Source organism: Leptospira interrogans (assembly GCF_900156205.1).
In the GTDB taxonomy this organism is placed as follows: domain Bacteria; phylum Spirochaetota; class Leptospiria; order Leptospirales; family Leptospiraceae; genus Leptospira; species Leptospira interrogans.
This window is the reverse complement of sequence record NZ_FTNA01000023.1, coordinates 1-57,671: the sequence shown is the minus strand read 5'-3', so window position 1 is coordinate 57,671 and position 57,671 is coordinate 1. Positions and strand designations below refer to the sequence as shown.

Sequence of the window (57,671 nt, the reverse complement as noted above, 5' to 3'; positions counted from 1 at the left end):
CGTTTTTCGTTGTTAGGTTGATATGGATCTTGGACATACGAATCTGGGGTTACAAGATTAGAATATTGATTATGAAAACCCTCCACTTTGATCAGATAATCAGAAGTAATTCTTTGTTCAATACCACCGGAAGAATGAATCGAATGTTCCATCTTTAAATTAGGATTTCCAGATCTGGAAGAAAATTGTTCAATCTGAAGTGGAGCGTTATAGTGTTCTCCCGTTCCTGCCAAAAATTTTGTAGCAGTCTTAAGAATTTCGTATTCAGCCCTACCTCGAAATGAGTCCTTTTTTTCATGTGCTTTATCATAATAATCGTGTCTATATCCGGGAAGAATGCTAAATCCTCCGATCTTAAATTCCATTTCCGCAAAAGCCGCAATTTCTCTCGTATGAATAGAATCCCCTTCAATCAAAGCCCTAAACTGACGATTAGAATCCAACAAACTGTTAAAAAAATCTAAAAACGTAGAGTTTGAAGATTTAATGTCTTCACCTTGAAGTTGAATCGTCTTATCCCTAAACTGACCTCCAAATCGGAACGTTAGATGTCTTTCGATCAAATTGATTCTAGTATTGTTTTCCAAAAAATTAATATTTTGAGTAGTAACGTTCTGAAGTTCAAAAATCTGTTCTGCAGTTAGAGGATTTTTAAAATCTACTTCGAAAAATTCTTTAAAGTAATTATTCGAAATGGAAATGGAAGTTTCCAACCAAGATTTATTATTGTAAGTATATCTAAAACCGCTCGTTCTAAACAATCTATCCAAGCCCACAGGAGGACGACCCGAAGCCGCTCCCTGCAGACCAAAAAATTCTTTTTTACTGTTTTCAAAATCGTCTTGTGCTTTTGTATATTTCTGTTTGTCCCTGGCGCCAAATAACAAAACGTTAAAAGTATGATTGGTTCCGGGTTTCCAATTGAACTTAGCCTGATAGTCTTCGTAATCCGCATACTTAGCATCTTGAGGGATACCGTCCGGATATAATTTCAAGAGAGTCACGTTCGGATAAGACTTTCTAGCGGAAACGATCGCATATAAATTTTCGGAGATTTTATTTTGATGATAAACGTCAGAAAGAAACGTATTTAAGTTTATAACGGAAGACGTTTTAGCCACCGTATCCGGAGTTTTAATGTCTATAATTCCACCAGTCGCAAAACCGAACTGGACAGGAAAAGCCCCAGAATAAACATTAAATGATTTTATAATATTATTATTTAGTACAGAAGACTGATCTCCCAAGTGATACGGATAAGACATAGGAAAACCATCTAGATAATAACCGTTTGCTAAGGTTCCACCCCCTCTCATCACCAAAAACCCACGTTCGCTGTTGGAATACGGATTAGAGTTCCCTACGCTGTTTACTAAATTGTTAAACGAAGAAGAAGAAAGTCCAATCGGAGGAACCGCCGTAATTCCAGGAAGAGTCTGAATCGCTTTGAGTGCGTCGTTCTGAGCTCCGGGTAATCTTTGAATTTCCTCTTGTTGAAGAGTGTATCTGGAAAGAGATTCTAAATCTTTTTCACCGTAAACGTTGATCTCTCCAAGAGCAGGTTTTCGTATAAAAATAAATTTTTTCTCACCATCGTGTTCTACGGTTATGTTTTTTTTAAAAACTTTTTCCGAAGTCATGATTCTTAAATTGTAAGAACCGGGAGCAGGAAAGTTCACCTTTATAGAACCTTCTCCGCTTGTAATCAGATACTTTCCAATTTCTTGAAATACGACTGGAGTGTTGGAAATCGCGTGGTTCCCGGTTTCATCCAAAATAACCACTTCTACCCGAATGGACTTTTGAGCAAATAAAGTAGAATGACAAAACAAAATCCCAACTATAAAAAGACCGCTCCAAAATCGATTGAAACACAAAATTAAAAAAAGAAACCAATCTCGATAACGCTGTATATTAAAAATATTTACTTTTCTAATAAACCAGATTGGAAATCGCAACAGAATATTTTTGAAATACAAATATAAAAAAATAAAACAGAATGAACGAAAGTGAATCAAAATAGAAACGATTTTACCCATCCATAACTTACATAAAAATTCTTTGTATTCTTTCATATTCGTTCCGGAAGTTTCAAAAAAAAGGGAAGGATTTGTTTTTCAATCTATAAATTTTTACTAAAGAAAGAAAAAGTTAAACTACACAATTACTGCTTCTACACAGATACCACAATTTTGAGATAAATCTAAGATTTAGATGTGAAATTTTAAACCCTCTATTTAGAGCGTATCCAAAAACTGGAACAAAACCTTACAACTTGGCCTTTCTAATAAAGTGAATTAGGTTTTAGGACGCCTATTAACGTAAATTCGATATAACTAATATAAAAGTGATTATTATATTACAACCTAACACTGCGATTCGGTAAAGAACCTAGTTTTTATGGATTAAGTTTTATTCACTCAAATTTTCTTACGCCGAATTCACGTTAATTTAATAGAGCAACCATGGGATAATTTATAGTCTCGTTAAATTTGTCTCGTAATCTTCGCTTTCATTTGAAATCGTTAACTTTGTCTACTCAATCAAGTCTTTGCTCGTAAGTTAATATTATCTTTAACGTTTCGACCTGAACTAATATCATATTCCTATGACCTTTTTTATTTCCTTTCCTCGTAATTGGTTTTATTCTATTTTTTATTGGGAAAAATCGATTAGAAAGACAACCTAGTAAAATAAAGTTTTAAATAATTATGATTCTTGTATTGATTTGGCCGTTCATATTGTGACTGATCAATATTAGAATTGTTGAAAAATTAATTTTCCATTGATTTCTATTTCATGGAAACGGTCGATTGAGGCGTTTTGTTAATTGTTGCTATGGAATTTTTCAACAACTCTATTATACATTTAGAGATGTTTTTTGGGAGGATTGATCATAGCTGGATTTTCTTTTTACATATATTTAGAAGTATTCGTTTGTAAAATTTTCCGAAAATAAAAAATATTTCTGACTTTTCTTTTTGGATTTTATTCCAAGTTTTTTAATCATTTATTTAAAACCTGCTTCCATTTATGATCCCGATTTTTCATAAAAATCTGTCCCCATCGAACGATTCATAAAGAGCAAGATGTTAAGTTGTCCTCGCTACGACTCGAAAACTCAGCGAATGCCTCTCTACGAATCGACATTCAGAAGTGAGATGTTAAGTTTCTTTTGAGGCAAACTCTAATGTAATTCTTGATTAAAATAAAATCATCAAAGTCTTCGCTTCAAATTCCCAACTATCAAAAACTCATTCAGTCAAAGAAGATTCGCTTTTACCTTCACTTTCAAAATCGATTTCACAGTTAGGAAGTAGCTCTTGAATTTTCTGTTTTTCTTTTAATGAAAAAGAGTTCGAATACAACCGCAGCACTTGTAAATTTTGAAGTAATAGAATTTCTTTGGGAAGGGTCTTGAGTTGGTCCCCACTCAAACGCAACCATTTTAGGCTCTGTTGCTGCCTAATTTCTTTCGGAAAAATTGTAAATCGATTATGATCTAAATTCAATGCTTCTAACTTTTGAAGTTGTCCTATTTCTTTTGGAAGGGACGTAAATTGATTACCAGCTAAATCCAATCTTTCTAAATTTTGAAGTTGTCCTATTTCTTTTGGAAGGGACGTAAGTTGATTACCAGCCAAGTTTAATACACGTAAATTTTGAAGTTGTCCAATTTCTTTCGGAAGAGACGTAAATTGATTACCATCTAAATCCAATCTTTCTAAATTTTGAAGTTGTCCTATTTCTTTTGGAAGGGACGTAAATTGATTACCAGCCAAGTTTAATACACGTAACTTTTGAAGTTGTCCAATTTCTTTCGGAAGAGACGTAAGTTGATTACCATCTAAATTCAATTTTTCTAAATTTTGAAATAACCCAATTACCCTTGGAAGAGATTCGAGTTCATGCAAACCCATACTTATACGCGTATTCATACTCATCTCAAGAATTAAAACGTCCAAAGGGTTATCAAGAGCATCCTGCAAATTATGATACGTTTTTGTCATTTTCAGACTACAGTACAAAGACAAGATCAATCCAATGCTAACAAATATAAAGTGGCACTTCATAAAAATTTCTCCGCTTTTCTTTCCAACCACAATCAAAATTGTGAAAGCGAAGTATATTCATATTCCCAATTTTTGGAGTTGTTTAAAAACAGTTTTAAAAAATGTAAAAGCTTCAAACGGTTTTTTAATTTGTGTTTACAAAACTTATGTAAGAGAAAAGACAATTATCATTTTATAGGATGAAATAAAAAGAAAGGCGGAGTTATAGAGATAGATGAATATAAATTAAAAGCTGATACATAAGCAAGATTCAAATTCTCATAGAATGGTAAGTTGTATAAAATCTAAATTGCAAACCATAAAAATTTAAATCTCGTGCCAATCGGACTAGAAAAAATAAGAATAACAATGAATTTACACATCAATTACAAGAGAAATAAGAAAATAAATCTTGCACATTTTAATCCTTCTGTTTTTTTCATTCGAAATTTATTAAGCATCCCGGATACTCCTAGAAAGCCTTTAGTGTTCCGATAAATTTCAAAAAACGAGATAACAAAAGCGAAATGTCAGCTTTTTACAAAATAGAAATGAACGATCTAAATACATTTCGTTGAACTTTAATCATAAAAGTAGAAAAAAACATTCTTTATAATACAAAATGAAATCAATATCTTTATCAATCCAAATAGGCACAACACCATGAAACACTATCTCACTTTCAGCGAAGGAACTTCCAATAAATTCTGGCAAATAGAAACAGAAGGGAATTCATTTACAGTCACTTACGGCAAAATCGGAACTAGCGGGCAAATACAAACTAAAACCTTTGACAGCGAGGAAAAATGTCTGAAAGAAGCACAGAAGCTTCTGAGCGAAAAGTTAAAGAAAGGGTATCAAAATTCTGGAGAAGAAACAACTACAACTTCTCCCAAACCAACTCAGACTCAATCAGTTTCAAAAGCCAAAACTCCAAGCACAAATGAAAATGAAGCCGCGTCTAAAACATCTTCGGAAAACGAGACAACGGCCCAATCATCCAGCAAAACAATACAATCAGAAAACCACGCAGCAACCACACATTCAAAAAACAGCATAAATAAAATTGAAACAAAAAAACTAAAAAAACCGGTTCAAAAAACATTAGGATTTCCTAATGAAGACCTTAAAATCCTTTCTAACGTCGTTCCGGTTCATCCCAAAGAAGAACCAAAACCATTCGATCTCAAAAACAGAATAGAACAACTTTCCTCTTTAAAAAAAGGAAGCAATTGGTGGACCGTAGATTGGACAAACCAAAACATTCCTTTATTTATGAGTAAACCAGAAGCCCATTTCTGGTTTTTAGCCCTGACTTGTATGGAAGTTATAAATGGGTATGAAGAAAAGAAAACAAAACAAACTATCCAAAAACTTCAAAATTTCCTAAATTCTCAAACGATAGACGGAAACCTCACTCTTGAAAAAGCAATCAATCTTTTAGAACGACAAGAAGACACTTGGGAGGAAAAAAGAATCACTCCTCCTTCTTATATCGTACTTCCTTTTTATCATTTGTTCGGATTGGAAAAAGTAATTCATTTCTTGGCGACATACAATCACCCTCAAGCAATGAAACAACAGGATTCTACCAACGGAAGTTACTACGAAGGATTTGCCCGTCTATTGCCAATCTTAGACGAATCAGAAAGAAAACTTTGTAAAGAACTGATCAAACCTCATTTAAAACAAAAAGAATTAGAATACCAAGATATAATCTCTCCTTTTTTAATCGCCTTGGATTTAGGAATGAAGGAAGAATTATTGCCGATCGTAGAATCCTGGAAATCAAGAGAATCTTCAATAAGATATAGTTATTCCGAATATAGAAAAAATATTATATTCTTATTTCAAGATCCTGAAATAGTAAAACGGCAGATGCGTAAAATCGGACATTTGTTCAATTCTGTTGAGGAGTTAAAATGTTGGATTACAATTACCCAATATTCCGATTTAGAATGGGTGGCTCTATCCGTCAAAGCGGTGTTCAACGACTATAATAACGAAAAACATAAAGAAATGCTAAAGTTGTTTTTAGGAATCAAGGCACCCGAGGTAGCAAGACCACTTTTATATCTTTACGCACTTCCTAAATTGGCGGCCGAAACCAAAAATTGGTTTATAGAATGTCCTTATTTTGCAATCGAAGGACTCGTTCCCGCAGTATTAGACGAAGACAAAAAAATCTCCGAACTGGCGATCGAAATTCTACAATCCTTGTTCGCGAGAGGATACGGAGAGATAATCCTACAAGAAAAAGCAAAATATTCAGCAGAAATCCAGGAAAAAATCAAAAATGAAATCTTAGAAAATTCTACTTTTACTGCGGAGCCTTTTGACGACTCCACCACTCCTACATGGCTTTCGGATGCGATCAAAACCGTATCCAAAGGAAAAGCAATCTCTTGGGTCGTTCCCGAAGAACTTCCTCCGATTCTAATTCAAAAGAAAAAATTATCTCCTTCTCAAGTAGCCGCAGTACTAACCGAGTTAAAAGAAAAAGGACTCGAAGAAAGTTCTATTCTATTAAAAAGTTTAAAAGAACACTCAGAAACCACAAGCCTAGATAATTTCGTCTGGAAACTTTTTGAACTCTGGATTTCTTTAGGCGCATCCAGTAAAGACAAATGGGCGTTTACCGCCTTAGGTAAGTTAGGTGGAGATAGAATCGCTCTCAAACTCACTCCTATGATCAAAGTATGGCCGGGAGAATCCCAACACCAACGTGCGGTCTTAGGTTTAGAAATTTTAAAAACGATCGGTTCGGATACGGCCCTTATGCAGTTAAACGGAATCGCTCAAAAAGTGAAATTCAAAGGCCTGAAAGATATGGCCAACACGTTTATGGAATCTATCGCCAAGAAAAAGGGGCTTAGAAAATCCGAATTAGAAGATCGTGTGGTTCCAGATTGTGGTTTGGACGAAGACGGTAAAAGGGAATTTAATTTCGGTCCACGAAAATTCCATTTTGTATTTGGTCCGGATATGAAGCCTATGATCAAAGACGAAGACGGAAAAATCAAAGACGATCTTCCCAAACCAAATTCAAAAGATGACTCAGACCTGGCAAACACTTCCGTAGAAGAATGGAAGTTAATGAAAAAACAAATCCGAGAAATCGGCAAAATCCATATACATAGAATGGAACAGGCAATGGTCACCGGAAGAAGATGGAAAGTAGAAGAATGGGAAATGCTCATCGCCAAACACCCATTAATGACACATATTGCCAAAACCCTACTTTGGTGGGTTTATTTTCCAGATCAAAATCAATCGATCAATGTATTTCGACTAACGGAAGAAAAAGACTACGCGGATATACATGATAATTCTTTAAACCTTCAAGGAGGAGCCTATATCGGAATCGTTCATCCATTGCTGCTTTCCCAAGAGGAAAAAAAATCCTGGGGACAATTGTTCAGCGATTATGAAATCATTTCTCCGTTTTCTCAAATTTCAAGACCGGTATACGTCCTTTCTGGGGAAGATAAAAACAAACAAGAAATACCCGGATTTACAAACCAAAAAGTAAAAGCGGAACAGCTAGTATTTGGACTCGAAAAAATGGGCTGGTCCAGAGGATCGGCAGGAGACGGAGGAGGAATCGACGAACACTCCATACAATTTCTTGGTGATGATGTAACAGCGGTTATACGATACGACGGAGACGATCTTTCCTACGGAAATATAGGTGGTCAGGATCTAGATTTAGAAGAAGCTTATTTTGTAAAGGGCCTCCGAGAACCTTCTTTTTCCGTAGGAAAGGAAACAAAACTAACTTTGGAAGAAATCAATCCGGTAGCTTTTAGCGAAACTCTACATAGTCTATTACAAGTTTCCGGATTTTCTTACCCAGCATCTAACGAAAATAGTTTGAAAGAAGCCAGAGAAACCTTACTCAAAAATCTACAAACACAGGAAAAGAAAGAAGAAGTATTCGATGAAGTCGACTACACCGAAATTTACAACGGATTTTCAACGGCTTGGAAAAAATTTCTTTCCAATGATCACCAAATCACAAGATCCAAAAATCACAAAAGCATCTCTAAAATTACAAAAATGTATATTAGAAGTTCCGATAAAATTACTTCTATCCAAGAACTTAAGTTTTTTACTAAATTAGAAGAACTAACGCTTAACGGGCCGGTAACAGATTCTTCTTTATTATCGGAATTAAAAAATCTGAAAAAAATCGAGCTCCAAAATTGGAACCTAAAAGATCTAAACGTTCTAAACTCCTGCACAAACTTAGAAAAAGTAGAACTTGTGGATATTCAAGGTTTTGAAACTGATTTCGACTGCAGTGGATTGTTAAACGAATCCAAAGCGACGATTCATTTAAATCTATCCGGAACCAAATTTGAACGTTTTCCAATTTCAGTGACCAGGTTTCAAAACCTAACCTCCCTTTCTTTAAGAGACTGTAAACTTTCGGAAGTTCCAGAAAGTATAGGCAATCTAAAACGACTCATCAATTTGTACTTGGATAAAAATCAACTGACCACATTGCCTACAAGTTTAGGAACCTTAGAACAACTAACCCAACTCCATATAGACTCAAATCCATTTACTACAATCCCGGATGCGGTGTTGTCTCTTAAAAATCTCAAAACTCTTTTAGCACGATGGAATCAGATTTCTACTTTACCAAATGAAATCGGAAATCTTACCTCTCTGGAAGATCTAAATTTACATGACAACCAACTTTCCAGTCTTCCAACAACGATTCAAAATCTAAGTTCTTTAACTAAGATCGGTTTATCAAAAAATAAGTTTTCAGAATTTCCGGAGCCAATTCTATATTTAAAAAATTTAAAACATCTAGACGTAGGCGAAAATAAAATTCGTCAGTTACCGGAAACGATCGGAAATTTAAGTAATTTAAAATCTCTAGATATAAAAGAGACTTGGATAGAATCTTTGCCGCAGAGTATCCAAAATCTGACTCAACTAGAAACTATCTACTTGCCAAAAGCCAAATTCAGAGACCTTCCGGATTTTTTGGCAAATATGGAATCTCTTAAAAAGATTAAATTTGAAAGCGAGGAATACAATCAACTCACAAAATGGTGTGAATTTGAATATTCAAAATATATAAAGCTTCTACACGGAGGAAAATATCCGGAGGCAAGAGATAAAATCACAAATTTGTTTACCACAAAGGGAGAGGATTTTTTAAAACTCAACCAATGGGAAGTAAAACTAAAAATCTCCGAAAGTTACTACCGTAAGGCCGAAGCCTTTGCAACCGTCGTATACGCATTAGCCACAATTCTAAAGGACGAGGAAATCTATTCCATTGCGTCCCAAATGACGGGGGACCAATACATCCACCCAGCTCTTCCGTTCAATAAAGCCTGTTACTTTGCGGTGACCGGTCAAAAGGAACCTATGCTCCAATCGATTCGAAAATCCGTCAAATTAGGAACAAAAGCGGATGAATTTACGAAGGAAAAGGATTTTGCTTCTTATTTAAAAGATCCTGACTTTTTGGAGGCAATCCGTAAAAATTAAAACTTTGTAGAGTCGGATCAGTGCGTGCCTCTGCGGGTATTACTTTGTAATCAAGCGCAGAGTCGCGCTCTCAGCTCTGGTCAAAAAATTGTATTCATTTTTTATAAAATTCATATATCGAAAGACAATTTTTTGACCCCGCTTCGATCGCTCACGCTTATAAAAACGGACAAACATTTGTTTAAACCAAGCGTGTTCAAAATAAATAATAATTTTAGAATATACTAAAATTATTATTTATTTATTTACAAAAGAGTTTTTGAAAAATTAATTCCGTCTGTTTCCGTTATATTAAAATGGACAATTGAAACAATTATGCAAATCTCTACTATGAAATTTTTCAACAACTCTAAAGTATAAAATCGATCTTTTGCAAAAGAAAGTAACCAGTTTGAGAATATAAAAAATGAGAGAAAAACAAAATACACTTTTAGACATACAAAAACCACCCGCAGAAACACTGTACTCCGAAGAGTTAGAGAGATTAAAAAAAAGGGACGAAACAAAACCTAAACCACCTGGTTGGAATCTTTCACCTCAAGCAGTCATTGACTTTGTGTTAGGCGATGTAAATTCGGGAATTTCTCCAAAATTCGTAGGAGAACGAAATTTTATAGAATGTTGTATTGTAGCCCTCGCCACCAATCGAGGGCTGATGTTAATCGGGGAACCTGGAACAGCTAAAAGTTATCTTAGCGAACTTTTGGCCGCTGCAATTTCTGGAGATTCTGCACTTACAATTCAAGGAAGCGCTGGAACGACAGAAGATCAAATTCGTTATTCTTGGAATTACGCATTGATGCTTTCAGAAGGACCATCCGAAAAATCTCTGGTTCCCGCCCCGATTTATGAAGGTATGAAGTTAGGAAAAATAGTTCGTTTTGAAGAACTTTCCCGTTGTCCTGGAGAAATTCAAGACACATTACTCTCCATCTTAAGCGATAGAGTTTTACACATACCAGAGTTAAACGGAGAAGAAAACGTGCTCTTTGCCAAACAAGGATTCAATATCATAGCAACCTCGAATACACGAGATAGAGGAACCAATGAGATGAGTTCCGCATTAAAACGAAGATTTAATTTTGAAACCGTAACACCTATCTCTAGTATTTCCGAAGAACAAGCATTAGTCGAAAGAGAAATGGAACGTTTACTAAAACAAGCAAACGTACCCGCAAAACTTCCTCAGGATTTAACAGAAGTACTTGTAACCTGTTTTCATGAATTAAGAAATTCTAAAACAATTTCCGGAAAGGCATTGGAACCACTTAGTTCCACGTTAAGCACTGCAGAAGCGGTCAGTGTAGGATTTTCGGCTGTTTTACACGCGTATTACTACGACGAAGGAAAAGTAAACGCAGGACATATCGTTTCTAACATGTTAGGTTCAGGTGTAAAAGATTCGATCGAAGACTTAAAAAAAATAAGACACTATTTTGATCAAGTGGCCGCATATCGAAATGAACACGCCTGGCCAGAGTTTTATCAGTCTAGAAAACTTTTGGACAGGAATTCTTGATAAATCATAAAAGTAGGATTTTTAGAGTAGTTCTCACAAATTACGTCCCATTGTAGGCAAATTCTTTATGATTAGTTTCTCCGATTTTATAGATAACTCAAGTTTTTTATACCAAATTACGGGTACAAATAGTTATTATGACTTCTAATATAACTTCCTATTTTTCGAATATTCTAAAAATTGAAATATAATTTAAAATGAATTCTATTTTTTTCTTCCCGATACGACATCACAGCGTTTCTGCTTCTCTCGCTCTTCAAAAATATATAAATGACTTACGTCCTTCTATAATTTTAATCGAAGGCCCTTATGATTTCAATCCAAAGTTAGAAGAATTATTTTTACCTCATACCCTACCGATCGCAATCTACAGCGTTATCAGAGACGAACAAGGGATTTCTAAAGGTGCATATTATCCTTTTTGCAATTACTCTCCAGAATGGATTGCTCTACAAACAGCCAAATCCCTAAAAATTCCTGCTCGTTTTATAGATCTTCCTTGGGCTGATTTATGTTCTATCAAAAGTGTTTCAGAAAAACCAAACGCTAAAACGTTACAACTGTATAACGACGAACCTTTTTGGAATAATAATTTCATTTTGGCACTTTGTAAAAAAATGGGAGTTTCTAATTTTCATGATCTATGGGACGAACTTTTCGAAATTAATCGCCTAACACAAATAGACGAATACAAAGAACAAGTGACCCTTTTTTGTAATTACGCTCGAAAAGAAAATAATCATTCCGAAGAAATCGTTCAAGCAAGAGAAGCATTTATGACACATCAGATTCGACTTGCACAAACACAATTTACGAGTCCGATTTTAGTAGTTACCGGAGGTTATCATTCTTATACACTCCAAGAAAAAATTTCCAAACCGCCCCAAACAGACGAATTATTTTGGGTCAATCAAAAAGAAAAATTTTATGACCGAGAAATTTCCCTAACTCCTTATTCCAACTCTAGATTAAACGCGACTAATGGTTATACTTCCGGAATACCAAGTCCAGGTTTTTATGATTTTGTCTGGGAAAGTTTTCAAAAACAAGAATCGTTTAATCATCGCCCACTGGTTCAAAAAATCCTAAGTGTATTTCGTAAAAAAGGATATAGAATTGCTTCCGCAGATAGGATCGCTTGCGAAACCATGAGTAGAGCCCTGGCCGATTTACGAGGTCACAAAAATATTTGGAAAAAAGATCTGATCGACGGCTTTCGTGCGACTATCATCAAAGATGAGATTGCAAGAGACGTTAGACACATCTTACTTGATTGTATTTCAGAAGTGATGGAAGGGGATCGCATCGGCCGTTTAGCAGAAGGAACATCTCTACCCCCAATCTTTTTTGACATAGAAACTACATTAAAAAAATTGAATCTTTTAGCAAAACGAGAAACTAGAATTTTAGAATTGAATTTGACGGATTTAGAACAAAGGGAACAAAGCAAAGTTTTACATCGTTTATATCTTTTAGAAATAGCCGGTTACACCTTTTTAGAAGGTACGGATATGATCTCTCGAAAAGATTTAGAAAAAATAAGAGAAAAATGGAACATCTCCATGAAAACGGAGTTTCATTCTTCTTGTATAGAAGCATCCCGTTACGGAGCTACACTTTCAGAAGCAGCAGCAGGAGTATTAAACCAACGTATCCGTTCAGAAATTGATCCTGAACTGGCAGCAGCCTGTCTCGTTGATGCAGCGTTAGCCGGTTTAGGTAAACATTTAACTTTTTTACTAAAACAATTTTCAGATATAATTCCGATTGCAGGCGATTTTCTGAAAATGTGTTCCGCGTTAAAGCATATTTCTTATTTATATAAATATGATGAAGTTATAATATTAGAAAATAGAAAAAGTTTAGAGGGAATTTTTAGAGAAAGTTATTTACGATGTCTCAATCTTTTGGATCGATTAGGAGCCACGTCCTCTGACGGCCTAAAATTAGCCCAAGGAGTTCAAACAATCGTACAGACGTATCAACATTTTGCCGAACCTTTAAAGTTATCCTTGGAAGAGATACGAGGTGTGTTCTCACGCTTGGGAATAGATTTAAAAATAGATTCTTTTGTACGCGGAGCTGTTTGTGGGGGGCTAAATTTAATCGACGAACAACCAATCTTAGATCAACTCAATTCATTTTATGATCCCATCGAACTTGGAGATTTTTTATCCGGATTTTTTTTAATTGCTCGAGAAACGGCCCAAAGAGATAAAACACTTTTAACTGCACTAAACATTAGAATATCAGAATTATCTCATTCTGAATTTTTAGAGGCCTTACCCGCCCTTCGTATGGCTTTTACTTTTTTTACTCCTAGAGAAAAGTATAAAATCGGCCAAAATTTATTTGAAATCATACAACCTCCCCTAGGTAAACTATCCGATTACGAGAATCAAGAAACGATCCTTAGAGCGATCGAATTTGAAAGAATCCTATTTGAAACCGCATTCAAATACGGAATTAGGACTACTTATTACGAAGACATATGAAAATGGAAAAATACAAATCGGAATTATTAAATGATCCACCAAAAACAAAGAAAAAATCAAGACACATTTTTTATGCTTCATTTTATGGATATAACTCAAATTAAAAAACTTTTTAATTATAAAAATACTATAATATTTAATATTTATTATATATGAAAAACGATCTTAGCACATTCATCCGATGGAAACTCATCCTTGGTAACGGTTCCGAACAATCTTTTGGAAACGAGACGTTTTCCGAAGAACAACAAAGAATGAACATCGCGATGGAATATCTATACGATAGAGAATACGGAGAAGACCGTAACATACGAACCGGAGGTTTAAGTGAATCTAATCTGACCGTACCTTTATGGATCAACGAAATACATGAACTGTTTCCTAAAAAAACGATAGAACGAATCGAAAAAGATGCATTAGAACGTTATCAAATAATGGAAATGGTAACCAACCCAGAACTTTTGAAACGGGCCTCTCCTAATACAACTCTTTTAAAAGCGGTGTTACACACCCAACATCTTATGAATCCGCAAGTATTAAGTTTGGCTCGAGAACTCGTTCGAAAAGTGATCGATGAATTGATGAAAAAATTAGAAACTACAATATTAACTTCTTTTCAAGGAATTAAAAATAGAAACCTACGTTCTTCTTTTAAGATTTATAAAAACTTCGACATCAAAAATACAATCCGCTCCAACTTAAAACACTACGATCTTAAATCTCAAAAGTTGGTTCTTCAAAAGCCATTGTTTCATTCCAGAACTCATCGTTCTATGGCAGAACGTTGGCATTTGATCATTTTAGTGGATCAATCCGGAAGTATGTTAGACAGTGTCATCCATTCTGCGGTTACAGCTTCTATCTTTTGGGGAATTAAATCGATTAAAACCAGTTTGATTTTATTTGATACCGAAGTCGTGGACGTTACCGACCATTGTTCTGATCCAGTAGAAACTCTCATGAAAGTGCAGTTAGGTGGTGGTACAGATATTGGCTCGGCGCTATTATACGCAGAAGGAAAAGTTGAAAATCCGCGCAGAACCATAATTATATTGATTAGCGATTTTTGCGAAGGGGCTCCTCCCTTCAAACTCATTTCCAATACTCATCACTTGGTAGAAAGCGGAGTAAAAGTGCTAGGATTAGCAGCGTTAGACGAAACTGCAAATCCTAGCTATGACAAGGAAATGGCAGAGAAACTCGTTAAAGTGGGAGCAGAAATAGCCGCGATGACTCCTGGGGAACTCGCCAATTGGGTGAGCGAAAAAATCAAGTAAGAATACAATGCGTCAAGACATTCTCTCCTTATCCCTACAAGAATTAGAAGTTCTAACGAGCAAAGGAACGGTCAACCGAGCCTTAAAGGATATAGAATCCGGAGCCAAAGGTAAATGGAAAGAAACCGAAGACGGCAACGTTGAAGTCGTTTGGGAAGATTCAGTTATATGTGTTTTACCCGGTTCCGTTCCAATTCAAGAGTCAAGTTGCACTTGTTCTTCTACGGGAGTTTGTAGACATATAATACGAACGATTGTCGCTTATCAAAAACGAAATATTTCAGACAAACCAAACCTCTCTTGGAATCCAGGAAGTATTAGCGATGAAAGTTTGCGTTCTTTTATTTCTGCTTCTTCGTTTACAAAAGCCAAATCCATTTTTAATTCCGGCATTGCCGTTGAACTGGATAGAACAGATGTTCCGGTTGCAAAAATTCACGGACTTGGAACCGTTCACTTTCCTGTCCCAAACGATATTCGATATGCTCGTGCAGATTGCAAAGGATCACTTGGTGAACAAATAATCGCTATCGCAGTATGGTCATTTCGTCTAACGCATTTAAAAAAAGAATTTGTTTCCACCAATATTCGAGAAACAAAAATTTCATCACATATAACGGATAGAGCCAATACAATTTTGAAAGAAATTATACAATACGGATTTCAAGGAGTTTCCGAACATTTAAAAGATAGATTGTTTCAATTGAAACGTTCCTGTTTAGAAGAAGGACTCTTATGGCCCTCGGAAATTTTATCTGGATTACAAGAAGAATATTCAAAATATCTTTTACATGATTCTTTGTTCGATCCGGATCAAGTTGTATATCTTTTAGGAGAATGGATCATACGAATGGACGCGTTAAAAGAAAATAAAGGCGCCATTCCTTCTTTAGTCATAAGCGGAGATACAAAAACGTATTCTTCCGAATTGATTGTTAGAAGTTTGATAGGATTGGGTTCTGGAATCAAAGTTTTACAAAAAGGTTTTGTAGTCCTTTCTTATTTTGCCGATCCTAAGTCCGATAAAATACTGTTATACGAATGTTCTTTCGAAAAGCATACGGAGGAACCGTTCCACTCAATCGGCAATTTTACCGTATTCAAGGGAATTCCACTTCACAATTTCGGGAAAAGTTCAATTGTCAGCTCTTCGATCAAAAAAACTACATCCGGTAAATTACAATTCAGTAATAAATTAACTTTAAATCCTCAAACATTTTTTTTTGAATCTCTAAGTGAAAGCATTCTTTCTAACAATTTTAACGAAACGATAAAAATACTTTTAGAAAAACCTCCTCGTCCTTTAGGCCCTCGTTGGGCGGCTGGTAATTTTTTCGTATTTAAAGTAGAACGTTTTACTCAACCTCATTTTGATAACATTTTACAACAAATAAATATAGAATTGGAAGATCAAAATGGAAACATCGCATACGTTCAGTTACCATATTATACCAGAGCATCAGACGGTATAGAAAATCTAAAACACGCGTTAGGCGATTCTCATTTACGTTACGTATGCGGAGTTGCAAACGTAGCTTCTGGTAGACTTTACATAAAACCGGTGTCATTTGTAATCGAACAAGGAGGTAATCGTACAATGTTACAACCTTACTTAGATTCAAAATCCCATTCCGACAAATCTAATTTTCAAACGCAAAATCAAGTTCGTTCGGAAACAGATTCTCTAAACAACTATATTACAGAATTAAGAACTACTATCTCCGAAGTATGCCTAATAGGTCTAAAACAATATGGAAAAATCAACCATTGGAAAAAACTAGTTCAACAATCCGAAAATCTAGGATTAAAAAAAATTTCAACTCTTTTAGAATCCATAATTGCATCAATACAATCTTCCAAAGATCCTAACGTTTCTCCCATTTTGATTTTGACTGCTCTACTTTGTCTTTCTAAAGAAATGGAACTTTTATCTCAAAAGTAAGTTCTGCAATTTATATAAGCTTTAGAAATCAAACATCGCCCTTTCAAGGGCGATGTTTTTGAAAAACTTACTGTTCTACACAGAGAAGATTTAGATTGGTATTACAAGCATGGTTATCAACGGTAAAAGCTCCTTCTGGAGTTATATCTGCTTGAAGTTCGGTTGTATTTCCAGCCTGTCCCGTAATAAGTCCGTCCGTAGAATTCCAATTATTACAGTTTGATAATGGCTCCCAAAGAAATCCAACGTTGTTTCCTAAACCGTTCCAAAAGAATTTTTGAGTTCCTGAATCAATTCCATTTTGAAGATTATCTATAACAATAGAATTTGCGTTTGTAGTAAAGGTAATTGTAGTGCCGTCGCTTCTACGGTATTGTTTGTTTGGATAAAGGACCCAATCTTTTTTATCTACTGATCCATCTAAAGCAGAAATAACTTGTCTTCCCGTTGGACCGTCGACAATCAAAGCCTTATAAGCTCCCGTTAAACTAGAAGATTTTGCAGCGGCACACTTTGCGTCTGCTCCAAAAATTCCACCTAAGTTTCCATTATAACCCGCCCCGTTATTGGTAGCGATAAAAGTTCTACAAAAAGAAGCATCCTTACAAGAAGTAACGACGGGAGTAGAAGTATTATTGGAAGAACCTAATGAATTGAGAAGGAAAAGAAGTAGTTCTGAATTATCTTCTTCTTTTTTATCCCCACACGAATAAAGAGTGCATACAACGGATCCGATAAGCAATGTTAGAAATATTGTTTTCAAAATTTTATTTCCTTGTTTTAAATTCATTCGTTTGCATTTATCCTTTCGAGTTTAGATTTAAAAACTTTTAACCTAAAAAGAAAATCAAACGAACTTAGAACTAAATAACAGATCCAGGTGAGTATTTCTCACCTTTTGGAAATAAATTTATGATCTATTGGAAAAAACTTTTTTAAGTTCTATCAGTAAAGTTTACAACAAAGACATTATATTATATCTTGAACAGATTTGTTTTATAAGATGCAGACTACATCTGGAAATAAAACTTTTTTTGACTTATCAGAGTAAAACCTTGTTTTATAAAAAATTCCCCATTTACAGCGCGTCCAAAAATCCTCAGAGCGATCCATAATGAGCAGTGCCATTGAGTTACCTTTGAAATAGGTTCTTATGAATTTTAAAAACGATACGTTATTGATTTATAAACAAACTTCATTAAATCATTTATTAGAAATTTATATATAATGAATTTATAATTTTCCTTTGGTTGTTAAAATGACTGTTTTATATAGATATTTGTTTCTTAAGTTGGATTTTATAGGAATTTTCTGCAAGTCTCCATTCAAAAAGCTTCAAAAGAAATCAACTTTAAATCTCTCTATAAACCCAATATGGTAGTTTCCACAGATTACTTACTCGGACATATCAGAACAACACTATCGTGAACTTGTTTTAAAAGTTAGAATGTGGGATCTACCACAAAAAAGCTTAAAATCTGGGTTAGGCCTAGTTTTTGAGAACCTTTGTATTCTTGCTGGAATTATGCGTTAATTTTAGTGTTATCTTCATGCACCCGAGTAGTAAGTCTCTTTACGCAGTTTCTGACTTTTTAAAAGTTTTTCACTCTTAAAAATTGCAAGAGTTTCCACATTTTCAAAGACTATTTAACGTAAATTCGACATAAAAAACCCATGATGCTGAAAAAAGTTGGAATCAGAACTTCATAGATTGATTTTTTAAATGTGGGAACTATTACAACTTTTAAAATAGAAATTTATAATAATTGAATATGTCGTATTCAAGCGTGGGAACTCACACAAAATTTAGGTTTGCCTGTAAAATGTGGGAACTATTACAAATCACGATTTTACGAACAAATTCTAAAATTATAGGAATTTATACTTTTAGAAAAATTTTTTCTCAGCCGAACTCATGTTAAACTGGGATTTAAATTTTAAAGATGGCTGCAAAAATCGGATTGGACGATGATTCTTTTGGTATTCATAGTAGTTCCCACATTTTTCAAAGTTTAACTGGTAAATCCACGATTTGTGAGAGTTCCCACATCTATTTTTTTACGAAAAAATTGACCTAGGATTTTCTTACGTTAATATAAGTTCGCTAAAACTCTATTACCGACTAATGCTACAAAAGTCTTTGATTCGAAAAATAATTTATTCAAGAACCAAATGTATAGCACCGTTTATACACATTTTATGACAAATATTGATTATTAATTTATTATAATATTTTATTTTACTATAATTTAGAATCTATCAAATTCTACCAAATTCTTTTTTCCAATACAAGATCCCTAAAAACACAAAACCAAACAAACAAAAGAACCCTTGCCAAGACTGTAATAAGAAAAAATACCCTAAAGAAAACATTCCAAAAAATAAAGCGACCGTTCCTAAAAGCCAAAGAAAGATTTTTTTATAAAAATCCTCGAGTCTTTTTTTATTATCTTCTCCTTTCCAAAATCCGATAGGATCAACTCTTTTTATAAAATCGTCTAACGTGTTTTGTGGAACCGGCGGGGTTAAAAACGTAACTAGGATCGAAACCGCAACAGAACCTATCGCAACCCAAAATAAAAGATATTCCGATCGAACATTTGGATAAGAAGGATACAAAATCATAGAAAGGATCAACGCGGTGATCATTCCGGAAAGTTCAGTCCAAGCGTTAGTCCTCCACCAAATCCATCTTAGTATTTGAGGTAATCCCATTCCGGAAGCAAATGCCAATAAAAATTTCCAAGCGTTCGCGATAGATTGAATCTGAGTGGCTACCAAAATGGCGATGATAGACATAGTAACTACTGCAATTCTACTCGCTTTCACCAAAGTTTTATCGTCCGCTTTTGGATGTACAAATCTCAAATAAAAATCGTTTACAAGATAACTCGCACCCCAATTGATATGAGTGTCAGCCGTAGACATAAAAGCGGCCATCAAACTCGCAAATACAATTCCCAAAATTCCATTGGGTAATATCAATTTCATTAAAATCGGATATCCCATTTCACGATCGCCGCCTACGATCCATCCTTCTGAAAAATATTTTGTCGGATCGTGCAAAGGAAACACAACTAACGTTACAAGTGCAGTTAATATCCAAGGCCAGGTGCGAACCATAAAATTGGCTATGTTAAACCAAAGAGATCCCTTTTCTGCTTCTTTTGGATTTTTTGCGGTGTGTATTCTTTGAGCCAAATACCCCGAACCATCAGAATAATACTGAGCCCACCATTGTACACTTATGAATATTAAAAAAACATTAATTGATAATGAAGCTTCTTGAAAGTCCGGCCAAAAACTCAAAATCGATTTGTGTTTGTCAGGATATAATTCTTCCATTTTTGAAAGTAATCCGGAAATTCCTCCCTGACTCGAAACCGCATATACCGCAAACAAAATTGCTCCACCCATTCCCAAAGCAAATTGAACAAGATCTGTCAGGATCACACCTTGGATCCCTCCCATGCTGCTATAAACGACTACCACTAAAAATAAAATCAAAACAGTAATCGTATTATTCAAAGAATCAAATATTAAAAAAGAAGGCCACACGTTTTGTATAATCGAAAACCGATCGGCACCGAGTAAATCTTTCCAATCTAAGAAAGGTCCAGTAATTTTGGACATCGCCTTAAACACCCATCCTAGTACAATCGAATTTACTAATATACTTAAATAGAATGCTTTGACCATTCTAAGTATAATTGCCGGTTTGCCTCCATAACGTAGCTCTACAAACTCAACGTCCGTTAAAACTTCCATCCTTCTCCACTTACCCGCAAAAAAAACGGTCATGGCCATATAACCGATCGCCCAACTCCACCAAAACCAGTTAGCCGAGATTCCGTCAGCCGCGATAAAACCGGTAATTACAAGAGGGGTATCCGCGGCGAACGTGGTCGCAACCATCGAAGTTCCGAGCCACCACCAAGGTAGTTTACGATCGGCTACAAAATAGGAAACGAGACTTTTACCCGCTTTTGGAGAAAGTAATATTCCCGCTGTAAACGCAAAGAATAGATACATAAATATAAAAAACCAATCTATAAAACTGAACATACTTTTTTCTTAAAGGTAGAATCAAGACTCGTTTAAATACGAAATCCTATATGCTGATAAAACTTTCGTCAGTTTTAATACCTTTCTTGAAAACGAAACCTTCTTTCCAAAATATGATGAATCAAAATCGAATTCTCTTGATCCTCTACTAGTTATGAAAATCATGACTGCCATAAGGTTATGACAAATATAATCGTTCAAAAATACGGCGGAACTTCCGTGGGTACTCCGGAAAGAATCCAGAACGTTGCAAAAAGAATCAAATCCTATCATGATAAAGGTCAACAAGTGGCGGTTATAGTTTCCGCAATGGGACATACCACAGACGAACTCGTTGACCTCGCAGCGAAAATTTCTTCTAATCCGCCTAAACGTGAAATGGACATGTTACTTTCTACGGGCGAACAGATTTCCACTGCACTCCTCGCTATGGCTCTTTGGGAAATCGGAGTTCCGGCCACTTCTTTTACAGGTTCTCAGATCAAACTTCTTACGGACGGAAATTTCTCCAATGCAAAGATCAAAATGATCGATCGATCCAGAATCGATTCTGCGTTGAACGAAGGTAAGGTGGTTATCATTGCTGGTTTTCAGGGAATAGACGCGGAAGAAAATATCACAACTTTAGGAAGAGGTGGTTCCGACACTTCTGCTGTCGCAGTCGCTGCCATTTTAGGTGCAAAAGAATGTGAGATTTATACGGACGTAGATGGAGTTTACACCGCCGATCCAAGAGTTGTTCCCAGCGCTAAAAAACATAAACAAATTACTTACGAAGAAATGCTCGAACTGGCGAGTTTAGGAGCGGGTGTTCTCCATTCCAGAAGTGTGGAACTTGGGATGAATTACGACGTGGTCATTCATGTTCGTTCTAGTTTCAACGATAATATAGGAACGCTTGTAGTGAGCGAGGATAAGATTATGGAAAAATTAAAAGTGAGCGGCGTTACTGCTAAAAACGATCAAGCAAGAATTACAATCGCAGGAGTTCCAGATAAACCTGGTTTAGCCGCAGGACTTTTTGGCGAACTAAGCTCTAAACATATTCTTGTAGATATGATCGTCCAATCTTCTCCGCATAACGGCATTAATACGATTTCCTTTACAATTCCTAAAAAAGATGTTCACGAAGCAAAACCGATTCTTGAAGGATTTTCAAAGTCGCATAACGCAAAGGAACCAGAGATCAACGAAAATATCGCGATCGTTTCTGCGGTCGGAGTAGGTATGAAATCGCACGTAGGTGTTGCAGCGGGAATGTTCAAAGCACTTGCCGACAACGGAATCAACATAGAAATGATTTCTACTTCAGAAATCAAAATCTCTTGTGTAATTGCAGAAAGTCAGGCTAAAATCGCAGTTAATAAAATTCACGACGTATTTGGTCTTTCTTCTTAAAGTCTGTTTCAAAATCTTCAAACGTCACTTTACAAATTTACTACGTAAATGGTGGTTCCTATATAGATCCTGATTTGTTTAGGAATTTTTTAAACTTTGTTTTTGCTCACTACCTTATAAAAATTCGAGTAGTTAATAAATTTTTGACTACCTTTATTCCTTTTCTTTTTTAAACCGATTTCAATTTTCTCAAAAAATGCATTCAAAAAGTTTTATAAACGATTATGATTTTTTTGAAAGGCGAATAGTACCGTCACAAACTATCCTTACTTACCTCTATAAAATTAAATACCTAAATATTTATTACAAAGTATCTTAGAATTGTTGAAAAATTAATTCTCTATGGGTTTTCGTTGTATGGAAACGGTCGATTGAAGCGTTTTCTTAATTGTTGCTATGGAATTTTTCAACAACTCTCTTGTAGTTCAATAGAATCCAATACAAAAGTCATTGAAGGGTAACTCAGCGTCTCGCTTCTATGGGCGCTCGAAGTAACTCAGCGTCTCGCTTCTATGGGCGCTCGACAGATCATGTTCTAAATTGTAACTCAAAATGATATATTGCATAATGTTTCTTTTATACAATTGATTGACTGGATCTAAAAGTGCAGCCTGGCAACGCCGGATTCGCCCATGTTTTCTTACACTGAACTCGTATGATTGATGCGCAAACTATTGGGTATTTTATTATGCAGTCCTTAAGTAGAAACTTTTATAAAATCGATTTCACCTCTTATCTTTTATGTGAAAATTTAAAACAGACTTTAAAACGTTTGTTTTAAATTAAAAAATAATAATTTTAAAACATTAAGATTTAATAATAAACTTAATTTCCAATTTGATAAAATACGAAACGTGCTAGTTCCCACAGATTACGTCTCTTTAGATAGTCATAAAATTCCTAATTTACTCTTTTCTTAATCTATATTATGGATTTGAAAAGGCCGATTATTTATGATGAAAACGCTTTCTGCGAACCTGTTTCTCCCGATAAATCACGGACCTTTCGCGCTCTTGTATTGACTCGCTGTTTGGTGATTGAACCGATTTGCTTAGCGTTTGTTGAGTATGGCACAAATAGATTCGCAATTACTATGTCTAAAAAGCCCGATAATGCTTTTTATATACATAATTTTTCAACCTATTAAGCCGCGTTCTTTCCTTTCTTTGAAAGGAGAGAGTGGATTGAAACCAGAATCGTTTCACAAAGACGTTTTAGATTTACGAGTTCTTTTCTTTCCTTGAAACGAAGGTAAATTAAACCTGAGTTTGAAAAACGTAAGTTTAGCTAAGAAGTGATTTTCTGAAAGTATGAGTTTTCTATAATTTTAGAATTTGCTTGTAAAACCGTGATTTGTGGTAGTTCCCACATTTTAGGAATTAATCTATAAAATTCAGATTTCAACTTTTTTCAGAAAGTGAGTCATGACCAAATTTGCATTCATATAAAATCTAAAAGAGGCAATCTTACTACGAATCCGATCCAGGATATTATAAATTTTGAAGTAAATCATTTTACTTTGCGACCATTAATAAAAATTAAATGTAGGATTTTCCTTAAAAACATAGACTACGGAATAGACATAATTTATAAGAGTTTTTGCACTTTCGTAATAATTCACCGCTCGTTTTCGGTGCTATTTTCATAGCAATTTAAGATGAATTTTGGCGTAGGAGATTTGTTTTACAAAAATCTGATTTTCCATAAAAAATAAATGTGGGAACTCTCACAAATTTGCATTTTACGGTAAAATTTTGAAATGTAGGAACTCCACTGTTTTTACACTTTAAAAACTAGGATCAATCATTTCCATAAATGAATGTAGGAACTCATACTTTTAAAAAAATTTTCTTAGTTTCTCGGGCTCTAAAATCACTCTAAAATATTTCCAAAATGATGTTTCCGAATTGAAATTTCATTTTAGAATAATCATTTTCTGAGTTTTGCAAAGCTACTGGGAAGCAAAAACAAATCAATTGATAATTTGATAAAATAATTTCCTTAAAAAGGAATATTAGAGTATTTTTTTATATTTCAATATTATTTATTTTTAATAAATAGATAAATTGTTCTTTCAAACAAATTTTAACTTACATCCGTCCTACTTCTAATTTGTTAATAAAATCCTTAAAGAATCACTCTCCAAACAAATTTTCACATAAAATTACCACTTACAGACATTATAAAAATTCATTTCAGAAACGACTTAAAATCTAAAATTCCTACTTCATCAATAATTTATAAATTCATACTTTCCGAATATACAAAATTTGTAAAAATATAAATCCCCTTTTATTTTTTAAAATTTTTATTTTAAAAAAATCATTTTATTTAAAAAAAATTTCAACTTCTTTCCGAAATTCTATATAACATTTTTAACCATTCTCCAAAACTAGGAATGAAAAGAAATAAACAATCCATTTTTATAGGACACATTCTTCGTAAAGATGACGGTAATTTCGTTGAACATCTCCTAGACGATCACCTCTATTCGGTAGCAGAGCTTACAGAAAAATTCTGTGAAAAATTTGGAGCAGGAACTTTTGGTTATCTAATAGGTCTTTGGCATGATTTAGGAAAATTTAAATTAGAATTTCAAGAAAGAATTCGAATCCGTTCGGGACACATTGGAGAAGAAGCCCATCTAGAAGGAAAAACTGCAAAGTCAGTAAAACACTCAGTCAGCGGAGCAATTCACTGTTTCAACAAATTTAAACAAAGCGATATTATTAAAAAATTAATATGTTTGCCAATGCTTTGTCATCACTCCGGTCTAAAAAATTTTGGGATCGACGTAGATATTCAGCTAAACGAAGAAAGAGAAATTTTGGCGTTATCCGAAACCACTCCACACATCCCTCAAGAAATATTAGACGGAATCGATTTAAAACAACTCGGTAAAAGTTTTAAAGATCATTCCCTATTGATTCGAATGTTATTCTCCGCCTTAATCGACGCGGACAGACTAGACACAGAAAGATTTATGGATCCAGCCAAATTCAAGGAAAGATATTCAAAAACTATAATCCTACAAGATTTAAATATCAAATTAGACAAACACCTGAAAAACATACAAAAACAAGCAGATACTACAAAAGTAAATTCAATCAGAAAAAGAATCTTAGAAGAAGTTCAATCAAAAACAAATCTAAAACCCGGATTTTATACTTTAACCGTTCCTACCGGAGGAGGCAAAACGTTAACTTCTTTATCGTTTGCTTTAAAACATTGTATTACAAACAAAATGGATCGAGTGATCTACGGCGTTCCTTATTTAAGTATCATAGAACAAACTACAGACGTATTTAAAAAAATATTGGGGGAAGATTCCGTTTTAGAACATCATTCGGGTATAGACATTTCCAAGGAAAAAGAAAATTCTATAAATAGACTTTTAACCGAAAACTGGGATCATCCTTTAATTGTAACCACAAATGTTCAGTTATTTGAAAGTTTATTTTCTTCTAAAACTACAAAAGTCAGAAAACTTCATAATATTATAAATAGCGTAATCATATTGGATGAAGCTTAGATGATTCCTCCCCAATTTTTACAACCAATCGTAAAAACCCTGAAAGAAATAGTAGAATTTTATAATGTAACAATAATCTTATGTACTGCCACCCAACCCACATTGTCTTCTATAAAATCCATTGACCTCAATTTTGATGGAATTAACAAAGCCATAGAATTGGCACCGGAACCGGAAAAACTTTTTCAAGAACTAAAACGAGTAATCATTCATAAACCGGAAGAGAGAAAGTTAAGTTTTATAGAAATTGCGACAAAAATTTCAAATTATGATCAGGTTTTAACGATCGTAAATCGTAAAAGTGACTCTAGTGGGATTTTCAATCAACTGACCGGAAATAAATATTATCTAACTACAAACCTTTGTGCAGAACATCGCAGAGATATTCTTAAAAAAGTAAAAAGTCATCTTAGCAATGGAGAATCGGTTTATTTAGTCAGCACTCAATTGATAGAAGCGGGAGTTGATATTGATTTTCCGATCGTTTTTAGAGCCGTTGCCGGACTCGATAGTATTGCCCAAACCGTCGGAAGATGTAACCGTGAGGGTAAATTAGTTGATGAAAACGGACAAGAAAAACTAGGAGAAGTATTTTTATTTCATCCACAACAAGATCCTCCTTCCGGACATCTTTTACAAACCAAACAAGCAAGTGAAGATTGTATAAAAAACTTTGAAGAATTAATCCATCCAGATACTTTAAAACAATACTTTAACACTTTATTTTGGTTAAAACAAGATAAAGGATTAGATAAAGAAGAAATAGAAAAAGATAAAAGAAGCTTTCAATTCGAAACGATTAATAAAAATTTCAAACTAATCGACAAAGACTCTAGACCAGTCATTGTGCCTTACAAAGAAGGTAAAGATCTAATCGTTCAATTACAAAACTCAGTCGTACAAAATAACTTTGTAGACTATAAGCTAATTCGAAAATCACAACGTTATACCGTAAATCTCAAAACAAATCTATACAACAAACTTCTATCCGAGGGAATCATCTCCGAAATCGAAGGAATTATAGGAATTTTAAATTTCGACTCTTATTATCATAATGATTTAGGAATATTAGAATCTCCGAATGATCAAGATTTAATCATTTAATGGAAACAAAAAGTATGAAGGAATCACAAATATTTCAATTAAAAGTCTCTGGAGAAAATGCGTGTTTTACTAGACCCGAAATGAAGGCAGAAAGAGTCTCCTACGACGTGATCACTCCTTCCGCCGCTAGAGCCATTTTTGACGCAATCCTTTGGAAACCCGCAATTCTTTGGATCATCCATAAAATTGATATTCTAAAACCGATCCTCTGGGAGTCCATTCGTAGAAACGAATTAGGTTCTAAAATTGCTCCTCAAAATATCATGCAAACGATGGAAGCGGGAACTGGTAATTTAGCTCTTTATATCGAAGAAGAAAGACAACAAAGAGCGGGACTGTTTCTTAAAGACGTATCTTATATCTTACACGCTAGTTTTAAACTCACCAAAAGAGCGAGAGATGGGGACAGTATTACAAAATTTGAAGAGATGTTTAAACGAAGAGCCGAAAAAGGACAATGTCATCATCAACCTTATTTTGGTAGTCGAGAATTTGCCGCCTACTTCTCGTTAAACGATCAAACCGAAAAACCGATCAAGATAGAACAACAAGATTTAGGTTGGATGTTATACGATCTTGATTTTGAAGACTATAATTTTGATACAAAAAGTTATAAGGACGCCAATCCAAAATTTTTTCGAGCAGTAATCCAAAATGGTAGTATTGTAATTCCAGATTTGAATACCAATGGAGCGAGACTATGATCCTACAAGAATTAGTAAAATATTATGAACGAAAATTAGAAGAAAGGGAAATAGCGAGAGAAGGATTTGAAACAAAAGAAATTCCTTATTTGATCGAAATTGATGAAGAAGGAAATTTCATTCGATTTATATCAACTTGGCAAGACGAAAAAAAGAAACGGGCTTCCTCATATACAATTCCAAAAGCAGTCATAAGATCCAGAGGCATCGAAGCAAACTTACTCTGGGATAATTTTGAATATATTTTCGGTTTAGAAAAAAAAGAAAAACAAAAAGATTTTATCCGCAAAATTCAAGATTTAGAAAGTAAATCCGAAGAGCCCTCATCTTTAACATCCATTCTAAATTTCTTTTCTAAATTGAAAATGCCCGAACTTAAAAAAGATCCTCTCTGGGCTGAAATCGAAGAGGACAAACACTATCTCACTTTTAAACTACAAGGACAAAATGAAATCATCTGTTCCGATAAAACAATCGTTCAAACGATTTCCCAAAACGCATCCGATGATGAAGTAGAAAAAGGAATCTGTTTAGTTAGCGGAAAAACGAATCCCATAGAAAGACTCCATTCTAAAATTAGTTTAACCGGAGCTAATACTTCCGGCGCCAATTTAGTTTCGTTCAATCTGGACGCCTTTGAATCTTATGGAAAAAAACAAGGTTCCAATGCTCCTACAAGCAAATACGCAAACTTTGCATACGGAACTTCGATCAGTTCATTAACCTCAAAAGATAGCCGCCAAAAAATACTCATAGGAAATACTACCATGATGTTTTGGTCGGAAACTAAAAATGAATTAGAAGACGAATTCCTATCTTTATTAAAACCATCAGATGAAGACCAAAAAAAAGACTCAAAACGAGAACAAGAAGCACGCAGTAATCAAACGATCAAAGAACATTTCGTTTCTCCTTTTACCGGAAAGTTGCAACATCTATTAAACGACGGAACCAAATTTTTTATCTTAGGTCTTGCACCTAACGCGGCCAGGATTTCCGTTCGTTTTTGGTATCCTTCCACAGTCGGAGAAATTTCTAAAAATATAAACCAACATTTTACGGATATTAAATTAGAGATTTATAATGTTGAGTCCGGTTTTATCAGTTTAAATCGAATCCTAAGTTCCACTGCCATTCAAGGTAAAATGGAAAATGTCAGTCCATTATTAAGTGGTAAATTAGTTACTTCTATTATTAGCGGAAGTGAATATCCAAGAACCTTACTTTCTTCTATTTTGATCCGACTTAAGGCAGAGAAAGAAATTTCTTTTGTAAGAGTTTCCGTACTAAAAGCAATACTCAATCGTAAAGGAAGATTTGAAAAATTTAAAAACTATAAGGAGTTAACGACATCCATGGATGAAGAAAATATAAACGTAGCCTATCGACTAGGAAGACTTTTCGCCGTAATGGAAAGATTACAGGAAAGAGCAAATCCGGGAATCAATGCTACTATCAGAGACAGATACTTTTCCTCTGCATCTTCAAGACCTGCTACTGTATTTCCGGTATTATTCAACCTAAGTATGCATCACGCTTCTAAATCCGGAAGTGTTTGGTTCGAAAAATTAAAAGGCGAAATTTTAGCTCCTTTATCGGGAAGAATCCCCAACACATTCAGTCTCGAAGAACAAGGGTTATTTGCAGTCGGCTATTATCACCAAAGAAACGAATTATTTAAGAAAAAAGAAGAACTATCACAAGGAGAATAAAAATGAGCAATCCAATTCAAAATCGGTACGAATTTGTCTATTTATTTGACGTGAAAGACGGAAATCCAAACGGAGATCCTGACGCTGGGAATCAACCCAGAGTAGATCCGGAAACCGGAAACGGCCTGATCACAGACGTTTCTTTAAAACGAAAAATAAGAAACTACGTGACTATCGTAAAAAGTGCAACTCCACCTAACGACATTTATATTAAGGAAAAAGCAGTCTTAATTGAAACTCACGAAAAAGCATATGTAGCAGTCGGCGCCAAATTAGAAACTTCCAAAAAAGAAGAAAAAGAAAAAAGAACCGGAGGAGACCAAGTTGGCAAAGCGAGAGAATGGATGTGTAAAAACTTTTACGACGTGCGTACTTTTGGAGCTGTAATGGCGCTGAAAGTAAATGCCGGCGTAGTCAAAGGACCCATTCAGTTTACATTCGCTCGTAGTATCGATCCTGTTATCAATTTAGAACATAGTATCACTAGAATGGCGGTTGCAACCAAAAAAGAAGCTGAAGACCAGGACGGAGATAACAGAACGATGGGCCGTAAACATACAATTTCTTACGGGCTTTATCGCGCTCACGGTTTTATCTCTGCTCATTTTGCAAACGACACTGGTTTTTCCGAAGAAGATTTAGAATTATTTTGGTCTTCCTTACAAAATATGTTCGATCATGATCGATCCGCTGCAAGAGGAGAAATGAATTGTAGAGGTTTATACGTATTCAAACACGTAGGAGACGGAAAAAACACCAATCAAGCAAAGTTAGGAGTTGCACCAGCACATAAACTTTTCAACTTAATTTCCGTATCTAAAAAAGACAATTCAACGCCTGCAAGAGATTTTTCCGATTATTCGGTCAAAATCCAGGAATCGGATTTACCAGCCGGAGTGGAATTAATCAAAAAAGTTTCCTAAAAACAGGAGCTCGCAAAAACTATATTAATTTAGTTTATTTTTATATTTAAATATATCAATAAACTAAATTAATCTTTATTTTAAATCAGAAAATAAAACATTAACCCAAACGCAAAATTGTTTCAAAATTTATAACTGAATGTTTAGTAAATCAATAAAACTGTTTTTATACATTAGAGTTGTTGAATTCCCAAAAGAAAAACCTCCCTTCCCTATAGATTATAAAAACGGTCGCATATCAAAATGGACAAATCAAGAAGCCCAACTCTGTGCCGTTGCAATTTGTCTCGAAGAAATGCTCGACGTAAAAATTCAATTTGGGGCGATCTATCACATACAATCTAAAAAGAGACACGATGTAGAATTTTCCGACTCACTTAGAACACTTACCATTCAAACAATTGAGGAAATTAGAAAAATATTAAGAGATAAAATTCTTCCTCCTCCTGTTTCGAATCGTTCACTTTGTAAAAATTGCAGTTTGTTTGATACATGTATGCCCAGCTCATATTCAGATTTAAATTTTAAAGAATACTTATTTAGGATAAAAGACTCTGGCGGATATTAAACAAAACATTCTATATATCACTCAAGAAGGTTTATATCTTCATCATGAGCTGGATGTTCTTAAAGTCAAAAAGGGAGATGATACTATTTTCAAAATTCCTTTTCATCATCTTGAAGGAATTACTATATTTGGCATCTGCGGAATTAGTCCTTCTCTATTACAAAAGTGTTTAGAAAAAGGAATTTTTATTTCTTATCCGACCGCACGTGGAAAATTTCAAGGACGACTGGAAGGTTCCAACTCCGGTAACGTTTTGATCAGAAAAGCTCAATTCAAAAAATCTGAAATAGAAGAATTTAGATTGGAAATTGCAAGATCGATAGTTGCTGGAAAACTTCAAAATTGCAGAAGCGTTTTATCTAGAACCGCTAGAAAATCCAAAAATGAATTAGAAAAACAAGATATTAAGGAAGCGATTGGAAAAATCGAAAAAAATATTTCTCTATTAGAAAAAGCTGAATCCATTGAAAGTATACGAGGGTATGAAGGTGATTCCGCTAAAACTTATTTTTCCGTTTTTGATTATTGTATTATCCAACAAAAAGAAGATTTTCAATTTCACCAAAGAACAAGAAGACCACCTCGAAGTAGAACAAATGCTCTTTTGTCTTTTTTATATTCCTTACTTACAAACGATTGTATCGCAGTTTGTCAAGCGGTAGGATTGGACCCTTATATTGGTTTTCTTCATGATGAAAGACCAGGAAGACCTTCATTAGCTTTGGATATGATGGGAGAATTCCGCCCCTTCATAGATCGATTGGTTTTTACTTTGATCAACCGTAAACAAATTCAAGCCTCTGATTTTTTAGAAAAACCAGGATCTGTCTTTTTCATGAATGACGATTCTCGTAAAGAATTAATCAAGACCTATCAAAAAAGGAAAAAAGAAGAAATATTCCATCCTTGGCTCAATATCAAATCCATCGTTGGAGAACTACCTTATTTACAAGCTAGAATTTTTGCCAGAACCTTACGGGGTGATTTAAAATATTATATTCCTTTTATATGGAAATAAAGCATGTTTATCATTGTATGTTACGACGTAGAGACGATTACCCAAGAAGGTCGTGCAAGACTTAGAAAAGTCGCAAAAACCTGCGAAAGCCATGGCCAAAGAGTTCAAAAATCCGTTTTTGAATGCCAACTGGAACCAGCCGATTATTTACAATTCGAAGCAAAACTTTCTAAAATTATAAATTCAAAAACAGATAATCTTAGAATCTATTCTCTCGACGCCATTTCCGTTTCTAAAATCAAACAATTCGGAGTTTCTAACATTCTTGATTTTTAAGAACTCATCATTTTATAACAAAATTCCTTTGTATTTCTGCTTCTACCAATAAACTGCGGGGCTTTTGCACTTAAACGTATATTCGCCGTTTGGCGATAGCCAACGTTCGTTAAGCACAATTCCCATTGGTTTGTAATCTTATATACTAAGAAAACTAAATATTTTACTTTTATAATATAAAGCTACGAACTTTTTTATTCGCGGCTTTTTTCTATTTAAAGAGTAGGTAGATTGAAACGTTTTGCCGATCATTTCACCGACCTCATTAGAGTTTCTTCTTCTCTTTGGAGAAGAAGTGGATTGAAACAAATCAAGGAAGTAAAAAGAAATTTCCTTAAAATAGTTCTTCGAAAAGGAGAACTATTTATTTTTTTTCACAAAATTTTTGTGATTCGTAAAACTTTTCATACTACAGAGCAACTCAATCCAATGGTTTAGCACTTCAATCTGTAAATTCAGTAAAAGAAAATGGGACGAATCCAGTGTTGCCAGACCACGATTTCAGCTCCAGTCAATAAATTGCATGAAAGAAACGTAATACGATATTTCGTTTTTAGTTTCAATTAAGAACACGATCCATAAAAAGGTTATAACCAACCCACAAGTTGAAGAGAATTTTAGAATAGAGTTGTTGAAAATCGCATAATGTAGATCAGCAAAATTGCTTTAATTGTCTATTTCAATTTAACAGAGAATTAATTTTTCAAAAACTTTAATGAGAAGGATTAAAAACGAACATTTTTCAAGTGTTCCGACAAGAATGAGACTTTTTACTTGCGAAAAGTATGTTTTTCTGATAGAGAAAAATTTTCCGAACCCCACCCAAAAATGAAAGGGAAAAACTCAACACAACTCTCCTCAAACTCAGTGTCTCGCTTCTATTGGCGCTCGACAGATCGTGTTGTAGAAACTAAGTTTCACGGAGGATTTGTCGTAATTCCAACAGATTGATCTTACGATACAACATTGTGGGATTGTATGATAGAGAGTGTTCTGCTGAGTTTCAAATCGTTTTCGCATTGGATTTATCGAACTTACTTAAAAAGACATTTTATAACAAACATTTAGATACTCAATTAGTCAGAGATCAGTAAAATACACTCATAGAAAGCATTTTACTGAATTTAACACGTAACGCACCACCCATTAAAATTCAAAAGATGCCCTCATCTCCGGAGTGTTCAGATTCACATCCAAGAGTAGTACACCAAATTAGGAAATGAGATTTCAATTGGTCTGAGATCGTCACTCTAAAATTTCATTCTAACCCAAAGTTTAATCTATAAATTCGAAATTTTCTCAAACACTTTTTCAAAAAAGAAAATGTGTCATTATTCATATTTATCTTGTTCGGAAGATTGAAAAACTGCAACTAACTGAAGTAAGACGAAAATACAATGCATAGCAGTTGTGATATAACCCATTTGCAAACTATTTACGGAAATAAAAATTCCCCACATAAGAATATTCGCAATTCCTAATAAACTGTGAATAGCCACTGCGGTAATATGCCAAGAACGTTTTGCTTCGGCTTTAAAAAGTAAAACCCCTAGTATAAAAGCAAGACCATGCGCTTCAAAACCACCAATTCCGATAAATTCCTGTCCTTTTAAAAGAGAAGCTGCAGGACCTATACCGAAAAAAATTCCGAGAACGTCCATTGAAATAAAACCGCCCAAAGAAGCGACCATAAGTGCCACTCCATTGATACGTAAAATTAACTTGCGCGCTGATAAAGACATGTAGTTTCCTTATATCTTTTTATAAACCATAACTGCTAAAAATCAAAATCCGCTTCAAGATATTTTAGTTTTATCTAAAACTCCATTTTAGAACGTATTTTTGATATATAAACTTTCCATAAAGTCTAAATTAAAACCAGATACAAGCCAATTCTTACACAACAGATTCTTTATTAGATTTAAGTATGAACCAAATCTAAAAAAGAAAATACCTTTTCAAAGTAATTACGAAACAATATATAAAGAATATAGAATTCTTCGCCTAAATCGGGATTTGCTTAAAAATTGACTATCACTTTTACTTTCTATGCAGAAATTAAACTTCCTTAAGGCACATTCCCCTTTCGTTGAACTCGCGTTAAATATTTAAATTCAAAACGAAATTATAATCTACGATTTTTAATTTTTGTCATAGAAATTTGATATTTTTTTTATAAATTAGGAATATTTTGCTCGAGCAATTCGTCCTACCCTCTATTAATTATCCTTTTGGTTACCTTAGAATCAGAACGAGCCGGGGGGCGCAATGAGCATTCGTTTTCGCATTTCTCTCTATCTTTCCATCGTGTTATTCATAGGTTTCGGTATTCTTGCAAGTATCAGTTGTTACACCGCATATAAAAAGTTAGAACAAGAAGTTGTCAATAGTTCAGAAATTACAGCCGAACGTTGGACCTATGAAGTGAAAGATTATTTAGACACTGGTATGGGTATCATACGAGGTTTTCGGTTTCCTCTTCTCTTTAGTGCCCCTCCCCGCAATCAAATCATTGCTGCTTTAAGAGAAATCTTAAAAGTCAATGATCATTACTTTGGTGCCAGACTCGCCTACGAACCAAATTCTTTGGACGGAAACGACTTAGAATTTCAAAATACTCTAGGACATGATTCCACAGGCAGATTTATTCCGTATCTTCATCGTGGTCAAACAAAGGAAGAAATCGTTCTCGAAGCCGCTAAATACTACGATTCTTTAGGTCCGGAAGGAGATTGGTACCAAGTTCCTAAAAAAACAAAATCTCACTACGCAACGGATCCGTACTATTATGAAATCAAAGGGAAAGTAAAAATTCTAATGATGTCTCTTATGGTTCCGCTTTATGTAAACGATCAGTTTTACGGTGTTGCCGGTTTAGACTATCAATTGGAAGAACTTCAACAACGAATCGGCGTTAAAAAACCGTTTCAAGATCTTGGTTATCTAACTCTGATTTCTCCTAAAGGAATTTATGCAGTAAATGGTTTTGATTCAAATCGGGTCGGTGAAAAAATTTCAGATGCAAAAGAACTAGAATATTACCTTAGTAAAAGTCAGGAAGGCGAAAAATTCACTACTGATTCCGACGGATACACTCATTATTACTTTCCGTTTCATATTGGTAAAGACAAACGCTATTGGGTAATGCAAGTAAGTATTCCAAATTCTATCTATAAAGAAGCAATTCTTTCTATTCTTTTCAAAGCTTTTACGTACACCTTAGCGGTATTAATCGCCGTCATTCTTTGCCTAAACGTTATATTCCAAAAATTGATTACCGCCGGTCTTCTCAAAGCAGTTAGTTTTTCCGAAGAAATCGCAGACGGAAATTTAATCGCTCAAAGTTCTCACGATAAAAAAGACGAAATCGGAACTCTTCTCAGTTCCATGAATAAAATGAGGGAAAATCTTCTCAAAGTTCTGAGAGAAATAGGGGGTTCAGCAAACACTCTCAGAGATACTTCAGAAAAAATGGCCGATTCATCTAGAAACTTTTCTGACGTCGCTCAAACTCAAGCTTCTGCTGCTGAAGAATCTTCTGCTGCTGTCGAAGAACTCGCCGCTTCCGCACAAAACGTGGGAAAGTCTATGGAAAAGGCTGTATTGAGTATGAAAGAAATCGATGGTAACGTCATTCGTCTAAAAGAACAAATCGTAAATATCAATAGAGAAATGCAAGATCTAGTTGAGCTCGCAGCCCTTTCAAAAGAACAAGGTGTCACTGGAGAAAATGCTATGATCGCTTCTACAAGCGCTATGGCGGCTATCGGAGACAGCGCTTCCAGAATCACTGAAATCCTTTCTATAATTACTGAAATTTCGGAAAGAACAAATCTACTTGCTCTCAATGCCGCTATCGAAGCCGCTAGAGCTGGTGAAGCCGGAAAAGGATTTGCTGTTGTCGCAGAAGAAATTGGAAAACTCGCTTCTCAAACTTCTACAAGTGTTCAAGAAATTGGGTCTCTGGTGAATTCCACTAATACCGCCGTTTTAAATGGAAACACTAAAGTTGCAGAAGCTTTTAACATTCTAAAAAAACTTAGAGAACAAGTAGAAGAATTCGATCGTTATGCTAAGAACGTTCTTACTTCCGTTAAAACTCAGGAAGAAAATACTAAAGAAATCGCACAAAGTGCTAATGAACTTATGACCTTCAGTTTACAAATTGAAGAAGCTGTTCTAGAACAAAGACGTGCCACGGATGAAATTACAAAAACGATCATGAGCATTTCTGACGGTACTCAAGAAATCGCTTCAGGTGCAGAAGATCTTACTTCATTCTCCGGAAATATGCACGGACAAGCTCAAAATCTAGGAAAATTGATCGGTAAGTTTAAAATCAACTAAGATTGGTAGTTGTGGGAACTAACACAAATTCGAGATTTCACTGTAAAATTCAGAAATGTGGGAACTAACACAAACTAAAACAACCCGAAAAACGGTTGAACCAATGCTTCTTGCTTAAGATCTTACTGATCATAGGTATTCTGATTGATATGAACTCGGAACAAACGGACTTAAAAAATCGATTTCTTACGGGAATGTTTGTATTTCTGTTTTTTTTAAGATCGACTCATGCGGCCGAATCACTCAACAGAGTCATTGCAACCGTCGGAACAGTTTCCATTTCGGAACTCGATTTAGACGACGCGACGGAAAAATACAACAGACTTCAAAAACACTTAAAACACGAAGACTACCGCAAATCTTTCAGAACCAGAATCATAGATTTTCTCATAGACCGAGCCATCGTAGACGTAGTCGCGGAAGAAGAATCGATCCAAGTAAACGAACAAAGAGTAGATTCCGAAATCGAAAAAAGAATGGAAGTGATGGGAATCACAAACCGTAAACAATTTGAAAAAACAATGGAAACTTCTTCCGGAATGCCGTTTGAACTCTGGGTTACGGAACTTCCGTATCAAATCAAAAAAGGACAACTACTTCAGTTAAAAATTGCGGTCCCTCCACCCAACGAACAAGAAATTAGAAGTTGGTATAATCAAAACAAAGATAAAGTAGGATTTGAAATTCGATATAGAATCATTTCTATCGCTCCCGAAAATGATTCCATCCAAGAAGAAAACAGACTCTACAAAGAGGTTTCTGAAATCAGAAAATCGATTTTAGCCGATCCTTCCTCTTTTGCATTGATCGCAGGTTCTCCCAGAAACGATCCCGCACTCAGAGCCAGAAGAGGAATGGTAGAATGGATTTCCTCTTTTGATCTTTATAAATATAGTAAGATCACCGCAACGATCGCAGCCCCTCTTCCAAACGGTGGAGTTTCCGAAGTATTTAGAGACGAAAGAAAAAGGTATTGTATCTTAAAAATAGAAGGGAAAAGACCTACTCCCATGGAAAACCTGAGAGGAGGAATTCAAAATATTCTCTATCGAGATAAAGAAGAAGACACTTTTCATAGATGGTTAAAAGAATCCAGGGCCGAAATACCAATCCAAATTTTTGATGAAGCTTATAGAAAAGAAAACAAAATTCCTCTCAAAGAAGAGACGTTTCATTTAGATTGATTTTAAATATTACACGATCCGAGTTTTCGACCGATATTAATTTCAAACTATGAAATTTCCGATTTCTCACACAGCCGTTTTCTTAAGTCCAAAAACGGAATCTATTTTGAAATCCTTATCTTCAAACGAAATAAATCACCTACTTTCACTTTCTATTCAAAAACTTTCCAAAGTCCTTCCAAAATCTACCGTTTTTTTTAACTCGTGGCCATTTGCTATACAACCAAACAATTTTGATTTTTTGAATATTCAAATTTTAAAATATTCTTCCGAGATCGAATTTCTTAAAAAAGTTTCAGAAAAATTGCCAAAATCCAGAACCGGAGATCCGGATTGGGACGACGCTTCCTTTTTTTATTTTACCGGTTTGTTTCCCTGTTTAGACGAGAGTTTAAGTCTGGAACTTTATCAAAGACACGATCGTTATCTTTCCCAATATTCTTATAGCGAAAATTTGCCCCCTGGTATCGTTCCTACAATTTTATCCAGAGAATTCACAAACGCAATTCCAGAATCGATTCAAACGAGCGCTCAAGATTATCTACTCAAAAACATCAATCACTATGATGTAGAAATTTTTTATCATTCTCCCGACCTAAGACAATATAGATTAGATTTCTCTTTAAAAAACAAAAGATCCTTAAATTTAGTCAGGGGATTTTTAAAATCCAAAGAAGAATGGAGCTACTCCGAAATTCATCCTTGGATCGAAAAAAATCCAGAAGTATTTAGAACCGGACCTTCGTATTTAGAGTTAGAAGTGTTTCGTGGATGCGATTTAAGTTGCAGTTTTTGTCCTAGACAATTTAATTCCAATGATCAAGACGGAAAATTTTTAAGCCCGGAATTTCTAGAAAGTCTACTCAGACAACAAGAAGAATCTTTTTCCAATGAATATACCGTTTGTTTCGGAGGTCTAGGCGAACCTCTTCTCCACCCTAATTTTAAAGAACTAATTCTTACAGCACTTAAGTCGTCATCCCATTTAATGCAGGAATTGATGATAGAAACCGCGTTTTATACCGATCCAAATATAATTTTAGATTTTTTGAATATTCTTGATTTCGCACACAAGGAAAAAATCACATGGATTATCAATCTAACCACCCGCAATCCAGAAAAATATGCAACCCTCTACGGTAAAAATAAACTCGAAAAAGTTCTATCGAATATAAAAGAACTCGAAAAAGTTTTTCCTAAAAATAGAATTTATCTTCAATTTTTAAAAATTCAAGAAGCCGAAGACGAAGTGGAATCTTGGGTGGACGAAACAGAAAAACAAGGTTACGGAGTAATTTTACAAAAATACAATCGATATGCGGGTTTGATGCCTGAAAAAAGAGTCACAGATCTAACCCCTATTCAGAGAGAATTTTGTTGGCATCTCAATCGTGACTTATATGTAAACTCAGATGGGTCCGTATCCATTTGCAAACAAGTTCCCGAAAAAACATTCGGAAATCTTCATAAGGAATCCCTAATAGATATTTGGCGTAAAGGGCTTCCTGCCTTTAAAGATTCGTTAAATTCTAAACACGAAACTACCGGTGCTCCTTGTATAAACTGTGATGAATGGTACACGTTCAACGCATAAAGTCTACGCGTTCATCCAAGCCAGAACAGGTTCTTCAAGACTACCTGAAAAGGTCTTATTAGAATTTCCTTCCGGTTCTGGAAAAACTCTCGTCGATAGAATTTATGACAGAATTCTGACCGTTCTACCAAAAGAACAAATCGTCTATCTCATTCCCAAAGAAGACAAAGAACTACGTTACTTTTTAAACCAAAGAAACTATCTTTTTTTTGCAGGGGATTTACTCGATGTTAGACGAAGATACATAGAAGCGGCTCATTTTTTTAACGCGGATTCAATTTTACGTCTAACGGGGGATAATCCTTTTTACGATACAATTCATTTGGATCAACTTTTACAATCATTTCAATTTTTTGAATCGGATCTTTCTTACGTTTCTGGACTTCCATTAGGAATGGGCGGAGAAATTTTTACAAGAAAGGCTCTTGAATGGACACCTAATACTTTAGAAGAAAGACATAAAGAACACGTTAGTCTTCATATTAAGGAAAATTCGGATCGTTTTCGTATAACAAAACTTTCCTCCCTACTGTCGGAAAAAGAAAAGTTAATCCTTCCAAAACTTAGACTTACAATCGACGAGCCTAAAGATTTTGAAACTACTTCAAATATTTTTAATATATTGAACGAACAAAATCCTATTTTTGGAGCTAGAGAATGTATAAATCTTTTTGAAATAGATCCCAATGTTTTTGCTGGAAATCAAAATGTAGAACAAATTCGTTTCCAAACTTTACCCTCTCAGAGAACTAAAAAATTTAGAATTGGAGTTTTTGCAGGTGATCCGAAAGATTTCGGAAGTGGTCATTTTGAACGTTCCAGAATTCTATTTGCATTATTAGCTACGGTTCCTTATGAAACATTCTGGTTAAGAGAATTTCCTAAAGAAGAAGATTTAGATCTGCTAATCGTAGATTCCAGAGACATTTCAATTCCAGAATATTCGAAAACTAAGGTACTCCTTTTAGACCATTTTGGTTCGGATAGAAAAAAATTTCATCACTACGACCTTCTTCCTCATTCTGATATAGAAGATCGTTTTTCCTTAGATCAAATTCTGATCCCCCCGGGACTTTTTAATTTAGATCGAAAACAAATCGATAATTCGTATATTCTTTGTTATGCGGGAAATATAGATCATCATACTACGTTCAGTTTAGATTCTTTTTTAGAATCCTTGAGTTTGAGGGAAAACATTCCTAAAATCGTTCGTATAGGCGGAACCAGCACTACGTTTAAACAAATCGAGTTCATTCCTAGAGTTTCTAAATTCAAATTTCAAAATCTTTTAGCTACTTGTTCAGGTTTTGTTAGTTATTTTGGTCAGTCTTTGTTCGAAGCAATCTTTTTAGATAAAAAAGTTTGTACGTATTCTATCAGCCCGGTTCATTCTTCCCTTTCATTACTTTGTGAAAAAAAATACGGTATCCCTTTTGCAGGTGATCTAAACTCTACATCTTTCGAGAACGAGGTAAAATTACAATTCAGTTCCCAACCGGTCAGCGGTAAGGGTTATCCCAAATTGCTTCAGGAAATCGAACGGATTTTAAGTGAGTTCGATTTAAGCGATTGAAAGAAATTGATTAATCTGTAAATCAACATTATGTTAAACTAGATTATTGATTTCTATAAAATCAAGTACCATAAATTTTGATTACAAAGCACTGTTTTAACGCAAAATACTGGGGACTTTATTTTATAATTCTGAATAATTGAATAAACCGTTTCTTACTCGACAAAACACTTCTTGTAAGTTGTGTTTATTCACTTGTTATTAAAATCTATCTCAAAAATACTTTGAACTTGTCCCAAAACTTCAAAGAATCTTAGGCATCATTCTTTAGAAATTTTTAATAAAATGTAGTAGTTTCCACAGATTAGATTGCATTTGGCAATTTACGAACTTTCGAGCAGTTCTAATGTCGTTAAATTTTCGTTTTAGTTCCCACATTGGACGGTTTTGGGACAAACTCTTTATTTTTAACGTGAATTCGACGTAAGGAACTCATGATTCTGAAAAAAGTTGGGATCTGAATTTTATAGATTGATTCTTTAAATGTGGGAACTACCACAATTTATAAAACAGAAGTTTATAACAATTGAATCTGTCGTATTCAAGCGTGGGAACTACCACAAAACTTAGGTTTGTCTATAAAATGACGTGGGAACTCTCACAAGTCATGATTTTACGAATAAATTCTAAAATTGTAGGAACTACTACCTTTAAAAAATTTTAACTTACGTCTAACACAAGTTAAAATTGGATTTAAATTTTAATGGTGGCCGCAAAACAGAGATTTTGTGCAAAAATCGGATGGACGATGATTCTTTTTGTATTTCCGAGTAGTTCCCACAATTTATAAAGTTTAACTGTAAATTGATGATTTATGGTAGCTCCCACAGATTAAGTCACATTACAAATTTCAAACATTCGCTTCTTATAATTGGAATTCGTACGAGTTCCTACATTCTGAAGTTTTAGGCAAACTTTAAAAAATATTATACCATAGAACAGCATCTAGATTGCCCAAAAATTCAAATTGATAACCATATAACACACGTTAATTTTATATATATATTCACTATTACATATAGAATGTCTAAAATTCTACTTCTAAACTCATAGTACTTCTATATATAGTAAAACCAGTAAAAAGCATTTGAAGGTAGTAACTACTTGCAAATACATCTCGTTCTGAAAATACACTTATACTTGAATTCTTTTCAAAGAAAAACCCTACAGCCCTCTTAACTTCGTCAATCTTAGAGCCACTTCTTCAGTTAAACCTTATTCATAAAGAACATACCCATCTCAGTTTTCCGTGTTCAATTCTCAGAATACTCGCACAAAATCGATTTTACCAAAATTAGAAGAATTGACGCGAATCATTCTATAAGGTTCCTTATCGGTATGAGTGAATTCATTGAAATCAAAGTTGGGGAAAAATCCTATCAGTTTCCATTGATCTCCGGAACGGACGGTAAAAAAGGAATCGATATTAGAGAACTTCATCAAAAAACCGGACTAATTTCTTACGATCCGGGTTTTTTTAACACCGCCTACGCTGTTAGTCGAATCTCCCGAAGAGACCCGAATTCAGGTGAACTCAACTATCGTGGTTACGACATCGCAGATTTAGTACAACATTCTACATTTGTGGAAACTAGTTACTTATTGATTTATGGCAAACTTCCAACGGAGCAGCAGCTTAAAGATTTTTCTCTGAAATTATCTAAACACTCATTGATTCACGAAGATATGATCAATCTATTTGATGGATTTCCGGGTAAAGGTCATCCTCTAGCGGTTCTGTCCGTGATGGTAACTTCTCTTTCCAGTTATTATCCAGAAGAATACGAAGAATCCTTGGACAAAGGAATCGATCATTCCGCAAGACTGCTCGCAAAGATTAGAACTATCGCCGCCTTTTCTTACAAAAAAATCGTAGGCCAACCCTTCGTATATCCTTTGGACAAACATCCTTATTGTACAAATTTTCTTTATATGTTATTTTCAATTCCTTCCAAGGATTATATTCCCACCGAAGACATAGATCGAATTTTAAATCAATTATGGATACTTTACGCGGATCATGAACAAAACGTATCCAATACAACCGTTCAAGTAATTGGCTCTACACAAGCCAACTTATTCGCTTCTATATCTTCTGCGATCAATGCGCTTTGGGGCTCTAGAGAAGGTGGTCGTCAGGTCGCGGCGGTAGGATTGATAGAAGACATTCTCAAATCCAGAAAATCGGTGCCGGAATATTTTGAAAAATTCAAAGGAGACTCGGAAAAGTTATTTGGAAACGGTTTTGGGCATAAGGCATACGAGGCAAAAAGTAGAAGAGCAATCATTGCAAGTAAACTGTTTCACGATTTTTACAAAAAAAATCCTATTGGACCTATCGCAGAAGTAGCTCTTAAAATCGAAGAATATATGCAAAATGATGAATATTATATCAATCAAAATTTGTATCCGAATTTAGAGTTCTACAGCGCGGTAATTTTTAATTCACTTGGAATACCAAAAGAACTTTTTACGGCTATGCAGGTAATCGGAAAACTTCCAGGCTGGTTAGCGCACTGGAGAGAACAAAGAGTTTCCGGAAATTACAGTAAGGCTCGTCCAAAACAAATTTATTCTGGAGAAATGGGTAGAAAATACATTCCACTTTCGGAAAGATAAATATGCAAAACCTGAGATGGAAAGATTGGCTCTCCCAAGCAGAACGTGATCTGGAATGGGCAAAAAGCGTCTTTACACTCTGGTTTTTTTGCCCAAACTTGTTTTGTCTATTAGAAACAGAAATAAGAATGTGACTGATTTGATTCATAAACATTACAAAAAACTTATTTTACATGAATCAAATAAAATTCAAAAAGCCTATTTTTCTCTGGTTATAATTTTTTCCACAGTGCTACTTTTCAATTGTGATAAACCAAAAGAAATCAGTTCTGAAAAGTTTCAGACTTTGATCCAAAAAAGTTCAGATCTTCACGTTGTTACCTATCTTGGAATAGATGAAGAAAAAGCCATTTTAAAAGTATCAACGCGGTCTTCTATTGATTCAAAACAGTGCAAGGATGAATATTTTTACGCAAGAAGAACTCCAGACTTATATCTTTGGATTGATGAAAACATTTACGAGATCACTGTTTCCAACTTTAATAAACTCTATTCCTATATTTTGTCTTTGGATAATAAAGAATTTCAATTCGGAGAATGGATAATTCTAACAAAAGATCAACTTAGAACTAAAGAAGAGAAAAAAAATATTCAAATTATTTATAAAGACAAATTCACTATTTTTAATTTTCAATTAGATAATTCCAAGGTTCTATATACTTCACTGAGTATAAAATTCGATTCAGCAAGAGACGTACAATATAAAAAGTTATGGCGAGAACTTATAAATCATATCCGATAAGGAATACAGACTAATCATCAGGATTTAATTTTTATGAGCGTCATTGTTTTTCCAAAACGAGATCCGCTTGGCGGAATGAGCCGGGAAGAACTGATCAAGAAAATTCGATTTTTGATCCAAGATAAAACGATCAAAGCCTATCTTTTTGGAAGCGTTGCACGAAATACCCAAAACGCCTACAGCGATGTGATCTAATTCTGATCGCCGACACGAAAATTCCTTTTCTAAATAGACCCGAATCCTTTCGGAGCTTCTCTCTCTTCCAGTCGAATTGAATCTTTTTATTTACAACGAAGAAGAATGGGAAAAAATCCGTGAACAAAGCCAATATGCCGGTTTTTGGAAGTCGGTCTTTTCAGAGATGATTCAGATTTTTTGAATATACTCGTTTTATGGCTTTGCGCGTGGCTCGATGTTTACTCAGATTTATTGGATTAAAACAACATCCTCCTGTGTTCATTTGAAAAACTAATATTTCAAAAATCTGGTAAAACGCGATTCAACAAAAAGCCTCAATAGAATTGTTAAAAAATTAATTTTCCTTTTTGTTTCATGAAATGGTCAATTAAAGCAGTTTTGTTAACCACCTATATAAAATTTCTCAACAATTTTAATATAAAAAGTTACAGGAATATGATAGAAATTTGATATATTTAAAAACTTCTTTTTAAATTTCACACTATTCTCTCTTTTAATGTTCTTACTACTCGGACGCATGCATAGAATACTTATGTTAGATTGTTTCAAAAATTTGAATATTTTGGTCTTGCTTTAAAATGCCGTAAATCCCGAATTTGCGATATTTTTTAAGTACTACTATTTTTTCGTAAATTAGGCCGTTAATAACTTGGTACTATTTTCATGCGTCCGAGTAGTATTTTATTGTGAGGAACCGAAAAAAATTTCAGAAAAATCTTTTCGAAATTGGATTTGTGAAAAATTGGAGCTCAACAAATCTCGCACCATCGAATATCTAGGAGTCGAGAATGAAAAAGCCATTCTCAAAGTATCAAGTTTATCTCCTAACAATTCCAAAAAACGAAAGGAGGAATTCTTTTACATAAATAAAAGCAAGTCCTTCCTTAACCACTTAGATTGATGAAAATCTGTATAAGATCACAATTTCTAATGATAATAAATTGTATAAATATCTTTTACGACAAAAGAATCGAAGTATTTTTTTGATCAATATAGCGTTCTGTAATCAATTGTAATTCAAGAGGATATATCGTATTATGTTTCTTTTATACAATTTATTGACTGGAGCTGAAAGTGTAGTCCAGCGATACTGGATTCGTCCAAATGTTCTTACACAGAATTTCACACATAATTGATGTACAAGTTATTAGATTGGTACCTTATTTGTAAGTTTTGAATAATAAAATGTGCGAGTTCTCACAGATTAAGTCACATTATGAACTTTCATACATTCATTTTTTTGTGATTTAGTTCGTATGAGTAGTTCCCACAAATTTCAAAATTTATCTGTAAAATCCATAATTTGGAAGAGTTCCCACACTTCAGACATATCCCTTCAAAAATATTCAGGGATTTGAAAATGAGATAGAAAAAACGATTGCTGTAAGTCGTTAAAAATTATCCCTACAAATAACTTACCAGCCAATTCTGAGTACAAAAAAATACCGGCCAATCGCGTAAGCAATCGCCGGTTGAATAGGTTTCAATTCTGTAAGTCCAGTTAATTAGACCGGTTCTTATCGGTCAACGTCTTCAGGAAAGTTACGATCAACTTTGTATCAGAATCTGAAAGATCTTTTCCAAGTTGAAGATGAGCCATTTTTTTGACTGCTTCTTCCAAAGTTGTAATTTTTCCATCGTGAAAATAAGGCCCGGTAATCGCCACATTTCGTAATGATGGAACCTTAAACACAAAAGCGTCCGAAGAGTTCTTAGTCAGATCTTGACGACCTTTATCGGAAGAATTTTCATAAGGATTTATCTGGCCCAGTTTACGAAAAGAATTCCCACCTAAAAGAGGACCAACGTGACAAGTAATACAACCAGTTGCTATAAACTTTTCTAAACCTTCCTGCTCTTCTATAGAAAGAGCTTTATGATTTCCTTTTTGAAAATCATCAAAACGGTCTTGGGTTTTTAAAGTTCTTTCAAAAGCAGCGATCGCCCCGGTGATATTATCATAAGTGATCTTTTGTGCTCTAGTAAGAGTATTAGAATTTTCTTTTGTTAAAGAGTCAGGATAAGCCTTTGCAAAAAGTTCTTGGTATTCCGGAATTTGACCGATTTTCTTTTCTACTTCTGATGCAGAAGGCATAGCCATTTCCACCGGATTTAAAATTGGTCCCTTGGCTTGTTCTTTCAGATCCTTGGCTCTACCATCCCAAAACTGAGCGATATGAAACCCAGCATTCAAAACGGTCGGAGAATTTCTGACTCCATTTTTTCCAAATGCACCCGGAGATGTAGGAAGATTATCGACCCCAGCAGCTTTTCCAACAACGTTATGACAAGAATTACAAGACTGTGTATCATTTGCAGAAAGTCTCTTTTCAAAATATAACTTTTCGCCTAACTGAATCAATTCGGGAGTGTCCACCTCCCCACCTGGCATTTTATCCGGAATGGTTCCGAAAATCTTTTTGGAATCATCGATCAGTTTTTTCGTCTTCTCAGACGGGCCACAAGTTACCAAAAGAATTCCTAGAAACGTTAAATAGAACATCCCCGCTGTAGATGGTTTCATACCAGTTCCTCTCTTTTATTTTAGAATGATTCTAAAACGAGATTCTATTTAAAATTAAACCAAATTACAATTCTTTTTTAAATCTTATTTCGCTTTTTCCGTTCGATCTGAAAAACCAAACCTTGTGCATTGATCTTAGAGTCGAATTCTAAAATCATTTTTTCCCTTTCGCCTAAAACGATTCCTTGAGCTAAAAGTTCTCCTTTTAAATAATCCCTAACTTTTTCAGTGCAAGATTCAAGAAGAGCCTTTCCTTCTAAATTGGATTTTCCCTCAGAAGAAAGAATACCCTGCATCGCATGCAAACCTCGTTTCATCTGACGAGCGCCGAATTCTAAATTTTTCCAAACTCCAAAATGAGTCAGGTAAGCCTTGTCCGCACCTGTGGAAAGAATTTTATCAACCGTATGGATCGCCTCTTCCGAATCAAAATCTGTAGGAGTCGTGGACGGATAAAGAATCGGTTCTTTTCCGACCGCAAAATCCTTATATCCCAATCCAAAAGAATCTCCCGTAAATATACCGTTACTTAAAGAATCATAGATACAAAAGTGATGATTTGCATGGCCTCTTGTATAATAAAATTTGAATATTCTATTTCCCCATCGAATCTCTTCCCCATCTTCTGGACATTTGACTCTTTCTTGTGGAACCGGAAGAATTTCTCCGTATAATTTTTTAAAGTTCTCTTCTCCATAAACCTGGATCGAACTTTGGATCAATCTTTCCGGATTGATTAGATGTTTGGCCGCTTTGGGATGTGCTAGAATAGTCGCATTCGGACAATATTTTGCCAACAACCCAGTTCCACCTGCATGATCCAGATGAACGTGAGTGATTATAATATATTTTACGTCCTCTGGTTTACGTCCTACCTTTTGTAATTCCTCAAGTAAAATAGGAATGGAATGATTAGTGTTATTTTCTACAAAAGCCGCCTCTCCATTTTCCACAATCAGATAAGCACAAGCAATTCCAGGAGAAATATAGTCACAATCAATCGTATATAAACCCGGAAAAACTTCCTTCTCATAAGACAACATTTCGATCCTCCAAACTTTTCAATGAATAGAAAGAATACATCTATTTTAAAAAATTTCATTTACAAAGTTATCCCAAAAATATTTTAAAAAATTCTCAATAAACCTTTTGAATAAAGTCAAAGTATTTTTAAGATAACTTCACAATACTTTCTATAAAATCTGTATGTCGTCTATTTTTTGCAATATAAATCACCGATCAATGCTTTAAGTTTTTATTTTGTTCAAAAACTATAATATACTTTCCGCCTCTGAATCAGACAGGATACTATTTTTGTAAACACTACCAATCCTTAAATAATTACTACTTAGATGTGCACATATAATACCAAAATTAACGTTCAATTTTGCAAAGACACAGAAGTTCTCACAAATTACGTCTAATTTAAAATCACTGACTATTTTTGAAGGAGATCCTATATTCTAACTTTTGCAATAAACTCATAAAAACACTTTATTTTCATACATTTGAGTTAAGTGCCGTCTATTTTAGTTTAGAATCAAAATTTTAGGTACTTATTATATAACTCTGAAAGTAAGTTACGAAAATTCAATAAAGAATCCGTCCCAAAACCTCTATAAAAATTTCATTTTGAATTTTTCATAAAACAAAGGAGTCCCCCACAAAACCGTCCTTTGACGATTTATTGGCTTTTAAATAGACTTTGTTGTTAAGCTCCCTAAGAGGGAAATCCTATATTCTGGGGTTTTGGGATAAGTTCAAAATGAATTTTTTAAAGACGAACGAAGAACGCAAATTTCATCTAAAAGATTCGATTTCAAGAATTCTTATCTTTAAATTTAATAAGAAATTAAAACATTTTAAAATTATAATATTCAAGGAAAATCGGTAACACAGCGAACGTAGTTAAGTGCACCTCCCGCTTTGATATTTCCGTAAGACTGGCCGTGATTTATTCCGGAAAAACCGAAAACCCTAGCTACGTTTGGAACGCCGAGTCCGATAGGAATCACACTGGTTGAACTCCAAAAATAGACTCCTACAGGTGTATTAGGAAAAAATGCTGTATAAGTAAAAGGTGCACCAGGAGCGGAATAATCCACGATACTCATAAGTTCATTCACGTTAGGCAATCTCCAATTACTCCTCACCCCAATGTTAAGAGTGTCACAGTAATTCAGCGCAGCAGTCCAATTCAAAGTATTCGCCATACCAATTGCACAGGTTCCTCCGGTAACACCAGCCGGACATTGCTGCCAAACGAGATTTGTGTTTTGATCCGTGACTGTTCCATCTCCATTGTCTACAAAAGACGGTGAAGACACGGAATTTCCAGAAACACAACGAAGATTTCTAGAAAATGTCTTTGGCAAATTGATAACAGGGTTTGCGTCTGTAAAATTCGTCGAATAGATTTGAAGAGGAAGAAGACTTAAGGGGGTATCTGAAATATACGCATCCGCGGTAGGAGTATTTGGAAAGGCAGTCGTATCGATACGAGGAGTGTTGGTAGTATGGACAAGAGACGCTAACTCTCTGATTGTAGGGATCCTCCAGTTTGTTTTTCCTGCATATCCATTCCCACTATTAAGTGTGTTCAGTTCGGCACAACTTCCAGTCAATCCTGCACTGGCATTATTCCAACTAATCGGTGTAACGACTCCGCCGGAACAATTGGCCCCACTTAACCCCTGGGCACAGGTCTTCCAAGTTAGACCATGGATTAAATCAAGTGTTGTATAATCGTTTTGATAGATACAATGTTGAGTAGGCCCGCTAAAAGAACGTTGGTTAGGAACGTTGACAAATTCTCCGTCTTGCCCTGTTCCTGCGCAAGGAACATTCGTTCCTGTTGAATCCCAACATTGCGTTTGACCCGTATCTACCACCGCATTCGGATTAAAATTTACATTAGAACTGGGACATAAATTCGGATTCTCTGTGGTGGAAGAATCCGAATCCTCAGGCTGGATTAAAGAATTCAATAATACATAAGGCAAATCCGGTTTTTCTGGAGGGTGAATTGCACAATGAAAAACTAATATAGAAATGGTTACAAGGACTGCCCGTATGTTTAAAATGCTCAAAACAGGATTTATAAAATTGAATATGTTTCTAAAACTTATATTCAATCTAGATAATATTGGAAAATTATATTTTTTATTTTTGAAACCTGACGACTTCATGTACAGTATTAACATTTAAATCGACATTTCGGACTCTCAAGTTTGAAATCTAAAATACCAAATTATAAAATGAACCACAATAAATGGATCTTTCCGTAAAAGGGAACCTTTTTGAAACGTATTAAAACGATCTATCTAGGGCCATAAACTGTAACGTAATAACTCAATCATAAAATAAGAAATAAATTTTTGCATGAAATTGGCTGACTTGAATCATTTTTAGGATATTTTTCCAATGAAAATTGAAATAAGAATTGATGGGACTGATACTTTATCATAAATTCTAACATTTGATTTTATACTTTTGTGGAAAAATGAACCTTGATGAGGGAGAACTTTTTATACCAAATTTAAGAATGTAAAAATTGAATAACGAGAATTTATAAATTGATTAGAGACAATCTCAAAAATCGTTCCTTCTGTTACTTTTTTTATTTTGTGTTAAATACTTCGCATCTAACCCATGTTTCTTAAGCCAAAAAAAAGAAGTTACCTTGTTTTAAGTTTTAAAGGACTTCTATAAAATGAGCTTTGATTGAATGATGATTACAGAACAACGACTCTATACAAAAACTTGATAGGACGATTGTTTATTTTATAGGTTCCCACATTTTGTGTAACTAAAGCGTCTCGCTTTTATGGGTCTCGAGAAACTCTCAAACAGGGTCATGTTTAAGGTTATGGAACAAGCTCTTTATAGATTCTATAAGTTCCTACAAACGAATATGAGTAAAATATAATAAGGATAATTCATATGAAAAAATTAGTGTTAATGATCTCATTATTACTTCAATGTCAATGGAGTGGGGCTTGGATAGATGAAGTTGAAATGAATCATGAAACTGGTCTGTGCAAATGGGAACCAATTCTTTTTTTGGCAAATTGTTCACCGCGAACAAATGGAACTTCTGATTCCATTACAACTTTAAGCTGTTTATCGCTTTATGATACTTATACGAAAGACTGTAAAGATAAAAACCACAAATGATCTCGATATAGTTTGCTCTTATTAAGTCATCCCTGAAAAAGTGTCGAGAAATCGATTTAAAACAAGATAGAAACCAATAGATTTTAAAAGGTGAACTTGAACATCCTCACAATGAAGATCATTTCCTGTATAACCCGTCGAGCGATCCTTAGAGAGCGAAGACGTTGAGTTTTCTCGAGCGATCCTTAGAAGCGCGAGATGTTGAGTTTCAAGAATGGTCGAGCTCATATAAAGAGATCCTTCGAAAAATTTTGGATTCTCCAGAAAAAGAAGGAATCTGTGGGAACTACCACAAATCCTAATTTCACAATAAAGCTTTGAAATACTTTTTTTACGTCGAACTCACGTTAAATAGAAACGCAGGAACGATTGGTTCTACTAGTGTCTTTAGATCCATCTTCAATCAGATGATCATAGAATTTACGGTGAGTTGACAATACATTGGAAGACATGAGACAGAATGTTCTTGTAAAAACCCGTGATTGTAGGAATTTTTACGAAAATGAATCCTACTTTTGTCGGCCTTTCCGTAGCATTCCTATCCGTCTTAATAGCGATTCTTTTGGAAGGCGCACATTTTCTTTCTTTCTTCAAAATCTCTGCATTTCTTCTAATTGTAGGAGGAACGGCAGGAGCAACCTTTGCAAGTTTTTCACTGGGACAAATCAAAGATCTTGTTTTAAATCTTCAACGTTCGGTTTTTCCAAAGCGAAAACTTCCACTCGGAGAACTCTTTTTAGACTTTGCAGAACGAGCACGTAAAAATGGACTTCTTTCTTTGGAAGACAACCTTAAGTCTATTCAAGACCCATTTCTTCAAAGAGGAATCCAACTCATCGTAGATGGAACAGACCCTCGCGCAGTAGAAGAAATTCTTTTCGAGTCCGCTATGGCTATGGAAGATAAAGAAACAAACTCTGCAAAAATTTTAGAAACTGCAGGAGGATTTTCTCCCACGGTAGGAATTATCGGAACCGTTATGGGTCTTGTAGGAGTTTTGGAAAATCTAGGCGCGGGCACAAAAGCGCTTGGAGAAGGAATCGCCACTGCATTTATAGCCACTTTCTACGGAATCGCATTTGCAAATCTACTCTTCTTTCCCCTCGCCAATCGAATTAAGTCTTGGTCCAAAGAACAGTCCGATCGTAGACAAGCAATCATCCGAGGAGTAATTGCTCTTCAAAGCGGGGACAATCGTAGAATTCTTATGGAAAGAATGAATCCGTTTATTGACTGAAAGTTTTAAAAATTCTTAATATACTTAAGCTCTAATATTTTAAAGAAACTCATAAAATAACTTCCATCAGAATAGATTCTTAATGTCCCAGATTCGTTCATAGAGATAGAACCTATATCTTATTATTTAACGTGAGTTCGTGGAGAAATCTGTTTTATCTTAGATCAATTTGTTCCTAAAAAATAAATGTGGGAACTCTCACAAATCGTGAATTTACCAGTTAAACTTTGAAAATTGTGGGAACTACTATGAAATACAAAAAGAATCATCGTCTAATCAGATTTTGCACAAAACCTCTGTTTTGCGATTATTATCAAAATTTAAATCCCATTTTAGCATAAGTTCGTCTGAGAAAAACTTTTCTAAAAGTATGAACTCTTACAATTTCAGGAATCGTTTGTAAAATCGTAATTTGCGGGAGTTCCCACATTTTTAGGTTTTTTGGGAGATTCTAGTAAAGAAACTCGCAAACGTCCAGATATGACAATTTCTGTAGGAACTCCAGCAGTTTAGTATTCAGAGTTATACAAATAGAATATCCCAAATTTTGATCGCAAAAACTTTATAGAGTGCAACATACCGAGTACTTTATTTTATAGTTTGAGTAGAATTGTTTGGAAATTAATTGTCATTTGCTTTCATTGCATTCAAATGAAAAATTGAAGCAGTTTTGCCAATCTCTACCATGGAATGTTTCAACAACTCTAATACGGCTAAAAAGAATTCCGTAATAGATTTTAAAAACTTCAAATGATGTCCACGTTTAACTCGGAAAGAATATCTTCTAATTCTCTTTTATCTTGAACTTCGATTAGGCGATCCTCTCCAAATTCATCGGCTTCAAGACGTACTGCAAAATAACCCGCATTATCCTCTCCTTTTAAAGAACTTATGTCTAAATTAATCAAATTTAAATCTTCCTCTTGAATGGGAGTCAAAAGTAGATATTGATTTTCATCAATCTCTAGAGCTTCTGCAACGACAAAAGAATGAGGATTTCCTTCCTCATCTAAAAGTTGAACGGTTTCTTGAATCCGCTCTTCTTGAAATTCTGAATCCTCCGCTCCTAAAAGACCACTCATCTTTTAAAACCTCTCTAAACCTTAAAATGTGGGAACCCACACAAAATTGAATCATCAAAAAAAATACTTCAAAAGCATAAAACATTACACAACGTGACGTAATTTATGGGAACTCCGCATTTATTAAAAGTTTTACTATAAAACCAGTGTAAGAATGATTACCCATTCATTTAAAATATTACTGTAAAATACAGAAATGTGGGAACTCACACATTCGGTTTCTTTTTAAATAGAATAGTTGAAAAATTAATTCTCCATCTGTTTCTATTTTATGGAAACGGTCGATTAAAGCAATTTTGTTCATTGAACTATGGAATTTTTCAAAAACTCTAATATTTTACACAAACTCACATTCATTAAGTGAATTTCTATAAAGGATTTACCCAAAAATCTCTAAAGACATAAGTGATCCTACTTTATAAGTTTATAATAAAATATTAAAATCTCTAAAGAAACCATTATGTCTAGATATTTGCAAATTTTCTCCAACAGTAATTTTTAAGTTTTAAGAAAATTCAAAATAGTTTTTTTACTCTTGTGATGACCACAAAACAACGACTTTATGTAAAAATTTGATTGGATAAAAACTCTTATTGAAATTCCCTTTTTTCTAACTTAGGGTCTGTCCCGAAATCTCAAAAAATTTTACGCGATAATTTTTTAGAAATTTTTAATCAAAATGCAGTAGTTCCTACAAATTAGGTTGCATTTAGCAATTTGTAAACTTTCGAGTAGTTTTAATCTCATTAAATTTTCGTAACAGTTCCCGCATTTTTGTGAAACTCAATCGGTTGTTCGAAGTAACTGAGCAAAACGTTCTCTATCATAACCAACCCAAAAGTTGAATAGGATTTTAGAATCAAAATTTAACTCAGCAAAACGCTTTCCTGAACTCAGCGTCTCACTCCCTGAACTCATGCAACGCTCTCTACGGATCGCGTTGCAGGTATAAGTTTTACAGAGGATTTGTCGTAATTCCGACAAATTTTGGAACAAGCTCTTATCAACTAACTCACTTTATTTAGTCTCTGAATCGAATTCAAACGGAAGTTTATTCTTTTTTGCTGAATTACATTCTTTGCATGCAGGAACTAGATTTGCTTTGATAGACTTTCCTCCTTTTGCAATAGGAATGAGATGATCCATCGTCAACTCTTCCGGGAGAAATTTTTTACCACAGTAATGGCAAAGACCAGAACTTTTTTTCTTTTTCCACCAAGAAGTCTTGCGAAGATCTTTTGCAATTCTTCTTTGTTTTGCGAGTTCTTCTTCGCTGATCCAAACTATAGAATCTTCTGGTTCCATTTAAAAATTCTAATCTTTATAAATAATCCAATCGGAACCAGGTCCGGACACGGATAACTTTGCCAGATCATTTCGATTAACCGCAAAAATACCTTCTTCCAGACCGGCAGCGGTTAAAAATAAAGTATCACCTTGAAAAAGTAATTCTCCCTCGATTTCAATTTTACCCTGAAGAACGGTTAAAATCTGAAAGACTGGTTCTTTATAAACATTCGGAATTTGGAATGTTTTTCCGTTTCCAGAAATTTCCAAAGTTTCCATCAAAAATTTATCATTTGCCGTTAGACGAAATCTATTTCCAAAATCCCAGGATTTTGGAACTGGTTTCATTACATCTTCTTCGAAAGGTCCGCCATAATCCAAAACGTCTAGGGCCTTTTGAAGATGAAGTTCTCTCAGCCTTCCATAATCGTAAACTCTATAAGTAGAATCCGAAGATTGTTGTACTTCCATCAAAAGAATTCCGGCACCAATTGCGTGAATTCTTCCGGGTTTTAAAATAAAAGAGTCACCTTCTTTTACTGGAATCTCTCTTAAAATTTCTTCAGCTCTATTTTGTTCCACCAGGGTTTTAAATTCTTCTCTGTTTGTAGTTTTCAAAAAACCGCATATTAGTTTAGATCCTGGTTCTGCTTGTAAAACAATCCAGGCCTCTTTTTTTCCAGAGCTCTCCGGATCGTATGTTTCTGCATAAACGTCATCGGGATGTACTTGTACGGAAAGTTTTTCTTTTGCATCTATAATCTTAATTAGAAGAGGAAAAGATTTTCCTCGAAAGGGTCGTCCCAAAATTGTATCTGTATTTTCCAAATACGCGGTTCGAAAACTTTTGCCCGCCAAAGGTCCGTTCCTGATTATGGAAATATCATTTCCATAATCAGAGATTTCCCAGGATTCCCCTATGTTTCCTTCTGGAATTTTTCTTCCCGGAAAATCTCCTAATTTTCTACCGCCCCAAATTCTTTCCTTATAGATCGGATGAAAGCGGATCACTTTCTGCATAAGACCTATTTTTTCCCTCCTTCCAGGAGTTCAATTTTTACTTTGAGACGATTTTTTTTAAAATGGACAAATCCTTCTAGTTTTAATCCGGAAAGATCCAACTCATAAATTTTTCCAGGTAATAATTTACCAGCTCCCATTTCTAAATTGAGATTTCGAAAACTTTTGTAGGTTCCTTTTCCACCACAAGAATCACAAAATAGATTGGAACCTTTACAATCAGGACATAAAACACGAACTACCAATGGAATTTTTGCGGAAAGTGGGAAATTTAATTCTTCTGGAATTAAGAGAATTCTAATATCGTAATATATCCCAGAATACTTTTTTCTCTCACGATTTCTCATTCCAGCTCGAAGTAACCCTCTTCTAGCCAAATCCACCGCCTGCCCCGCATATAAGATTCTGGAATTTGGAATTTGTTTGATTTTTGCCGAAGAAAATTGTTCTGTTTTTTCTTCCAACGAAGACTTAAATTTTAAAAGAATTTCAGGATGTCTGGAAAGATATTGAAGATCGTATTCTTTCCTTCGAGTAGGATGAGTCAGTATTTGATAAGAATGTGCAAATTTTTGAAATAGATCTGAAGATCCGGTTTCTCGATTATCAGGATGAAAAATTTTAGCTAATTCTCGATAACGGGACTTTACTTTTTCTACAGAAGCAAGTGGAGAAAGACCCAGATTTTTATAATGATCCGGAAAATCGGTTGTAGATCCCGGATCATTCACAAAAAAATCTTATTCCTTTGGATTCTCCTGATAAGGTCCTCCATTTTCCACTTCTCTAAGTGTGGTTTCCACGTCTTCCGCTGCGTTTTTAATACTTCCTTCCACATACTTATCAATTCGACGAATGATTTCCAAGAGGTTGGTCCTGTAAATTCGAACCAGCTTTACTCTTTGCGCCGGCTCCCGGATTGTGGCTACATTATAAACCGTTTCTTTTGTGCCCGAGTCCGTTTTCTTTCTCACAACTAATTCGATGGAATTGGGTCCTTCATTGGTGATTTTATCATTTTTAAGAATACTAATTTCTTCATATTGAGGACGCATTTTAGAAATCAATGATTTCCTACTCCAAAATACGACAGATTCCAACTTTAAAGGTGAATTTGTGGCCCCTGCTCCCGATACTTTCAATACAAATCTAAGATCGAGCATATATCGATTTCTACTTTGAGGAATTTGATCCTCGTAAGCCGGAATAAATTGACTATAAAGATTATCTTGTATTTGTTTTCTTTGATTTAAAAATCCAAGACGACTTTCGATTCTTTTATGAAACTCTACAATATCCTTACCCAATACTTCTAGGTCTTTTATCTGTCCTTGTTCATAAGGTAGAATTTTCACTTTACCGTCCGGTTCAAACTCTTGGCTCGAAATACCGGCAAACGTGGAAATTAAAATCAGGAAATAAAATAATTTTTCTTTCATTGTCGATTTTTCCAAACGCGGTCTTTTATTAGTTTCGGAGCTTCTTGTATTTTCCCCATAATTTTATCAAAAATAGATTGAACTTATCGTCAAATTCTGGGAAAAGGGAAGGAAAGGTCGGTATGGAAATTAGTCACAGAAAGTCAGGAGAAACTAATATTGTAAGTCTTTCGGGCAGTCTCGACATCTACACTTCAATCGATCTCAAAACATTTTTCGAAAACAGTATCCACAAAGATAACAAAAACGTTGTCGTAAATCTTGAAAAGCTTAACTACATAGACTCCTCTGGAATCGGAATGTTAATCAAACAGTTAAATTACGTTCAAGATCTCAACGGATCTTTTTTTATCGCCAATATGAAACCTGCAATCGAGAAAGTCTTCAAAGTCGCCGGTTTGACTTCCTACTTTAAAACAATTAGTCCCTCAGAATTCAGTTCCAATTACCCTTAATGATTGAATTTTAATCTTTCAGGTAGTTATATTTTGCGTGGGAGTTCCCACATTTTGCAGATGAACTTAAATCTTCGCGGGAGTTCCCACATTTT

37 protein-coding genes and 3 pseudogenes (1 of these 40 running past the window's edge) are annotated in these 57,671 nt (G+C 34.7%); 26 read left to right on the top strand and 14 right to left on the bottom strand.

Going from position 1 to position 57,671, the window contains the following annotated elements:
• Together BW942_RS16155 and BW942_RS16150 are read right to left on the bottom strand one after the other, a co-directional pair.
• Positions 1-2,075: the 5' portion of a TonB-dependent receptor plug domain-containing protein gene (locus BW942_RS16155; protein ID WP_000666312.1), read on the bottom strand. Its footprint begins 838 nt before the window's first position; 2,075 of the gene's 2,913 nt are visible here — the first part of the coding sequence; its start codon is at positions 2,073-2,075; its stop codon lies off the left edge, out of view.
• 1,179 nt (positions 2,076-3,254) lie between these two features.
• Positions 3,255-4,010 carry a leucine-rich repeat domain-containing protein gene (locus tag BW942_RS16150; RefSeq protein WP_000169588.1) on the bottom strand — a complete coding sequence of 252 codons (756 nt, stop codon included), beginning with the start codon at positions 4,008-4,010 and terminating at the stop codon, positions 3,255-3,257.
• 705 nt (positions 4,011-4,715) lie between these two features.
• On the opposite strand from BW942_RS16150, the gene BW942_RS16140 reads away from it, so the two are divergent.
• The 5 genes from BW942_RS16140 (at position 4,716) to BW942_RS16115 (ending at position 16,799) form a co-directional block, all read left to right on the top strand.
• Complete coding sequence (locus BW942_RS16140; protein ID WP_000683676.1) at positions 4,716-9,566, top strand: DUF4132 domain-containing protein; 4,851 nt, start codon at positions 4,716-4,718, stop codon at positions 9,564-9,566.
• Positions 9,567-9,972: 406 nt separating this feature from the next.
• Complete coding sequence (locus BW942_RS16130) at positions 9,973-11,085, top strand: AAA family ATPase (RefSeq protein WP_001208436.1); 1,113 nt, start codon at positions 9,973-9,975, stop codon at positions 11,083-11,085.
• A 197-nt stretch (positions 11,086-11,282) separates the two neighbouring features.
• A complete protein-coding gene (locus tag BW942_RS16125) occupies positions 11,283-13,580 on the top strand; it encodes a DUF5682 family protein (RefSeq protein WP_001084346.1) in 2,298 nt (765 codons plus the stop codon).
• Positions 13,581-13,732: 152 nt separating this feature from the next.
• Positions 13,733-14,857, top strand: coding sequence for a vWA domain-containing protein (locus BW942_RS16120; RefSeq protein WP_000786827.1), 1,125 nt, complete (start codon positions 13,733-13,735; stop codon positions 14,855-14,857).
• Between the two features lie 7 nt (positions 14,858-14,864).
• Positions 14,865-16,799 (top strand): hypothetical protein, encoded by a 1,935-nt coding sequence (locus tag BW942_RS16115; RefSeq protein WP_001248433.1) that lies wholly within the window; start codon positions 14,865-14,867, stop codon positions 16,797-16,799.
• Positions 16,800-16,866: 67 nt separating this feature from the next.
• On the opposite strand, the gene lenA is transcribed toward BW942_RS16115, so the two are convergent.
• A complete protein-coding gene (lenA, locus tag BW942_RS16110) occupies positions 16,867-17,562 on the bottom strand; it encodes an endostatin-like outer membrane protein LenA (RefSeq protein ID WP_372510553.1) in 696 nt (231 codons plus the stop codon).
• 1,496 nt (positions 17,563-19,058) lie between these two features.
• Positions 19,059-20,864, bottom strand: coding sequence for a sodium:solute symporter family protein (locus tag BW942_RS16090; protein ID WP_000490756.1), 1,806 nt, complete (start codon positions 20,862-20,864; stop codon positions 19,059-19,061).
• Positions 20,865-21,044: 180 nt separating this feature from the next.
• Here BW942_RS16090 and BW942_RS16080 point away from each other — a divergent pair, with 180 nt between their 5' ends.
• The 9 genes and pseudogenes from BW942_RS16080 (at position 21,045) to BW942_RS16035 (ending at position 32,537) form a co-directional block, all read left to right on the top strand.
• The gene (locus BW942_RS16080; protein WP_000181768.1) at positions 21,045-22,262 is read left to right on the top strand and encodes an aspartate kinase; all 1,218 of its coding nucleotides are present in this window, start codon (positions 21,045-21,047) and stop codon (positions 22,260-22,262) included.
• A gap of 2,398 nt (positions 22,263-24,660) precedes the next feature.
• Positions 24,661-26,898 (top strand): annotated as a pseudogene (gene cas3, locus BW942_RS16070) (CRISPR-associated helicase Cas3').
• Positions 26,898-27,602 (top strand): type I-C CRISPR-associated protein Cas5c, encoded by a 705-nt coding sequence (gene cas5c / locus BW942_RS16065; protein ID WP_000448696.1) that lies wholly within the window; start codon positions 26,898-26,900, stop codon positions 27,600-27,602. Before cas3 ends, cas5c begins: the two are co-directional and overlap by 1 nt.
• A complete protein-coding gene (gene cas8c / locus BW942_RS16060; protein ID WP_000602904.1) occupies positions 27,599-29,314 on the top strand; it encodes a type I-C CRISPR-associated protein Cas8c/Csd1 in 1,716 nt (571 codons plus the stop codon). Before cas5c ends, cas8c begins: the two co-directional genes overlap by 4 nt.
• Positions 29,315-29,316: 2 nt before the next feature.
• Positions 29,317-30,237, top strand: a complete 921-nt coding sequence (gene cas7c / locus BW942_RS16055; RefSeq protein ID WP_000070167.1) for a type I-C CRISPR-associated protein Cas7/Csd2 — start codon at positions 29,317-29,319, stop codon at positions 30,235-30,237.
• A gap of 139 nt (positions 30,238-30,376) precedes the next feature.
• Positions 30,377-30,805, top strand: a complete 429-nt coding sequence (gene cas4, locus BW942_RS16050; protein ID WP_000491828.1) for a CRISPR-associated protein Cas4 — start codon at positions 30,377-30,379, stop codon at positions 30,803-30,805.
• Positions 30,792-31,823, top strand: coding sequence for a type I-C CRISPR-associated endonuclease Cas1c (gene cas1c / locus BW942_RS16045; protein ID WP_155572259.1), 1,032 nt, complete (start codon positions 30,792-30,794; stop codon positions 31,821-31,823). The genes cas4 and cas1c overlap by 14 nt, the downstream gene beginning before the upstream one ends.
• 3 nt (positions 31,824-31,826) lie before the next feature.
• Positions 31,827-32,099: a CRISPR-associated endonuclease Cas2 gene (gene cas2 / locus BW942_RS16040; protein ID WP_000469997.1), complete on the top strand. Its 273-nt coding sequence runs from the start codon at positions 31,827-31,829 to the stop codon at positions 32,097-32,099.
• A 231-nt stretch (positions 32,100-32,330) separates the two neighbouring features.
• Complete coding sequence (locus BW942_RS16035) at positions 32,331-32,537, top strand: hypothetical protein (protein WP_000818103.1); 207 nt, start codon at positions 32,331-32,333, stop codon at positions 32,535-32,537.
• 893 nt (positions 32,538-33,430) lie between these two features.
• On the opposite strand, the gene BW942_RS16030 is transcribed toward BW942_RS16035, so the two are convergent.
• Positions 33,431-33,841, bottom strand: a complete 411-nt coding sequence (locus BW942_RS16030; protein ID WP_000058776.1) for a hypothetical protein — start codon at positions 33,839-33,841, stop codon at positions 33,431-33,433.
• 100 nt (positions 33,842-33,941) lie between these two features.
• On the opposite strand from BW942_RS16030, the gene BW942_RS16025 reads away from it, so the two are divergent.
• The 9 genes and pseudogenes from BW942_RS16025 to BW942_RS21835 all read left to right on the top strand — a co-directional run bounded on the left by BW942_RS16025 (position 33,942) and on the right by BW942_RS21835 (position 44,537).
• Positions 33,942-34,130, top strand: coding sequence for a hypothetical protein (locus BW942_RS16025; protein WP_002074435.1), 189 nt, complete (start codon positions 33,942-33,944; stop codon positions 34,128-34,130).
• A gap of 237 nt (positions 34,131-34,367) precedes the next feature.
• Positions 34,368-36,446 (top strand): methyl-accepting chemotaxis protein, encoded by a 2,079-nt coding sequence (locus BW942_RS16020; RefSeq protein ID WP_000027600.1) that lies wholly within the window; start codon positions 34,368-34,370, stop codon positions 36,444-36,446.
• A gap of 149 nt (positions 36,447-36,595) precedes the next feature.
• Positions 36,596-37,630 carry a putative peptidyl-prolyl cis-trans isomerase gene (locus BW942_RS16015; RefSeq protein WP_001083687.1) on the top strand — a complete coding sequence of 345 codons (1,035 nt, stop codon included), beginning with the start codon at positions 36,596-36,598 and terminating at the stop codon, positions 37,628-37,630.
• Positions 37,631-37,679: 49 nt separating this feature from the next.
• Positions 37,680-39,224 carry a spiro-SPASM protein gene (locus BW942_RS16010; RefSeq protein WP_000671644.1) on the top strand — a complete coding sequence of 515 codons (1,545 nt, stop codon included), beginning with the start codon at positions 37,680-37,682 and terminating at the stop codon, positions 39,222-39,224.
• Complete coding sequence (locus BW942_RS16005; protein WP_001014594.1) at positions 39,199-40,797, top strand: glycosyltransferase family protein; 1,599 nt, start codon at positions 39,199-39,201, stop codon at positions 40,795-40,797. The genes BW942_RS16010 and BW942_RS16005 overlap by 26 nt, the downstream gene beginning before the upstream one ends.
• Positions 40,798-42,135: 1,338 nt before the next feature.
• The gene (locus BW942_RS15995; RefSeq protein ID WP_001288561.1) at positions 42,136-43,416 is read left to right on the top strand and encodes a citrate/2-methylcitrate synthase; all 1,281 of its coding nucleotides are present in this window, start codon (positions 42,136-42,138) and stop codon (positions 43,414-43,416) included.
• A 2-nt stretch (positions 43,417-43,418) separates the two neighbouring features.
• Positions 43,419-43,524, top strand: a pseudogene (locus BW942_RS15990) (HEPN domain-containing protein); the annotation flags it as partial.
• Positions 43,525-43,546: 22 nt separating this feature from the next.
• Positions 43,547-44,158, top strand: a complete 612-nt coding sequence (locus tag BW942_RS15985; protein ID WP_000130714.1) for a hypothetical protein — start codon at positions 43,547-43,549, stop codon at positions 44,156-44,158.
• Between the two features lie 33 nt (positions 44,159-44,191).
• Positions 44,192-44,537: pseudogene (locus BW942_RS21835) on the top strand (nucleotidyltransferase domain-containing protein).
• 1,320 nt (positions 44,538-45,857) lie between these two features.
• Here the strand turns inward: BW942_RS21835 and BW942_RS15960 are convergent.
• The 3 genes from BW942_RS15960 to BW942_RS15950 all read right to left on the bottom strand — a co-directional run bounded on the left by BW942_RS15960 (position 45,858) and on the right by BW942_RS15950 (position 50,068).
• Positions 45,858-46,880: a cytochrome-c peroxidase gene (locus BW942_RS15960; protein WP_000804899.1), complete on the bottom strand. Its 1,023-nt coding sequence runs from the start codon at positions 46,878-46,880 to the stop codon at positions 45,858-45,860.
• A 77-nt stretch (positions 46,881-46,957) separates the two neighbouring features.
• Complete coding sequence (locus BW942_RS15955) at positions 46,958-47,923, bottom strand: MBL fold metallo-hydrolase (protein WP_000954148.1); 966 nt, start codon at positions 47,921-47,923, stop codon at positions 46,958-46,960.
• Positions 47,924-48,757: 834 nt separating this feature from the next.
• The gene (locus tag BW942_RS15950) at positions 48,758-50,068 is read right to left on the bottom strand and encodes an Lcl C-terminal domain-containing protein (protein ID WP_000842485.1); all 1,311 of its coding nucleotides are present in this window, start codon (positions 50,066-50,068) and stop codon (positions 48,758-48,760) included.
• Positions 50,069-50,822: 754 nt separating this feature from the next.
• Here BW942_RS15950 and BW942_RS15945 point away from each other — a divergent pair.
• The gene (locus tag BW942_RS15945) at positions 50,823-51,056 is read left to right on the top strand and encodes a hypothetical protein (protein WP_000737611.1); all 234 of its coding nucleotides are present in this window, start codon (positions 50,823-50,825) and stop codon (positions 51,054-51,056) included.
• A 21-nt stretch (positions 51,057-51,077) separates the two neighbouring features.
• On the opposite strand, the gene BW942_RS15940 is transcribed toward BW942_RS15945, so the two are convergent.
• Positions 51,078-51,284, bottom strand: coding sequence for a hypothetical protein (locus tag BW942_RS15940; protein ID WP_000099410.1), 207 nt, complete (start codon positions 51,282-51,284; stop codon positions 51,078-51,080).
• A 274-nt stretch (positions 51,285-51,558) separates the two neighbouring features.
• Between BW942_RS15940 and BW942_RS15935 the strand changes: the two genes are divergently transcribed.
• Positions 51,559-52,293 (top strand): motility protein A, encoded by a 735-nt coding sequence (locus BW942_RS15935; RefSeq protein WP_001070118.1) that lies wholly within the window; start codon positions 51,559-51,561, stop codon positions 52,291-52,293.
• 746 nt (positions 52,294-53,039) lie between these two features.
• Here BW942_RS15935 and BW942_RS15930 read toward each other — a convergent pair.
• From BW942_RS15930 to BW942_RS15910, 5 genes are all read right to left on the bottom strand, one after another.
• On the bottom strand, positions 53,040-53,375 hold the full coding sequence (locus BW942_RS15930) for a DUF1292 domain-containing protein (protein WP_000015950.1): 336 nt from the start codon (positions 53,373-53,375) through the stop codon (positions 53,040-53,042).
• A 1,017-nt stretch (positions 53,376-54,392) separates the two neighbouring features.
• The gene (locus BW942_RS15925) at positions 54,393-54,680 is read right to left on the bottom strand and encodes an HNH endonuclease (protein ID WP_000433083.1); all 288 of its coding nucleotides are present in this window, start codon (positions 54,678-54,680) and stop codon (positions 54,393-54,395) included.
• A gap of 9 nt (positions 54,681-54,689) precedes the next feature.
• Positions 54,690-55,682: a type I phosphomannose isomerase catalytic subunit gene (locus BW942_RS15920; RefSeq protein ID WP_001174417.1), complete on the bottom strand. Its 993-nt coding sequence runs from the start codon at positions 55,680-55,682 to the stop codon at positions 54,690-54,692.
• A gap of 5 nt (positions 55,683-55,687) precedes the next feature.
• Positions 55,688-56,413, bottom strand: a complete 726-nt coding sequence (locus BW942_RS15915) for a J domain-containing protein (protein ID WP_000999543.1) — start codon at positions 56,411-56,413, stop codon at positions 55,688-55,690.
• A 9-nt stretch (positions 56,414-56,422) separates the two neighbouring features.
• Positions 56,423-57,121, bottom strand: a complete 699-nt coding sequence (locus tag BW942_RS15910; protein ID WP_000660163.1) for an LIC_12936 family protein — start codon at positions 57,119-57,121, stop codon at positions 56,423-56,425.
• A 122-nt stretch (positions 57,122-57,243) separates the two neighbouring features.
• Between BW942_RS15910 and BW942_RS15905 the strand changes: the two genes are divergently transcribed.
• Positions 57,244-57,576 (top strand): STAS domain-containing protein, encoded by a 333-nt coding sequence (locus tag BW942_RS15905; RefSeq protein ID WP_000406135.1) that lies wholly within the window; start codon positions 57,244-57,246, stop codon positions 57,574-57,576.
• The last annotated feature ends 95 nt before the right edge of the window (positions 57,577-57,671 follow it).

Excerpts from the sequence above, each read along its gene's own strand:
- cas5c (WP_000448696.1), top strand. The coding sequence starts at position 26,898 with ATGGAAACAAAAAGTATGAAGGAATCACAAATATTTCAATTAAAAGTC.
- BW942_RS16020 (WP_000027600.1), top strand. The coding sequence starts at position 34,368 with ATGAGCATTCGTTTTCGCATTTCTCTCTATCTTTCCATCGTGTTATTC.
- BW942_RS16120 (WP_000786827.1), top strand. The coding sequence starts at position 13,733 with ATGAAAAACGATCTTAGCACATTCATCCGATGGAAACTCATCCTTGGT.
- cas8c (WP_000602904.1), top strand. The coding sequence starts at position 27,599 with ATGATCCTACAAGAATTAGTAAAATATTATGAACGAAAATTAGAAGAA.
- BW942_RS15955 (WP_000954148.1), bottom strand. The coding sequence starts at position 47,923 with ATGTTGTCTTATGAGAAGGAAGTTTTTCCGGGTTTATATACGATTGAT.
- BW942_RS15910 (WP_000660163.1), bottom strand. The coding sequence starts at position 57,121 with ATGAAAGAAAAATTATTTTATTTCCTGATTTTAATTTCCACGTTTGCC.
- BW942_RS15925 (WP_000433083.1), bottom strand. The coding sequence starts at position 54,680 with ATGGAACCAGAAGATTCTATAGTTTGGATCAGCGAAGAAGAACTCGCA.
- BW942_RS15945 (WP_000737611.1), top strand. The coding sequence starts at position 50,823 with ATGAAAAAATTAGTGTTAATGATCTCATTATTACTTCAATGTCAATGG.
- BW942_RS15995 (WP_001288561.1), top strand. The coding sequence starts at position 42,136 with ATGAGTGAATTCATTGAAATCAAAGTTGGGGAAAAATCCTATCAGTTT.
- BW942_RS15920 (WP_001174417.1), bottom strand. The coding sequence starts at position 55,682 with ATGCAGAAAGTGATCCGCTTTCATCCGATCTATAAGGAAAGAATTTGG.
- cas2 (WP_000469997.1), top strand. The coding sequence starts at position 31,827 with ATGTTTATCATTGTATGTTACGACGTAGAGACGATTACCCAAGAAGGT.
- BW942_RS15930 (WP_000015950.1), bottom strand. The coding sequence starts at position 53,375 with ATGAGTGGTCTTTTAGGAGCGGAGGATTCAGAATTTCAAGAAGAGCGG.
- BW942_RS16015 (WP_001083687.1), top strand. The coding sequence starts at position 36,596 with ATGAACTCGGAACAAACGGACTTAAAAAATCGATTTCTTACGGGAATG.
- BW942_RS15940 (WP_000099410.1), bottom strand. The coding sequence starts at position 51,284 with ATGAGCTCGACCATTCTTGAAACTCAACATCTCGCGCTTCTAAGGATC.
- BW942_RS16140 (WP_000683676.1), top strand. The coding sequence starts at position 4,716 with ATGAAACACTATCTCACTTTCAGCGAAGGAACTTCCAATAAATTCTGG.
- BW942_RS15950 (WP_000842485.1), bottom strand. The coding sequence starts at position 50,068 with ATGAAGTCGTCAGGTTTCAAAAATAAAAAATATAATTTTCCAATATTA.
- BW942_RS15935 (WP_001070118.1), top strand. The coding sequence starts at position 51,559 with ATGAATCCTACTTTTGTCGGCCTTTCCGTAGCATTCCTATCCGTCTTA.
- BW942_RS16090 (WP_000490756.1), bottom strand. The coding sequence starts at position 20,864 with ATGTTCAGTTTTATAGATTGGTTTTTTATATTTATGTATCTATTCTTT.
- BW942_RS16030 (WP_000058776.1), bottom strand. The coding sequence starts at position 33,841 with ATGTCTTTATCAGCGCGCAAGTTAATTTTACGTATCAATGGAGTGGCA.
- BW942_RS15960 (WP_000804899.1), bottom strand. The coding sequence starts at position 46,880 with ATGAAACCATCTACAGCGGGGATGTTCTATTTAACGTTTCTAGGAATT.
- BW942_RS16115 (WP_001248433.1), top strand. The coding sequence starts at position 14,865 with ATGCGTCAAGACATTCTCTCCTTATCCCTACAAGAATTAGAAGTTCTA.
- BW942_RS15905 (WP_000406135.1), top strand. The coding sequence starts at position 57,244 with ATGGAAATTAGTCACAGAAAGTCAGGAGAAACTAATATTGTAAGTCTT.
- BW942_RS16130 (WP_001208436.1), top strand. The coding sequence starts at position 9,973 with ATGAGAGAAAAACAAAATACACTTTTAGACATACAAAAACCACCCGCA.
- cas7c (WP_000070167.1), top strand. The coding sequence starts at position 29,317 with ATGAGCAATCCAATTCAAAATCGGTACGAATTTGTCTATTTATTTGAC.
- cas4 (WP_000491828.1), top strand. The coding sequence starts at position 30,377 with ATGTTTAGTAAATCAATAAAACTGTTTTTATACATTAGAGTTGTTGAA.
- BW942_RS16080 (WP_000181768.1), top strand. The coding sequence starts at position 21,045 with ATGACAAATATAATCGTTCAAAAATACGGCGGAACTTCCGTGGGTACT.
- BW942_RS16150 (WP_000169588.1), bottom strand. The coding sequence starts at position 4,010 with ATGACAAAAACGTATCATAATTTGCAGGATGCTCTTGATAACCCTTTG.
- BW942_RS16010 (WP_000671644.1), top strand. The coding sequence starts at position 37,680 with ATGAAATTTCCGATTTCTCACACAGCCGTTTTCTTAAGTCCAAAAACG.
- BW942_RS16125 (WP_001084346.1), top strand. The coding sequence starts at position 11,283 with ATGAATTCTATTTTTTTCTTCCCGATACGACATCACAGCGTTTCTGCT.
- BW942_RS16005 (WP_001014594.1), top strand. The coding sequence starts at position 39,199 with ATGAATGGTACACGTTCAACGCATAAAGTCTACGCGTTCATCCAAGCC.